General features: G+C 65.6%; 59 protein-coding genes (2 of these 59 cut by a window edge). 35 read left to right on the top strand and 24 right to left on the bottom strand.

The window, feature by feature from the left end:
- From QZ634_RS18510 to trmB, 6 genes are all read left to right on the top strand, one after another.
- Positions 1–874 carry the 3' portion of a DEAD/DEAH box helicase gene (locus QZ634_RS18510; RefSeq protein ID WP_291990968.1) on the top strand. The gene continues 2,135 nt to the left of window position 1, outside the view, so 874 of the gene's 3,009 nt are visible here — the last part of the coding sequence; its start codon lies off the left edge, out of view; it ends in the stop codon at positions 872–874.
- A gap of 7 nt (positions 875–881) precedes the next feature.
- Positions 882–1,268 carry a GtrA family protein gene (locus QZ634_RS18505; protein WP_291990967.1) on the top strand — a complete coding sequence of 129 codons (387 nt, stop codon included), beginning with the start codon at positions 882–884 and terminating at the stop codon, positions 1,266–1,268.
- Positions 1,269–1,359: 91 nt separating this feature from the next.
- On the top strand, positions 1,360–2,412 hold the full coding sequence (locus QZ634_RS18500; protein WP_291990966.1) for a glycosyltransferase family 2 protein: 1,053 nt from the start codon (positions 1,360–1,362) through the stop codon (positions 2,410–2,412).
- Positions 2,413–2,502: 90 nt separating this feature from the next.
- Positions 2,503–2,703: a sulfur carrier protein ThiS gene (gene thiS / locus QZ634_RS18495; protein ID WP_291990965.1), complete on the top strand. Its 201-nt coding sequence runs from the start codon at positions 2,503–2,505 to the stop codon at positions 2,701–2,703.
- Between the two features lie 24 nt (positions 2,704–2,727).
- Positions 2,728–3,522, top strand: a complete 795-nt coding sequence (locus QZ634_RS18490; RefSeq protein ID WP_291990964.1) for a thiazole synthase — start codon at positions 2,728–2,730, stop codon at positions 3,520–3,522.
- A 2-nt stretch (positions 3,523–3,524) separates the two neighbouring features.
- Positions 3,525–4,283, top strand: a complete 759-nt coding sequence (trmB, locus tag QZ634_RS18485) for a tRNA (guanosine(46)-N7)-methyltransferase TrmB (protein ID WP_291990963.1) — start codon at positions 3,525–3,527, stop codon at positions 4,281–4,283.
- Here trmB and QZ634_RS18480 read toward each other — a convergent pair.
- Positions 4,242–4,766: an energy transducer TonB gene (locus tag QZ634_RS18480; protein ID WP_291990962.1), complete on the bottom strand. Its 525-nt coding sequence runs from the start codon at positions 4,764–4,766 to the stop codon at positions 4,242–4,244. The two genes, trmB and QZ634_RS18480, sit on opposite strands and share 42 nt — an antisense overlap.
- Positions 4,767–4,853: 87 nt before the next feature.
- Here QZ634_RS18480 and QZ634_RS18475 point away from each other — a divergent pair, with 87 nt between their 5' ends.
- A complete protein-coding gene (locus tag QZ634_RS18475) occupies positions 4,854–6,023 on the top strand; it encodes an ankyrin repeat domain-containing protein (RefSeq protein WP_291990961.1) in 1,170 nt (389 codons plus the stop codon).
- A gap of 33 nt (positions 6,024–6,056) precedes the next feature.
- Here QZ634_RS18475 and hemW read toward each other — a convergent pair whose 3' ends face one another.
- From hemW to QZ634_RS18450, 5 genes are read right to left on the bottom strand one after another with little or no spacing between them, the layout of a single operon-like run.
- Complete coding sequence (gene hemW / locus QZ634_RS18470) at positions 6,057–7,310, bottom strand: radical SAM family heme chaperone HemW (RefSeq protein ID WP_291990960.1); 1,254 nt, start codon at positions 7,308–7,310, stop codon at positions 6,057–6,059.
- On the bottom strand, positions 7,310–7,897 hold the full coding sequence (rdgB, locus tag QZ634_RS18465; protein ID WP_291990959.1) for an RdgB/HAM1 family non-canonical purine NTP pyrophosphatase: 588 nt from the start codon (positions 7,895–7,897) through the stop codon (positions 7,310–7,312). The genes hemW and rdgB overlap by 1 nt, the downstream gene beginning before the upstream one ends.
- A gap of 4 nt (positions 7,898–7,901) precedes the next feature.
- Positions 7,902–8,618, bottom strand: coding sequence for a ribonuclease PH (rph, locus tag QZ634_RS18460; RefSeq protein ID WP_291990957.1), 717 nt, complete (start codon positions 8,616–8,618; stop codon positions 7,902–7,904).
- An 8-nt stretch (positions 8,619–8,626) separates the two neighbouring features.
- Positions 8,627–9,547: a protein phosphatase 2C domain-containing protein gene (locus tag QZ634_RS18455; RefSeq protein WP_291990955.1), complete on the bottom strand. Its 921-nt coding sequence runs from the start codon at positions 9,545–9,547 to the stop codon at positions 8,627–8,629.
- Entirely contained in the window at positions 9,544–10,494 is a 951-nt protein-coding gene (locus tag QZ634_RS18450) for a serine/threonine-protein kinase (protein ID WP_043565139.1), read from the bottom strand. Before QZ634_RS18450 ends, QZ634_RS18455 begins: the two co-directional genes overlap by 4 nt.
- 103 nt (positions 10,495–10,597) lie before the next feature.
- On the opposite strand from QZ634_RS18450, the gene QZ634_RS18445 reads away from it, so the two are divergent.
- The 3 genes from QZ634_RS18445 to QZ634_RS18435 all read left to right on the top strand — a co-directional run bounded on the left by QZ634_RS18445 (position 10,598) and on the right by QZ634_RS18435 (position 12,234).
- On the top strand, positions 10,598–11,464 hold the full coding sequence (locus QZ634_RS18445) for a YicC/YloC family endoribonuclease (RefSeq protein ID WP_291990953.1): 867 nt from the start codon (positions 10,598–10,600) through the stop codon (positions 11,462–11,464).
- Between the two features lie 137 nt (positions 11,465–11,601).
- On the top strand, positions 11,602–11,997 hold the full coding sequence (locus QZ634_RS18440; RefSeq protein ID WP_291990951.1) for a hypothetical protein: 396 nt from the start codon (positions 11,602–11,604) through the stop codon (positions 11,995–11,997).
- A gap of 12 nt (positions 11,998–12,009) precedes the next feature.
- Entirely contained in the window at positions 12,010–12,234 is a 225-nt protein-coding gene (locus QZ634_RS18435; protein ID WP_291990949.1) for a YMGG-like glycine zipper-containing protein, read from the top strand.
- Positions 12,235–12,314: 80 nt separating this feature from the next.
- On the opposite strand, the gene QZ634_RS18430 is transcribed toward QZ634_RS18435, so the two are convergent.
- Positions 12,315–12,674 (bottom strand): hypothetical protein, encoded by a 360-nt coding sequence (locus QZ634_RS18430; RefSeq protein WP_291990947.1) that lies wholly within the window; start codon positions 12,672–12,674, stop codon positions 12,315–12,317.
- Positions 12,675–12,827: 153 nt separating this feature from the next.
- Between QZ634_RS18430 and gmk the strand changes: the two genes are divergently transcribed.
- The 10 genes from gmk (at position 12,828) to frdD (ending at position 22,464) form a co-directional block, all read left to right on the top strand.
- Entirely contained in the window at positions 12,828–13,436 is a 609-nt protein-coding gene (gene gmk / locus QZ634_RS18425) for a guanylate kinase (protein ID WP_291990945.1), read from the top strand.
- Positions 13,437–13,456: 20 nt separating this feature from the next.
- Complete coding sequence (rpoZ, locus tag QZ634_RS18420) at positions 13,457–13,663, top strand: DNA-directed RNA polymerase subunit omega (protein ID WP_291990943.1); 207 nt, start codon at positions 13,457–13,459, stop codon at positions 13,661–13,663.
- Between the two features lie 82 nt (positions 13,664–13,745).
- The gene (locus tag QZ634_RS18415; RefSeq protein WP_291990941.1) at positions 13,746–15,917 is read left to right on the top strand and encodes a bifunctional (p)ppGpp synthetase/guanosine-3',5'-bis(diphosphate) 3'-pyrophosphohydrolase; all 2,172 of its coding nucleotides are present in this window, start codon (positions 13,746–13,748) and stop codon (positions 15,915–15,917) included.
- 80 nt (positions 15,918–15,997) lie between these two features.
- Entirely contained in the window at positions 15,998–17,311 is a 1,314-nt protein-coding gene (locus tag QZ634_RS18410; RefSeq protein ID WP_366145428.1) for a D-amino acid dehydrogenase, read from the top strand.
- Between the two features lie 18 nt (positions 17,312–17,329).
- On the top strand, positions 17,330–18,172 hold the full coding sequence (locus tag QZ634_RS18405; RefSeq protein ID WP_291990939.1) for a TatD family hydrolase: 843 nt from the start codon (positions 17,330–17,332) through the stop codon (positions 18,170–18,172).
- A gap of 178 nt (positions 18,173–18,350) precedes the next feature.
- Positions 18,351–19,067: a rhodoquinone biosynthesis methyltransferase RquA gene (rquA, locus tag QZ634_RS18400; protein ID WP_291990937.1), complete on the top strand. Its 717-nt coding sequence runs from the start codon at positions 18,351–18,353 to the stop codon at positions 19,065–19,067.
- A gap of 101 nt (positions 19,068–19,168) precedes the next feature.
- Positions 19,169–20,956, top strand: a complete 1,788-nt coding sequence (gene frdA / locus QZ634_RS18395) for a fumarate reductase (quinol) flavoprotein subunit (protein WP_291990935.1) — start codon at positions 19,169–19,171, stop codon at positions 20,954–20,956.
- Complete coding sequence (locus QZ634_RS18390; protein ID WP_291990933.1) at positions 20,949–21,704, top strand: succinate dehydrogenase/fumarate reductase iron-sulfur subunit; 756 nt, start codon at positions 20,949–20,951, stop codon at positions 21,702–21,704. Before frdA ends, QZ634_RS18390 begins: the two co-directional genes overlap by 8 nt.
- Positions 21,701–22,099, top strand: coding sequence for a fumarate reductase subunit C (locus QZ634_RS18385; RefSeq protein WP_291982451.1), 399 nt, complete (start codon positions 21,701–21,703; stop codon positions 22,097–22,099). The genes QZ634_RS18390 and QZ634_RS18385 overlap by 4 nt, the downstream gene beginning before the upstream one ends.
- Positions 22,096–22,464 (top strand): fumarate reductase subunit FrdD, encoded by a 369-nt coding sequence (gene frdD / locus QZ634_RS18380; protein ID WP_291990931.1) that lies wholly within the window; start codon positions 22,096–22,098, stop codon positions 22,462–22,464. The genes QZ634_RS18385 and frdD overlap by 4 nt, the downstream gene beginning before the upstream one ends.
- 368 nt (positions 22,465–22,832) lie before the next feature.
- On the opposite strand, the gene QZ634_RS18375 is transcribed toward frdD, so the two are convergent.
- The 8 genes from QZ634_RS18375 to QZ634_RS18340 all read right to left on the bottom strand — a co-directional run bounded on the left by QZ634_RS18375 (position 22,833) and on the right by QZ634_RS18340 (position 29,821).
- On the bottom strand, positions 22,833–23,636 hold the full coding sequence (locus QZ634_RS18375) for a flagellar brake protein (RefSeq protein ID WP_291990929.1): 804 nt from the start codon (positions 23,634–23,636) through the stop codon (positions 22,833–22,835).
- Positions 23,637–23,782: 146 nt separating this feature from the next.
- The gene (locus QZ634_RS18370; RefSeq protein ID WP_043565158.1) at positions 23,783–24,109 is read right to left on the bottom strand and encodes an EscU/YscU/HrcU family type III secretion system export apparatus switch protein; all 327 of its coding nucleotides are present in this window, start codon (positions 24,107–24,109) and stop codon (positions 23,783–23,785) included.
- On the bottom strand, positions 24,090–25,229 hold the full coding sequence (locus tag QZ634_RS18365) for a flagellar hook-length control protein FliK (RefSeq protein WP_291990927.1): 1,140 nt from the start codon (positions 25,227–25,229) through the stop codon (positions 24,090–24,092). The genes QZ634_RS18370 and QZ634_RS18365 overlap by 20 nt, the downstream gene beginning before the upstream one ends.
- On the bottom strand, positions 25,226–25,519 hold the full coding sequence (locus tag QZ634_RS18360) for a flagellar protein FliT (RefSeq protein ID WP_043570511.1): 294 nt from the start codon (positions 25,517–25,519) through the stop codon (positions 25,226–25,228). Before QZ634_RS18360 ends, QZ634_RS18365 begins: the two co-directional genes overlap by 4 nt.
- A complete protein-coding gene (gene fliS, locus QZ634_RS18355; RefSeq protein ID WP_291990925.1) occupies positions 25,516–25,935 on the bottom strand; it encodes a flagellar export chaperone FliS in 420 nt (139 codons plus the stop codon). Before fliS ends, QZ634_RS18360 begins: the two co-directional genes overlap by 4 nt.
- A 10-nt stretch (positions 25,936–25,945) precedes the next feature.
- Positions 25,946–27,364: a flagellar filament capping protein FliD gene (gene fliD, locus QZ634_RS18350; RefSeq protein ID WP_291990923.1), complete on the bottom strand. Its 1,419-nt coding sequence runs from the start codon at positions 27,362–27,364 to the stop codon at positions 25,946–25,948.
- A gap of 46 nt (positions 27,365–27,410) precedes the next feature.
- Entirely contained in the window at positions 27,411–27,818 is a 408-nt protein-coding gene (locus QZ634_RS18345) for a flagellar protein FlaG (RefSeq protein WP_291990921.1), read from the bottom strand.
- Positions 27,819–27,904: 86 nt separating this feature from the next.
- Entirely contained in the window at positions 27,905–29,821 is a 1,917-nt protein-coding gene (locus QZ634_RS18340; protein WP_291990920.1) for a flagellin, read from the bottom strand.
- A gap of 1,886 nt (positions 29,822–31,707) precedes the next feature.
- On the opposite strand from QZ634_RS18340, the gene surE reads away from it, so the two are divergent.
- Genes surE through rpoS form a run of 4 tightly spaced genes read left to right on the top strand, consistent with a single transcriptional unit; the run spans position 31,708 to position 35,038 of the window.
- Positions 31,708–32,451 (top strand): 5'/3'-nucleotidase SurE, encoded by a 744-nt coding sequence (gene surE / locus QZ634_RS18335; protein WP_291991091.1) that lies wholly within the window; start codon positions 31,708–31,710, stop codon positions 32,449–32,451.
- Positions 32,448–33,107, top strand: a complete 660-nt coding sequence (locus tag QZ634_RS18330; protein ID WP_291990918.1) for a protein-L-isoaspartate(D-aspartate) O-methyltransferase — start codon at positions 32,448–32,450, stop codon at positions 33,105–33,107. The genes surE and QZ634_RS18330 overlap by 4 nt, the downstream gene beginning before the upstream one ends.
- Positions 33,104–34,060, top strand: a complete 957-nt coding sequence (locus tag QZ634_RS18325) for a peptidoglycan DD-metalloendopeptidase family protein (protein ID WP_291990916.1) — start codon at positions 33,104–33,106, stop codon at positions 34,058–34,060. The genes QZ634_RS18330 and QZ634_RS18325 overlap by 4 nt, the downstream gene beginning before the upstream one ends.
- Positions 34,061–34,066: 6 nt before the next feature.
- Entirely contained in the window at positions 34,067–35,038 is a 972-nt protein-coding gene (gene rpoS, locus QZ634_RS18320; RefSeq protein WP_291990914.1) for an RNA polymerase sigma factor RpoS, read from the top strand.
- A gap of 248 nt (positions 35,039–35,286) precedes the next feature.
- Here the strand turns inward: rpoS and mltB are convergent, their stop codons facing one another.
- Genes mltB through QZ634_RS18300 form a run of 4 tightly spaced genes read right to left on the bottom strand, consistent with a single transcriptional unit; the run spans position 35,287 to position 40,196 of the window.
- Positions 35,287–36,321 (bottom strand): lytic murein transglycosylase B, encoded by a 1,035-nt coding sequence (gene mltB, locus QZ634_RS18315; protein ID WP_291990912.1) that lies wholly within the window; start codon positions 36,319–36,321, stop codon positions 35,287–35,289.
- A complete protein-coding gene (locus QZ634_RS18310; protein ID WP_291990910.1) occupies positions 36,318–38,327 on the bottom strand; it encodes a DUF3488 and transglutaminase-like domain-containing protein in 2,010 nt (669 codons plus the stop codon). Before QZ634_RS18310 ends, mltB begins: the two co-directional genes overlap by 4 nt.
- Positions 38,293–39,270: a DUF58 domain-containing protein gene (locus tag QZ634_RS18305; protein WP_291990908.1), complete on the bottom strand. Its 978-nt coding sequence runs from the start codon at positions 39,268–39,270 to the stop codon at positions 38,293–38,295. The genes QZ634_RS18310 and QZ634_RS18305 overlap by 35 nt, the downstream gene beginning before the upstream one ends.
- Complete coding sequence (locus QZ634_RS18300; protein WP_291990906.1) at positions 39,270–40,196, bottom strand: AAA family ATPase; 927 nt, start codon at positions 40,194–40,196, stop codon at positions 39,270–39,272. The genes QZ634_RS18305 and QZ634_RS18300 overlap by 1 nt, the downstream gene beginning before the upstream one ends.
- 110 nt (positions 40,197–40,306) lie before the next feature.
- On the opposite strand from QZ634_RS18300, the gene QZ634_RS18295 reads away from it, so the two are divergent.
- The 4 genes from QZ634_RS18295 to QZ634_RS18280 all read left to right on the top strand — a co-directional run bounded on the left by QZ634_RS18295 (position 40,307) and on the right by QZ634_RS18280 (position 44,192).
- Entirely contained in the window at positions 40,307–41,233 is a 927-nt protein-coding gene (locus tag QZ634_RS18295) for a histone deacetylase family protein (RefSeq protein WP_291990904.1), read from the top strand.
- Positions 41,234–41,379: 146 nt separating this feature from the next.
- Positions 41,380–42,258: a 4-hydroxy-tetrahydrodipicolinate synthase gene (dapA, locus tag QZ634_RS18290; protein ID WP_291991090.1), complete on the top strand. Its 879-nt coding sequence runs from the start codon at positions 41,380–41,382 to the stop codon at positions 42,256–42,258.
- Between the two features lie 15 nt (positions 42,259–42,273).
- The gene (bamC, locus tag QZ634_RS18285; protein ID WP_291990902.1) at positions 42,274–43,425 is read left to right on the top strand and encodes an outer membrane protein assembly factor BamC; all 1,152 of its coding nucleotides are present in this window, start codon (positions 42,274–42,276) and stop codon (positions 43,423–43,425) included.
- Entirely contained in the window at positions 43,425–44,192 is a 768-nt protein-coding gene (locus QZ634_RS18280) for an MBL fold metallo-hydrolase (RefSeq protein WP_291991089.1), read from the top strand. The genes bamC and QZ634_RS18280 overlap by 1 nt, the downstream gene beginning before the upstream one ends.
- 82 nt (positions 44,193–44,274) lie before the next feature.
- Here QZ634_RS18280 and QZ634_RS18275 read toward each other — a convergent pair whose 3' ends face one another.
- Both QZ634_RS18275 and QZ634_RS18270 read right to left on the bottom strand, forming a co-directional pair.
- Positions 44,275–44,598: a hypothetical protein gene (locus QZ634_RS18275; protein WP_291990900.1), complete on the bottom strand. Its 324-nt coding sequence runs from the start codon at positions 44,596–44,598 to the stop codon at positions 44,275–44,277.
- 210 nt (positions 44,599–44,808) lie between these two features.
- Positions 44,809–45,150, bottom strand: a complete 342-nt coding sequence (locus tag QZ634_RS18270) for a hypothetical protein (RefSeq protein WP_291990898.1) — start codon at positions 45,148–45,150, stop codon at positions 44,809–44,811.
- 194 nt (positions 45,151–45,344) lie between these two features.
- Between QZ634_RS18270 and QZ634_RS18265 the strand changes: the two genes are divergently transcribed.
- Positions 45,345–45,755 (top strand): hypothetical protein, encoded by a 411-nt coding sequence (locus tag QZ634_RS18265; RefSeq protein ID WP_291990896.1) that lies wholly within the window; start codon positions 45,345–45,347, stop codon positions 45,753–45,755.
- On the opposite strand, the gene cobT is transcribed toward QZ634_RS18265, so the two are convergent.
- Positions 45,739–46,773: a nicotinate-nucleotide--dimethylbenzimidazole phosphoribosyltransferase gene (gene cobT / locus QZ634_RS18260; RefSeq protein WP_291990894.1), complete on the bottom strand. Its 1,035-nt coding sequence runs from the start codon at positions 46,771–46,773 to the stop codon at positions 45,739–45,741. The two genes, QZ634_RS18265 and cobT, sit on opposite strands and share 17 nt — an antisense overlap.
- A 64-nt stretch (positions 46,774–46,837) precedes the next feature.
- Here cobT and cobU point away from each other — a divergent pair, with 64 nt between their 5' ends.
- Both cobU and QZ634_RS18250 read left to right on the top strand, forming a co-directional pair.
- Positions 46,838–47,383 carry a bifunctional adenosylcobinamide kinase/adenosylcobinamide-phosphate guanylyltransferase gene (cobU, locus tag QZ634_RS18255; RefSeq protein ID WP_291990892.1) on the top strand — a complete coding sequence of 182 codons (546 nt, stop codon included), beginning with the start codon at positions 46,838–46,840 and terminating at the stop codon, positions 47,381–47,383.
- A gap of 136 nt (positions 47,384–47,519) precedes the next feature.
- A complete protein-coding gene (locus tag QZ634_RS18250; protein WP_291990891.1) occupies positions 47,520–47,984 on the top strand; it encodes a universal stress protein in 465 nt (154 codons plus the stop codon).
- Here the strand turns inward: QZ634_RS18250 and QZ634_RS18245 are convergent.
- Positions 47,981–49,507 (bottom strand): cobyric acid synthase, encoded by a 1,527-nt coding sequence (locus tag QZ634_RS18245; protein WP_291990889.1) that lies wholly within the window; start codon positions 49,505–49,507, stop codon positions 47,981–47,983. The genes QZ634_RS18250 and QZ634_RS18245 overlap by 4 nt on opposite strands.
- A 35-nt stretch (positions 49,508–49,542) precedes the next feature.
- Between QZ634_RS18245 and cbiB the strand changes: the two genes are divergently transcribed.
- The 4 genes from cbiB (at position 49,543) to QZ634_RS18225 (ending at position 54,099) form a co-directional block, all read left to right on the top strand.
- Positions 49,543–50,499 (top strand): adenosylcobinamide-phosphate synthase CbiB, encoded by a 957-nt coding sequence (gene cbiB, locus QZ634_RS18240; RefSeq protein ID WP_291990887.1) that lies wholly within the window; start codon positions 49,543–49,545, stop codon positions 50,497–50,499.
- Positions 50,492–51,493, top strand: coding sequence for a threonine-phosphate decarboxylase CobD (gene cobD, locus QZ634_RS18235; protein WP_291990885.1), 1,002 nt, complete (start codon positions 50,492–50,494; stop codon positions 51,491–51,493). Before cbiB ends, cobD begins: the two co-directional genes overlap by 8 nt.
- 40 nt (positions 51,494–51,533) lie before the next feature.
- On the top strand, positions 51,534–52,400 hold the full coding sequence (locus QZ634_RS18230) for a cobalamin-binding protein (protein WP_291991088.1): 867 nt from the start codon (positions 51,534–51,536) through the stop codon (positions 52,398–52,400).
- A 73-nt stretch (positions 52,401–52,473) separates the two neighbouring features.
- A complete protein-coding gene (locus QZ634_RS18225; protein WP_291990883.1) occupies positions 52,474–54,099 on the top strand; it encodes a glycosyltransferase family 39 protein in 1,626 nt (541 codons plus the stop codon).
- 93 nt (positions 54,100–54,192) lie between these two features.
- Here the strand turns inward: QZ634_RS18225 and QZ634_RS18220 are convergent, their stop codons facing one another.
- Positions 54,193–54,212, bottom strand: the final stretch of a protein-coding gene (locus QZ634_RS18220) for an alpha/beta fold hydrolase (protein WP_291990881.1). The gene runs 778 nt beyond the window's last position; 20 of the gene's 798 nt are visible here — the last part of the coding sequence; its start codon lies off the right edge, out of view; it ends in the stop codon at positions 54,193–54,195.

The following is a 54,212-nucleotide window of genomic DNA, read 5'->3' as shown; positions in this document are numbered from 1 at the left end:
CAGCAACCAGAACTTCACCAAGTACTGGCGAACGCCGATCGAAAAACAGGACGACGGGCAACGTCGCGAGCTGCTCTCGCGCCGACTGCGCCCCTTCATCCTGCGCCGCAAGAAAGAGGAGGTGGCGCGCGAGCTGCCCCCGAAAACGATCATCGTGCGCAAGGTCGAACTCGCCGGTAGCCAGCGCGATCTGTACGAAACGGTGCGCGTGGCGATGGACGAGAAAGTGCGTGTCGAAATCGCCAGCAAGGGTTTCAATCGCAGCCAGATCGTCATTCTCGACGCGCTGCTCAAGTTGCGCCAGGTTTGCTGCGATCCGCGCCTGGTCAAGGCCAAGGCGGCACAGAAAGTCAGGGAGCGTGCGAAGCTCGATCTGTTGATGACCATGCTACCGGAGCAGGTCGAGGAGGGACGGCGGATTCTGCTCTTCTCGCAGTTCACCAGCATGCTGGCGCTGATTGAAAAGGAACTCAAGCTGGCCGGCATTGGCTACGTTCTGCTCACCGGCGACACCAAGGATCGCGAAGAGCAGATCAACCGCTTTCAGGGCGGTGAGGTGCCGGTTTTCCTGATCAGCCTGAAGACCGGGGGTGTCGGACTCAACCTGACCGCTGCCGATACCGTGATCCACTACGATCCCTGGTGGAACCCGGCGGTGGAGAACCAGGCCACCGATCGCGCCCATCGTCTCGGGCAGGACAAGCCGGTGTTCGTCTACAAGTTGATCGTCGCCGGCAGCATCGAGGAAAAGATCCTCGCCCTCCAGGAACGTAAGGCGGCCCTTGCGGCGAGCATCCTGACGGCAGACACTAGCGTGCGCGCCAAGTTCGGCAGCGAAGACATCGCCGCGCTTTTCGCCCCGCTTCCCCGTTGAAGCCTTGTTGCCACGGCGGCTGCTGGCGCAGTTTCTTTCCTTTGCCCTGATCGGTCTGCTCGGTACTGCAGCACATTTCGTCGTTCTCTACGCGCTCGTTTCGTGCTTTGACTTTGGCCCTGTCCTGGCGTCGAGCCTGGGCGCCGTGAGCGGAGCATTGCTCAATTACGGGCTCAACTACCGATTGACTTTTCGCAGCCGCAAGCGGCATCGCGACGCACTGCCCAAATTCATTGCTGTGGCCGGTGGGGGCTGGTTGCTGAACGCGCTGCTCATGGCTATCCTGTTGTCCCGACTCGACATTCACTACCTGCTGGTGCAGCTTGTCGTGACCGGCCTGGTTCTGGTCTGGAACTTCCTTGCCAACCGCTTCTGGACTTTCGGCGGGCTTTGAGAGATCGGGTTCAGGGCTGACGGCCGCTGGCCGATGCTCGCCGAACAGCCGAAAGAACTGCTTTTCCATCCAACCTCGCCAGGTGCCGTCGATGATCGCAGAACCACAGATTTGCCAGCCTTCGCCCGCAGCGGCGGCTGAACACCCGCGCCTCAGCCCGCGAGCGGACGATGCCCTGCCCAGTATCTCGATCGTCGCGCCTGCTTACAACGAGCAGGAAGCTATCGGTGAGTTTCACCGGCGGGTGAGCGAGGTCCTCAGGGCCATCGGTGCTCCCTACGAACTGGTGCTGGTCAATGATGGCAGCACCGACCATACCCTGGCGCTGATGCACGCCTTGCAGGCGGACGATGCGCAGGTGATGGTGGTCGACCTGTCGCGAAACTTTGGCAAGGAGATCGCGCTCAGTGCCGGCCTCGACCACAGCAGCGGCGAGGTGGTCATCGTTCTCGATGCTGACTTGCAGGACCCACCCGAGCTGATTCCGGAGATGCTCAGGGGCTGGCGCGAAGGCTACGACGTCATCTACGGCGTGCGCAGCCACCGCGACGGGGAAAGCTGGCTGAAGAAGGCAACGGCCCACCTCTTCTATCGACTCATCGGCAGCGTCAGCCGCGTGGAAATACCGCGCGACACCGGCGATTTCCGTCTGATGACGAGGCGCGTGGTACGCGAGCTGTCGCGGCTGCGCGAGGAGCATCGTTTCATGAAAGGGCTGTTCGCCTGGGTTGGCTTCCCCTCCCGGCCGCTCGTCTATCGGCGCAGTCCGCGCCTGGCCGGGATCACCAAATGGAGTTACTGGAAGCTGTGGAACCTGGCGCTCGAGGGAATCACCTCATTTACCATCGGGCCGCTGAAAATCGCCAGCTACCTGGGGCTCTCGGTCGCCTTCCTGTCTCTGTTGTACGCCGCCTTCGTGATCTGGAAGACCTTGATGTACGGTGACCCGGTGCGCGGCTACCCGTCGCTGCTGGTGGCGGTGTTGTTCCTTGGCGGCGTGCAGCTGATCTCGGTCGGTGTTCTCGGCGAGTACATCGGACGGATTTTCAACGAGGTCAAGGGACGTCCGCTGTACCTGGTCAATCGGATTATCCCCTCGCAGTTGCACACGAAGGCGAGCGCTTCCCCGCCCGAGGCGCGCTGATCGTCGCGCGCCACATGCTGGTCCGGCGGTGGTGCCGGCTGTGCGCGGCCAGCGGGCGATTGCCTTGCAGCGTGATAAAATCGCCGCTCTATGGAACTCGTGATCAACGGCGAAAGCCGCCAATTTCCCTCGCCGCTGACGGTCGCTGAACTGGTGGCCGCGCTGCACCACGCCGGCAAGCGGATCGCCGTCGAACGCAACGGCGACATCGTTCCCCGCGGCCGGCATGCCGAAACGGCGCTGGCTGACGGTGATCGTATCGAGATCGTTGTTGCCGTCGGCGGTGGCTGAGCCTCATTCGGAAGAACAGGACGCATGCAAGCTTCTCCCCACAGCCTGACGATTGCCGGCAAGACCTATCGTTCGCGTCTGCTCGTCGGCACCGGCAAGTACAAGGATTTCAGCGAAACGCGAGCGGCCATCGACGCCTCCGGCGCCGAGATCGTCACCGTCGCCATCCGGCGCACCAACATTGGCCAGAACGCCGGCGAGCCGAACCTGCTCGACGTGCTGCCGCCAGCGCAGTTCACCATCCTGCCGAACACCGCCGGTTGCTATACGGCCGCCGACGCGCTGCGCACCCTGCGCCTGGCGCGCGAACTGCTTGACGGTCATCCGCTGTGCAAGCTGGAAGTCCTGGGCGATCCGAGCAACCTTTTCCCGAACATGCCGGAAACGCTCAAGGCGGCGGAAACCCTGGTCAAGGAGGGCTTCGAGGTGATGGTCTACTGCGCCGACGACCCCATCCAGGCGACCATGCTCGAGGACATCGGCTGCGTCGCGGTGATGCCACTGGCTTCGCTGATCGGCTCGGGGATGGGCATCGTCAATCCCTGGAATCTGCGCCTGATCATCGACAGGGCCAGGGTGCCGGTGCTGGTCGACGCCGGTGTCGGTACCGCCTCGGATGCGGCGATCGCCATGGAGCTGGGTTGCGACGGCGTGCTGATGAATACCGCCATCGCCCACGCCCGCGAGCCACTGCTGATGGCCAGCGCCATGAAGAAGGCGGTCGAGGCCGGGCGCGAGGCTTTCCTCGCCGGGCGCATGGCGCGCAAGTTCTACTCGGCCGATCCATCGTCGCCGACGACCGGTCTGATCGGTTCCTAGGCGTGGACGACCAGCAGGCCGATCGCCGCGTCGATCGGCCCGGGCACATCCGTAGCTTCGTGCGCCGCCAGGGGCGCGTCTCCGCCGCCCAGCAGCGCTATCGCGAGCAGATGATGGGCAGCATCGGCGTTCCCTACGTCGCCGAGCGCGTCGATCTCGACGCGCTCTTCGGACGTTCGGCACCGCAGATCCTGGAAATCGGTTTCGGCATGGGCGAGACTTCGGCGGCGATTGCCGCCCGCCATCCCGAGCAGGATTACCTGGGCATCGAAGTGCATACCCCGGGCGTCGGCAGCCTGTGCAAGCTGATTGCCGAAATGGGACTGACCAACCAGCGCATCATCCAGCACGACGCCGTCGAGGTGCTGCGCGAAATGATCGCCCCCGCGACGCTGGCCGGCATTCACGTCTTTTTTCCGGATCCCTGGCCGAAGAAGCGCCACCACAAGCGGCGCCTGCTGCAGCCGGCGCTGGTCAGCCTGCTGGCCAGCCGCCTGCGCCCGGGTGGCTACCTGCACAGCGCCACCGATTGGCAGGACTACGCCGAGCAGATGCTCGCCGTGCTGTCGTCCGAAGCGCTGCTCGAAAACACCGCGCCAGGCTTCGCGCCGCGTCCGGACTATCGCCCGCAAACCAAGTTCGAACAGCGTGGTCTGCGGCTTGGGCACGGCGTCTGGGATGTGGTTTTTCGGCGCCGGCCGGAGAACGTTCCGCCGCGGTCACTCGAGGCGGAAAATGACCGGCAGGATCAACTCGCCTGAATGCGCCCAGTTTACCCTGCCCATCGCCCATGCCGCCCGCACGGCGGCGTTGTCGAGGTTCGCGTGGCCGCTGCTGACGCCGACATGAACGTCGCTGATGCGTCCGCTTTCGCTTACCGTCAGGATCAGGCGGACTTCACCCTCGATGCCACGGGCGACGGCGTCCGGCGGGTAGTAAAGATGTTCCGAGAGCTTTCGTTGCGCCGCCTGGACGTCCCGTCTGGCGACGGCCCTGGCCTCTGGCTGGCCGCGTCGAACGAGAACTTTCGGCGGCGGTGGTGGCTTGACCGCTTCCTCGGCGCTCGCCATCGTGTCCTTCAACAGTGGCTCGGCGCTCGCCGCCGGTTGCTCGACCGGCATGCGTAGCCGGGCCTGCAGTGCCGGCGGTGGCGGCGGCGTGCCGTGCTTGAACGCTTGCGGAAGGAGCAGGCTGGCGTGCAGGGCGAGCGACAGGGCGAGGGCAAGAATCAGGCTGGACGGCATGGGCCTGCCATTGTGAACCAAAAAGCGGGCAACAGAACACATGCAATCGAGGCGGCGAACGCTGCCCGGTCGGGAGGGAGAAAGCGGATGAGCTACGGCGAGCGTTTCCTGGGCGGCACGGCGAGCCGATGGCTGTTGCTGGTCTGCTGGCTGCTGGCCGGAGCGGCCGTCGCGCAGGCGCCGGCGCCGGACCCAATTACCTTTGGCTACGCGATCGAGCGTGGCGATCTGCGCACGGTGACCCGCTGGCTCGATGAAGGGCTGGACCCGGAGTACCAGGCCGCGCAGGTGGGTAGCGGCCTGATGGTCGCCGCCTGGCACGGCAACATCGAGATGATGGCCCTGTTTGTCGCCCGTGGAGCCGACCCGCGGCGCAGCAACCGCAACGGTGAGCAGCCCCTGCAACTGGCCGCCTGGGGCGGGCATCTCGAAGCGGTGCGCTGGCTCCTCGAGCATGGCGCGCCACTCGAACGCCAGGGAAACAACTGGGGGGCCCTGCATTACGCGGTGTTCAACGGCCACCAGCAACTGGTCGAGGAACTCATTGCGCGTGGGGCCAACGTCAACGCCGCTTCGCCGAATCTGTCGACGCCGCTCATCCTGGCCGCGCGCGAAGGCCGCGACGATCTGGCCCGGCGGCTGCTCGAAGCAGGGGCCGATACGCAAGCCAGGAACGACTGGGGCGACAGCGCGCTGACCATAGCCATGCGTTACGACCGTCTTCGCCTGGCGAAAATGATTTCGTCGCCGGAGGAATTCGAGATTGCGGTCAAGGCGCCGAAGGAAAGTTTTGGCCAAGCCGTGCGCTCGGCGGCCGTTCCGCGCGAGATCGACGAAATCCTGAAGGAAATTCGCGCTGCGGAAGCCGAAGGGCGGCCCAGCGTGGACCTGCACAGGAAGCTCCTGGCGACCGCCAAGGCCCTGCAGAGTGCCCGCCCCAGGCCCGCACTCCAGAAACCGATGCCGCGGCCCTACATGCCCCCGTCAATGGTCATCACCGCCCGGCGCGGTCAGCCGGGCGCCGAGCGTGCGCAACTGATGGTCGATGGAAAACCCGCCGGGCAGGGCGGCGAGGCAACGTCGGCCACGGTCGGCGCAGGCAAGGCGGCGAGTCCTGTCAAGCAGTCGCCGGCGCAAAGGGTGGCAGCGGCTCAGGTCGCCGATTTGCTGCGCCAGATTCGCCTCGTCGAAGCGCAGGGACAGCCCGCAGACGACCTTCGCGAGCAGCTTTACCGGGCAGTCGAAGGCATTCAGTAGTCGGCGGCGTCGGCGTGGCGCGGTCCGTTCACGTCAAGCGCGGTCGACGAGGAAGCGCTCGAGCAGCTGATTGAGGAAACGGCGCCCACGGTCGCTCGGCGCGATGTGTTGCCGCTGACGCTCGATCAGGCCCTCGCGCTCGGCCTGGCGCAGCTCGTTCTCGATGCTGAGCAGCGGCAAGGAGGTGCGCAACTCGAACAACTGCGCGTCGAAACCCTGGATCAGGCGCAGGGCGTTGATCATGAACTCGAACGGCAGGTCGGCGGCGGCGACGGCGAACTCCTGCTGGATCGGCGTTCCCGCCGCTACTTTGGCCAGGTACTGCTCGGGACGTTTCCAGCGCATCTGGCGCAGGACGCGGTCGTGCAGCGTCAGTTTTCCGTGCGCGCCGGCGCCGATTCCCAGGTAGTCACCGAAATGCCAGTAGTTGAGGTTGTGCTGGCACTGCCGCCCGCTGCGGGCGAAGGCCGAGGTTTCGTAATGCGCGTAGCCGGCGGCGGCCAGGCGGGTTTCGATGGCGTCCTGCATGTCGGCACAGGTGTCGGCTGCGGGCAAGGTCGGCGGCTGCGCGGCAAAGGCGGTGTTCGCTTCAATCGTCAACTGATAGCACGAGAGATGCGGCGGGGCGAAGGCGAGGGCGGCATCGAGGTCGGCGAGCGCTTCACTCAGCGTCTGCCCGGGCAGGCCGTAAATCAGGTCGATATTGAAATTATCGAAGTGTCGGGCGGCAATCTCGATCGCCTGCCTGGCTTGGCGATCGTTGTGGGCACGGCCGAGCGCCTTGAGGTGGCGCGGGTTGAAGCTCTGGATGCCGATCGACAGGCGGTTCACGCCAGCGGCGCGAAAGGCGGCGAATTTTCCGGCTTCGACGCTGTCCGGATTGGCCTCCAGGGTGATTTCGCCATTGGGCAGCAGCGGCAGCCGGCTGCGCAGGGCAGTGAGCAGCCGATCGACGGCCTCGCCGGAGAGCAGGCTAGGCGTGCCGCCACCCAGGAATACACTGTCCACCCGGCGTCCCCAGACCGTCGGCAGGGCCGATTCGAGGTCGGCGATCAGCGCCGTGACGTAGTCGTCTTCGGGAATCACCGGCACTCGTCGATCGCCCTTCTGTGCCGCTACGGCATGCGAGTTGAAGTCGCAGTAGGGGCACTTCTGTACGCACCAGGGAATATGGACGTAGAGCGCCAGCGGCGGCGGGTTGCGAAAGTCGATCTGGCGCTGACCTGTCGCCGCAGCGTTGCGGGCCGGGATCAGCGGAATGATCCTGCGCCCCGTCGGCTCGGGCATCAGCGCCGTGCCAGCAGGCGCTCGACGAGGCGGGCAAGCGCCTGGCCGCGGTGCGAGCGGCGGTTCTTTTCGGCGGCGTCGAGTTCGGCGGCGCTCTTGTCGAGTTCGCGGACGTAAAACAGCGGATCGTAGCCGAAGCCGCTTTCGCCACGGGCTGCCGAGAGAATCTCGCCGTGCCACTCGCCCTCGGCAATGATCGGTTGCGGGTCTTCGGCGTGACGGACGAAAACGATCACCGCAACATAGTGAGCGGCGCGCTGGCGGCTGTTGCCGAGTTCGGCCAGCAGCTTCTCGTTGTTGCGTGCATCCGATCGCGGTTCGCCGGCGTAGCGCGCCGAGTACACGCCAGGCGCACCGCCGAAGGCGTCGACACACAGGCCGGAGTCGTCGGCCAGCGCCGGCAGACCGGTCAGCTGCGCCGCGTGGCGCGCTTTGACCAGGGCATTCTCGACGAAGGTGCAGTGCGGTTCCTCGACTTCGGGAACGTCGAGCAGACCCTGAGGAACGAGTTCCCAGCCCAGTGGGGAGAGAATGGCGTCGAGTTCCTTCAGTTTCTTGGTGTTGTTGGAAGCGAGGACGAGTTTCATGATTTCATAGGGCCAGGGATGCTTTCTGGTGGGCAATCAGGCGGCCGATGCCGGCATCGGCCAGGTCGAGCAGTTCGATCATCTGGGAGCGCGTGAATGGCTCGCCTTCGGCGGTGCCCTGCACTTCGACGATGCCACCGCTGCCGGTCATCACGACGTTCATGTCGGTATCGCAGTTGGCGTCCTCGGCGTAGTCGAGGTCGAGCACCGCCAGGCCCTTATAGACACCGACGGAGACCGCGGCGACATGATCGCGCAAGGGGTTGCTGGCCACCTTCCCCTTGCTCAGCAAGTGTTCGCAGGCGTCGTTGAGCGCCAGCCAGGCGCCGGTGATGGCCGCACAGCGCGTGCCGCCATCCGCCTGCAGGACATCGCAATCGAGCGTGATCTGGCGTTCACCGAGCAGCTTGAGGTCGGTGACCGCACGCAGCGCACGACCGATCAGGCGCTGAATCTCCTGCGTGCGACCGGTCTGCTTGCCCTTGGCTGCTTCGCGGCCGCTGCGCGTGTGTGTCGAGCGCGGCAACATGCCGTATTCGGCAGTGACCCAGCCCTGTCCGCCACCGCGGAGAAAAGCGGGAACGGAGTCCTCGATACTGGCCGTGCACAGCACTCGCGTGTCGCCCATTTCGATCAGCACCGAGCCTTCGGCGTGGCGGGTGAAGCGGCGCGCGATGCTGACCTTGCGCAGCTGCGAAGCTTGGCGGTGACTGGGGCGCATGCAGGTTCCTATTTGGCGTACTTCTGGATGGTCGAGCGGATCTCTTCGATGGCCAGTTCGATCTCCTCATCGCTGAGTTCGGTCTTGTGGCTCGGGTTGCGCCCGAACTCGTCGAGGCGGGTGGTTACCGTGTCGCGAGGCATGGATCGGGTCGAAATCACGCTGCTTCCGCCGCTGCTTTCGTCCGCGTAGGTGTCCTGCCAGCGCACGGCAATCATCGACAGGTTGTCTGCGTGCGGCCCGCCGTTGGCTTCCGCCTGGTCGAGCAAGGTCGGCACGACGCGCATCAGAGCGTCGGTTTTCAGTGCCGTGGCCATGGTGTTGCCCGGCAGGCCGCTCCAGGCGCCATCGGTGCACAGGACGAGTACGTCTTCGGCTTCGAGCGTCGTCTTCCGGGAGAACTCGATCTCCGGCGTCTGCTGGCCGCCCAGGCAGCCGTAGATCTTGTTGCGGTCCGGGTGCGTGCTCGCCTCCGCTTCGCTGATCGCGCCCTGTTCGAGCAGCAGCCGCACGCGCGAGTGGTCCTTGGTTTGGGTCAGTATTCTGCCCTTGCGCAGCAGGTAGAGCCGAGAATCACCCGAGTGCGCCCAGTAGGCGATGTTGTTTTGCACGAGGCAGGCGACACAGGTGGTGCGCGGCGAGTCCTCGAGGTGATGCGTGCCGGCGAAGTCGAGAATGGCGCTGTGCGCGCTGAGCATGCCCGTCTGGAGAAAGAGGAACGGATCGCGAATGCGCGTCGTGCCCTGGCGCTGAAAGGACTCGGAGAGCGTCTGGACGGCGATCTGCGCGGCAACTTCGCCGAAGTAGTGACCACCCATGCCGTCGGCGACGACCATCAGCAGGCTGTCGCGCGAGTAGCAGTGCGCCAGTCGGTCTTCGTTGTTGGCGCGCTTGCCGGTGCGGGTCTCCTGGTAGATCGTGAATTTCATGGATTTCGGGATTTCTTCAGTTTGCCGACCATCTGGTCGAGCCAGGTTGCTTTTGGCTGTGGCAGCGGCGCGACGACCGGTTCGGTGAGCGCCTTCTGCAGAGCGAAGACGCTCTGCGGCCGGTAGCGATGATTCAGGCACAGGCACCAGTCGATGGTTTCCAGCAGCTGGTCCGAGTACTGACCTTCCCAGCGCACCATTGCCGGTACCAGGCGATCCTTGTCGAGGCGGCTGTCGGCCGCTTGCGGAGTGCTCGCCGAGATGCACGCATACATCGAAGCGCCGACGCTGTAGATGTCGCTCCACGGGCCGAGCAGTTCGCGCTGGCTGTAGTGCTCCGGCGAGGCGAAGCCCGGCGTGTACATCGGCTTGAGCATTGGCGTGTCGCAGGCCAGCGTCTGGCGTGCCGCACCAAAGTCGATCAGTACCGGGATGTGGTTGTTGCGCATGTAGATATTCGACGGCTTGAGGTCGAGGTGCAGCAAGCGGTGCGAGTGCACCTCGCGCAGACCGTTGAGCATCTTGGTGAACACATTGCGAATGAAGTTCTCCGTGACCCCCGCCCGATGCTTCTGAATGAGTTCCTGCAGGGTGCGGCCCTGCTCGTACTCCATGACCATGTAGACCGTGTCGTTGGCACGAAAGAAGTTCAGGACGCGGATCACGTTCGGATGCGACAGGCCGGCAAGTGCCCGCCCTTCTTCGAAGAAACACTTCATCCCGTAGCGGAAAGCCGGTAGATGGTCTTCGGCGATGATCGGTGCAGTTCTTCCTTCGCTGCGCAGGGCCAGCGTATTGGGCAGGTACTCCTTGATGGCCACGCGCTTGCCCTCCCCATCCGTGGCCACATAGACGATCGAAAAGCCACCCAGGGAGAGCTGATGCTCGATGCAGTACTCATCAAGTTGGAACGCTGCAGGAAGGGGGTGGTTTGCTTGTTGCACCATCGCTGTCGAAGCTATCATTCGGAGTGTCGGCCATTGTCCGGTCTTTCGGGGTAGGCTGTAAAGCCGGCTGCAGACCTGCCTCCGTCCACACATCAGGATTCCGATGATCTACAGCATGACCGGCTATGCCGTGGCGGCGTGTGCCGTCAAGGGCGGCGCCCTGCAAATCGAGTTGAAGAGCGTCAATTCGCGCTACCTCGACTATCACTTTCGCGTCAGCGACGAGCTGCGTATTGCCGAACCTGCGCTGCGCGAACTGATCGGCGCGCGCCTGGTGCGCGGCAAGCTGGAATGTCGGCTCAGCTTTGTTCCCACCGCCAGCGCTACGCAGCAAGCGAGTCTGAACGCCGACCTGCTCGAAAGCCTCGCCCTGCTCGATGCGCAGGTCCGCGCCGTGCTGCCCCTTGCCGCTCCGCTGGCGGTCAGCGACGTGCTGCGCTGGCCGGGCATTTTCGGCGACGACGCGCTGGATGGCGAGGCCGTGTTGCCGGCTTGCCGGGCGCTGGCCTGCGACGCGCTCGACGAGTTCGTCGCCAGTCGCGCGCGCGAGGGCGGGAAACTGGCCGCGGTGATCCTCGAAAAGGTTGCCCGCATGCGCGTTCTGTTACGCGATATCGAGCCACGGATTCCGGCTGCTCTGGCCGCCTTCAACGACAAACTGCGCCAGCGCCTGCTCGATGCCCTCGATACGGTGAGCGACGACCGGATTCGACAGGAGGTGGCGGTCTTCGCCGCGCGTATCGATGTGGCCGAGGAACTGGCGCGCCTGGCGACTCATCTCGACGAGGTTGAGCGCGTTCTCGGAGCCGGCGGAGTCAGTGGCAAACGCCTGGATTTTCTGATGCAGGAACTGACTCGCGAGGCCAATACCTTTGGCTCCAAGTCGCTGGTTGCCGAGCTGTCGCAGCTGGCCATCGAGTTCAAGTTGCTCATCGAACAAATGCGTGAGCAGGTGCAGAATCTGGAGTGAGCGGCGAGGGCTGGCGAATGGCCCAGGGTTTGGCGATCAGCTCGTCGCCGCCTTCCGGTGCCAGACGGAAAACGTTTCGCTTCTAACCGCCAGCGAGCTGTGATAGCTTGGCGATTCCTGTCATGGAGGGAAAGATCATGCCTATAGAATTGGGTCGTTCGAAATTGAGAAAGGTCGCCTCCGCCGCGTGCGCCGCCTTGCTGGTGATCTGCGGCACGGTTGGCGCCGCCGAGGAGGTGCCGCTGGTCGATGGTACGCACTGGACCCGGTCGTCTCCGGACATCAAGAAGGCGTATCTGGTCGGTCTGTCCAATGCCATCCAGGTCGACGTGGCGTATCAGGCCGATGACCCGAAGGCGAGCGTGAGTGACTTTTCACCGAAAGTGGTGAAGGGGATGAAGGGTCATACCCTGGAAACGGCGCTGGCCGCCATTGACAAGTGGTACGCCGCCCATCCCGATCAGTTGCAGCGCCCGGTGGTCGAGACGATCTGGTTCGAGATGGTCGTTCCCGGACTCAACAAGAACAAATAACGGAGGCGAGAGATGAACAGAACTGGACTGGCTTTGGCGACGGCTGCCGCATTGACCGTTCTCGGTTGTACCAATATGACGCCGCGCGAGCAGGGGACGGTCAGTGGCGCGGCGATCGGGGCTGCTGCGGGGGCGGGAATTGCCGCCATCTCGGGCGGAAACGGATGGACCGGGGCGGCCATTGGCGGCATTCTTGGTGGCACCGTCGGCAACATCAAGGGCAAGAACCAGCAGTAGCGACGCCGATCCCGAGGGCGATGCGGCCTTGCGCTCAGCGCGGGCCGATGGCCAGGAAAAGAGCCGCCGCCGCGGCTCTTTTATTTGGTGATCGCGGCATTGCGACCGGAAAACTTATCGCTCAGGCGAAAGGCCGCATCGCTGAGGTCGCCGCGTGGGTTGTCGTTGCAGTAACGGGTGGCGTGTTTCTCGATGGTTCCGCCGGACATCGTCGACACCTGCTGGCTGCGGAGGGCGTAGTTATGGCCGGTGAGCACGCCGCGTATCCAGGCGACGTACAGCGCGCGCTCGTCGGCGTCGGCTCTTGACTCGGTCCACGCGCGGCACGACAGGTCATCGGGGCCGAGGATCTTGACCGGAATCTCGGCAGCGCAGGCGGTGCCTGCCGCCAAGGCAGACAGCAAGAGGAGGGCGCGCTGCGTGAACTTGCTTCGGGACATCGGGGGGACTCCTCGCCTAGTGAAAACTGGAAGGCTTCGATTCTCCCCTGTACGGGCCGGCGAGTCCATGCCGTCGAACAAGCTGCCTGCGCGGCGCCTGCAGTCGCGTCGCGGGTACAATTGCGCTTTCAACATTCGCTGACCGACAAGACCATGAGCGGAGATCTCTATATCGTCACGGCGCCGTCAGGTGCCGGCAAGACGACGCTGGTGCGGCATTTGCTCGCGAACGATCCGCGGATCCGGGTGTCAGTTTCTCATACCACGCGGGCGCCGCGCGCTGGTGAGCGCGATGGTCTCGCATACCACTTCATCGGCGTCCAGGACTTTCTCGACAAGATCGCCAATAACGACTTCCTTGAGTGGGCGCAAGTGCATGGCAACTATTACGGCACATCGGCGAGTGGCATCGAAGGGGCCTTGCAGGCCGGGCAGGACGTGCTCCTGGAGATCGACTGGCAGGGTGCGCAGCAGGTTCGTCGCCAATTTCCGGCCGCCATCGGCGTCTTCATCGTGCCGCCGTCTATCGACGAGCTCGAGCGCCGCCTGCGCGACCGCGCCACCGACAGCGACGAGACGATTGGCCGCCGCGTCGCTGCTGCCCGGGAAGAGATGCGCCATGTCGATGAATTCGACTATGTTATTATCAACGACGATCTGCAGCGAGCGCTGCACGACCTTTTGGCGGTGCTTCGCGCCACGCGCCTTCGCTGCCCCGCACAGCGTCAGCGCCATTCCATTCTGTTCGCAACAATGCTTTGATTCCATTGGGAGATTTCTGTATGGCACGAGTGACCGTAGACGACTGTCTGCACCGCATTCCGAATCGTTTTCAGATGACCCTGGCCGCCACCTACCGTGCTCGTCAGCTGGCCGCCGGAGCAACGCCGCTGGTCGATGGCGGCCGCGACAAGCCGACGGTAATCGCCCTGCGCGAACTGGCCGCTGGCAAGGTTGGTCTGGAAGTCCTCAACCGCGGTCAAGCCTGACGCTCGCCGACTGGTTTTCCCGTGTTTGACGGTGGATCCAGTGGCCGCCACAGGCATCCCGACGATTCCAGCTGAGCTGGCCGTGGCTGACGAGCCCTCGGACGTCCTTTCTCCCGAGGACGATCCGGCATATCGCGTTTTTCTCGACAGCCTGAATTACCTGTCGCCGGAAGAAATCGCCCTGGTTCGCAAGGCCTATCTGTTTGGCGAGGAAGCGCACCGCGGGCAGGTTCGCAAGTCGGGAGAACCGTACATCACCCATCCCCTGGCCGTGGCCGGGGCGATTGCCGACTGGAAAATCGATGTCGAGGGCGTGATTGCCGCGCTGTTGCACGACGTGATGGAGGATACGGCGGTCAGCAAGGCGGAGATTGTCGAACGCTTCGGCAAGCCGGTCGCTGATCTGGTCGACGGCCTGTCGAAACTCGACAAGATCGAATTCCAGTCCCAGGAAGACGCGCAGGCGGAGAACTTCCGCAAGATGCTCATGGCCATGGCGCGCGACTTGCGCGTGGTGCTGATCAAACTGGCCGATCGCCACCACAACCTGCAGACGATGGCCGCGGTTCGCGCCGAGAAGCGCCGTCGCATCGCCAGAGAGACGCTGGAAATCTATGCGCCGATTGCCGGTCGGCTTGGTCTCAGCACGCTGTTCAACGAGTTGCAGGATCTCTCGTTCCAGCTGATCTATCCGATGCGCGCGCGCGTTCTCGGGCGGGCGCTGAAAGCGGCGCGTGGCAACCGGCGCGAGCTGCTGTCGCGAATTCTCGACGGCATCAAGGGCAAGCTCGGCGCGGCCACTATCGAGGCCGACGTTTTCGGCCGCGAGAAGAGCCTCTATTCGATCTATCGCAAGATGCTCGACAAGCGCCTGTCGTTTTCCCAGGTGCTCGACGTCTACGGATTCCGCGTCGTCGTCAAGGACGTGCCGACCACCTATCTCGCCCTCGGTTCGCTGCATGCGCTTTACAAGCCGGTGCCGGGAAAGTTCAAGGACTACATCGCGATCCCCAAGCCGAACGGCTACCAGTCCCTGCACACCACCTTGATCGGTCCGCATGGGACCCCGTTCGAGGTACAGATTCGTACCGCGGCAATGGACAAGGTGGCGCAGGAAGGAATCGCTTCGCACTGGTTGTACAAGGACAGCGAGTCGCTCGGCGAGGAGTTGCAGCAGAAAACGACCAAATGGTTTCACTCCTTGCTGGAATTGCAGAGCACCGCCGTTGATTCTTCGGAGTTTCTCGAACACGTCAAGGTCGACCTCTTCCCGCACGAGATTTACGTTTTCACGCCGAAGGGGAAGATCATCCCCTTGCCGCGGGGCGCGACGGCGGTCGACCTGGCCTACGCGGTGCACACCGACATCGGCAATCACAGCGCTCTTGCGCGCATCAATTTCAACCTGATGCCATTGGCCACCGAGCTGACCAATGGCGATCGCGTCGATATCGTCACCTCCGCCGATGCCCATCCGAGTGCCGAGTGGCTGACGCACGTAAAGACCGGCCGGGCGCGCAGCAAGATCCGCCACTACCTGAAAACCGCGCACGTCGATGAATCGACGGCGCTGGGGGAAAAGATGCTTGGACAGGAGTTGCGGGCGCTTGGCATCAGTGCCGCCGAGGTGCCGGTAGCGCGCTGGAGGAGTGTCCTGCGCGATTCGGGAAACCGGCTGGTCAAGGAGGTCTACACCGACATTGGCCTCGGTTTCCGTCTGGCGGGTGTTGTCGCGCGCCGCCTGTTGAGCAAGGAGCATGCGGCGCTGCCGGCCGGCCAGCAAACGTCGGGCACTTCGCTGGTCATTCGTGGCAGCGAAGGCATGGCCGTGCAGTTTGCGCCGTGCTGCCAGCCGATTCCCGGTGACCCGGTCATCGGTTCGATCTGGAAGGGCAAGGGGCTGGTCATTCATACCCACGATTGTCCGGCGATCCGCAAGGCGCGCAGTGCCAAGCCGGCGAAGTGGATCGACGTCGACTGGGAACCGGAAGCCGGGCAACTGTTCAGCGTCCGCGTCCAGGTCGTCGTGCAGAATACCCTCGGCGCCCTGGGCAGGATTGCCACCGAGATATCGAGTTCCGGAACCAATATCCTGAACGTGCATATGGACGAGAAGGATTCCGGGCTGTACACGACCTTGCATTTCACCGTCCAGGTCGCCGATCGCACCTCGCTGGCGCGCCTGATGCGCAGCCTGCGCCGCATTCCGGAAGTGGTCCGTATCTCGCGGGAGCAAGGGCTCCCTGCGGCCTGAATCCGGACGCCGCGGTTGAGCCGTCCTTCCCTTTCCCTTTCCCCGCTGGAACCGCCTGCCATGCGCCCTGAGCTTGCAAGCTGTCCGCGGCTCTCCTGGGTCCGTGCCGACCAGTCGGCCGAGCGTCCCGTCGGACCGCTCGCGCGGCGGTTCCCGGCTTGAAAGTTCTCGTCCTCGGCGCCGGTGTCGTGGGCGTCACCAGCGCCTGGTACCTGGCCAGGGCGGGGCATCAGGTGACGGTACTCGAGCGTCAGGATGCGGCCGGACTGGAAACCAGTTTTGCCAACGGCGGCCAGATTTCGGTCTCCCACGCCGAGCCCTGGGCGAACCCGCATGCGCCGCTGCGCGCACTGGCCTGGATGCGCCGCGAGGACGCCCCGCTGCTCTTTCGCTTGCGCTGGGATGCGGCCTTGCTGGACTGGAGTCTGCGCTTCCTGCGCGAGTGCACCGCGCGGCGCACGCAGGCCAATATCCGCGACATCGTCACCCTGGCCCTGTACAGCCGCCGCCAGCTGCAGGCCCTGCGCGCTGAAACCGCGCTCGACTACGACCATCTCGAACGGGGCATTCTGCATATCTACACCGATCACCGCGACTTCAGGCTCGCCTGCGAGGCGGCGGCCGTGATGCGCAGCTTTGGTTGTGAGCGGCGGACGGTGAGCATCGACGAGTGTCTGGCCATCGAGCCGGCGCTGGCCGCCGCCAGGCAGCGCCTGGTCGGCGGCGACTACACCCGCGACGACGAATCCGGCGACGCACATCGTTTCACGCAACAGCTCGCCACCCGTTGCGCCGCACAGGGGGTCATCTTTCGCTACGGCGCCAGAATAGAGCAGCTGCTTGCCGACGCCGGGCGCGTTGCCGGCGTACGGGTTGCCGGCGAGGTGCACCAGGCCGACGCCTACGTCGCGGCGCTGGGCAGCTACACCCCGCTCCTGCTGCGTCCCCTTGGCCTGCGTCTGCCCGTTTATCCGGCCAAGGGTTACTCGGCGACCGTGGCGCTCGCCGCGGATAGCGTTGCGCCCAGCGTCAGCCTCACCGACGATGGCCACAAGATCGTCTTTTCACGCCTCGGTCAACGCCTGCGCATCGCCGGCACAGCCGAGTTCAATGGCTACAACACCGAGCTCAACGACGTGCGCTGCGCGGCCCTGATGCGCCGGGCCGGCGAACTTTTCCCCGACTTGCGAGCGGCCGGCGAGGTCGAATTCTGGTGTGGCCTGCGCCCGGCGACGCCGTCCAACGTGCCGCTGATCGGACGCTCGTCAATCGCCAATCTGTACCTCAACACCGGCCACGGCACGCTCGGCTGGACGATGGCTTGCGGCTCGGGCGCCGCGCTGGCCGATATCGTCAGTGGCCGCAAGCCCGAGCCGGCTTTTCGCTTCCTTTGAGCCGCCCGTCGCCCACCCATGCTGGTTGATACCCACTGCCATCTCGCCGCAGCCGAGTTCGCCGACGATCGCGATGGCGTGGCGGCCGCGGCTGGCGCCGCCGGTGTTTCGGCGATCGTCGTCCCGGCGTTCGATGTCGCCAGCTTCAGCGCCGTGCACGTCTGTTGCGCGCGATACCCCGGCTGTGTCGCCGCCTACGGCATTCATCCGCTCTACGTTCAACAGGCCAGCGAAAGCGACCTCCTGCGCCTGAAGGAGTGGTTGCCGCGCGTGGCGGCCGGAGCGGCGCCGCCGGTCGCCGTCGGCGAGATCGGCCTCGACCTGTTTGTCGCCGATCCGGCGATCGACAGGCAGGAGTACTTTTTCGCCGAACAACTCAAGATTGCCCGCGAAAGCGATCTTCCCGTGCTCCTGCACGTTCGCCGTTCTGTCGACCGGGTGCTCAGGCAGCTGCGCCGGATCAGGGTCAGGGGCGGAATCGCGCATGCCTTCAACGGCAGTCGCCAGCAGGCAGACGAATTCATCAAGCTGGGCTTCAAGCTCGGTTTTGGCGGCGCCATGACCTACCCCGGCTCGACCCGTATCCGTCGCCTGGCCGCGTCGCTGCCGCTGGCGGCCATCGTCCTCGAAACCGACGCGCCGGACATGCCGCCGCAGTGGCTGGCGGGGGCGCGGAATACGCCCGTCGAACTGCCACGGATCGCCGATTTGCTGGCCGCTCTGCGCGGCATCGATAGCGACCAGCTGGCCGCCGCGACGTCTGCCAACGCCGGCGCCGTACTGCCTCGGTTGCGTTTGGCGGAGCGATCGGGTACGTTACCGCCTGACGGCTTGGGGCTTCCGATTTTTCCCAAAGAGTGAGCAGCGGGCCAATGAATACTGAATGAGCAGGACAGCAGACCGGTTCTTGTCTGGCCAGCGCAGCGAACATGCGCAAACCTCGGTCAGGCTTGCCGGTCTTGAATCAGGTCTTGCTGAAAACAACCATTGGCTTCCTCACATAATGAAAAATCATCTGGATCGACCGGCGGCTACGTGCGTGGCTGTCAAAGAAAGCCTCCCTGATATTCCTCACTACCTGCAAGCGCATTACTGGTGGGCCTACGTCCACCCTCGGGCGGTACATGTCTTCGAGCGGCAGTGGCTGGTAAATCTGATTCTCTGGGGCAACTACAAGCGCCTGTGCAATGCCGTTCTGCACGACTACGGCCACGACCTGTCCGGCCGTACACTGCAGATCGCCTGTGCCTACGGTGACTTGACGCCGCGCCTAGTCGACTGCGTCGCGCCGGGCGGATCGCTGGAAATCGCCGACATTCTGCCCATCCAGCTCGAGAATCTGGCCAAGAAACTGCCCAAGGACGCGCCCGTCCAGCTGCATTGCATGGATTCTGCCGCGCTGGGTTTTGCCGACGCGAGTTTCGACCGCGCCTTGCTTTTCTTCTTGCTCCATGAGCAGCCGCAGGCGGTGCGCGAGAAAACGCTCGCCGAGGCGCTGCGTGTTGTTCGTCCGGGTGGCACGCTGACCATCGTCGACTACGCGCCGCTGAGCAGAGTTAACCCCCTGCGCTATCTCTGGAAACCGGTCCTCGACCGGCTGGAGCCGTTTGCCCATGACTTGTTTAGCGAGGAAGTCTCCGCCTGGTTGCCGAAGGACGGTCGTTTTTGTACCGTCGGCGATCAGCGCTTCTTCGGTGGTATGTATCAGATGTTGACGCTCAAGGTTGCCGACCGGCAAGAAGGCTCGGCAAACTGACGCGTGGATTATCAACCGGCCCTGGGCGAGGAGTTTGCTCCTCCTGGGCTCCTCGGATGTTGGTCGCGCCTGGCGGTGCCGGGCGTGAGAAAGGATGAAGCATGGAGAGTTACAAGGCAGATGTCGTGATTGTCGGCGGCGGCGGGGCTGGCCTGCGGGCCGCGATCGCCGTGGCGGAGTCTGATCCCGCTCTGAAGATCGCGCTGGTCTCGAAGGTCTATCCGATGCGTAGCCATACCGTTGCTGCCGAAGGCGGCTCGGCAGGCGTGAAATTGCCCACCGATAGCCTCGAGTACCATTTCAACGACACCGTTGGCGGGGGCGACTGGTTGTGCGAGCAGGATGTGGTCGAATACTTCGTCGCTCATTGCAACGAAGAATTGACCCAACTCGAGCACTGGGGTTGCCCCTGGAGTCGCACCCCGGACGGACACGTCAATGTGCGTGCCTTTGGCGGTATGAAGATCGAACGTACCTGGTTCGCCGCCGACAAGACCGGTTTCCACATGTTGCACACGCTCTTTCAGACGTCGATCAAGTATCCGTCGATCAAACGCTTCGACGAGCATTTCTGCGTCGATCTGGTGGTCGAGGACGGTCGCGTCCAGGGTGTGGTCACGATCGAGATCGGCTCGGGCGAAATGGCGCTGATCGAAGGCAAGTCGGTGGTCATCGCCACCGGCGGCGCCGGTCGCGTGTTCCGCGAGAACACCAACGGCGGTGTGGTCACCGGTGACGGCATGGCCCTGGCTTACCGCCACGGCGTCCCCCTGCGGGACATGGAGTTCGTCCAGTATCACCCGACCTGCATGCCCGGCACCGGCCTGCTGTTCACCGAGGCCTGCCGCGGCGAAGGCGGTTTCCTGGTGAACAAGGACGGCTATCGCTACCTGCAGGATTATGGTCTCGGCCCGGCCGAGCCGACCCCGCGCAACAAGGCCATGGAACTCGGGCCGCGCGATCGCCTCAGCCAGGCGTTCTGGTACGAGCAGCAAAAGGGGCGCACCATCGAAGGCCAGCATGGTTCGGTCGTCCATCTCGACCTGCGCCATCTCGGCGAGGCCAAGCTGCGCGAGCGCCTGCCGCAGATTTACGAGCTCGCCGAGCAGTTTCTCGGCGTCGATCCGGCGCGCGCGCCGATCCCGGTGCGCCCGGCCGTGCACTACACCATGGGCGGGATCATGGTCGACGGTCTCTGCGCCTCGCCGCTGCCTGGCCTCTACGCGGCGGGCGAGTGCTCCAGCGTCGGCATCCATGGCGCCAACCGCCTGGGCTCGAATTCGCTGTCCGAGCTGTGTGTCTTCGGCAAGGTCGCCGGTGAGGAAGCCGCCCGCTTCGCCAAGGCGGCGGCGCCGGGCAATTCGGCCAGTCTGCTCAAGCAGGCGCAGGCCGTCGAGCAGCGGGTCGTCGGGCTGAAGACCAAGACCGGCGGCAGCGAACGCATCGCCACGCTGCGCAAGGAAATGGCGCAGACCATGGAGGATGGCTGCGGCATCTATCGCCTCGCCGAGACGATGCAGAAAACCTGCGACACGCTCGACGAACTCAAGGAGCGCTTCAAGAACGTCAATGTCGAGGACAAGTCGAGCGTCTGGAATACCGAGTGGCTGCTGGCCATCGAGCTCGAGTACCAGCTCGACGTGGCGCAGACGATGGCCTATTCGGCCCTGCATCGTCGCGAGTCGCGCGGTGCGCATCAACGCCTCGACGGTTTCGAGAAGCGCGACGACGAGAATTTCCTGAAGCATTCGCAGGCGCATTACGTCGCTGGCGGCGCGCCGCGCATCGACTACGGAGCGGTCAAGATCACCAAGTCGCAGCCGGGCACGCGTGCCTACGGTGCCGCGGGTGAAAAGGCAGAGCAGGAAAGGAAGGCATCCAATGTCTGAAAATCAGAGAATCATCGAAATCGAGGTGCTGCGCTACAACCCGGAGACCGATAAGGAGCCGTCCAAGCAGGTCTTCGAGGTGCCTTTCACCGACGACATGTCGGTATTGCAGGGCGTGCAGTACATCAAGGACTATCTCGACGGCTCATTGAGCTTCCGCTGGTCGTGCCGGATGGCGATTTGCGGCAGCTGCGGGATGATGATCAACGGCGAACCCAGCCTCTCCTGCGAGACTTTCCTGCGCGACTACTACCCCGCGCGGGTACGTGTCGAGGCGCTGGCGCATTTCCCGATCGAGAAAGATCTGGTCATCAACATGGAGGGCTTCATCGAGAAACTCGAAAGCATCCAGCCGTACATCATCCCCAAGGAAGCGCGCACGCTGGCGCAGGGCGAGTACCTGCAGACGCCCGCGCAACTGGCGAGCTACGAGCAGTTCAGCTCGTGCATCAACTGCATGCTGTGCTACGCCGCCTGCCCGCAGTTCGGGCTCAATTCGGAGTTCATCGGACCGGCCGCAATGGCCCTGCTGCACCGCTACAACATCGATTCGCGCGATGGTGGCAAGGGCGAGCGAATGGAACTGGTCAACTCCGAAGAGGGGGTGTTCAACTGCACGGCGGTCGGTTACTGCTCCGAGGTCTGCCCGAAGCACGTCGACCCGGCCAACGCCGTCAACCAGAACAAGACCAATAGCGCAGCCGACTACTTCATGCGTTTCCTTACTCCGAAGGGGGGTGCCAAGTGAACAAGCGTCGTCCCTATGTTCGTCCGATGGCCGGATGGTGGCGGAAGAATCCGTTCTTCGTCGAGTACATGATCCACGAGGGAACAGCCCTCTTCGTCGCCGCCTATGCGCTGATCCTGCTCACCGGGCTGGTCTATCTCTCGCGCGGTGAAGCGGCCTGGAACGTCTGGCTCGAAGGCCTCAAGAATCCCTGGTACATCGCCTTCCACTGGCTGGCGCTGGCCGCGGTGGCCTACCACACCTACACCTGGTTCAAGATCATGCCGCGCACCATGCCGCCGGTCATCGTCGGCGGCAAGCGGCTTCCGGACATGGCCATTACCGGCGGCGGGCTGGCCGTTGCGACGACCGCCTGTCTTGCCCTGCTCGGTCTGGTATGGGGGATTGCACGATGAAAAAGACGCTGAAACGTTCCAACGCACCCATCTTCTGGGCGTTGTTCGGCGCTGGCGGCATGCTTTCGGCGCTGCTTGGCCCGATGCTGGTATTCATCACCGGCCTGGCCATCCCGCTCGGCATGCTCCTGCCGGTGGATACCATGAGCTACGCCAAGATGCTCGCCTTTGCCCAGAACATCGTCGGCAAGGGCTTCATCTTCGCCATCATTTCGCTCTTCCTGTGGCACGCCGCCCACCGCATCTTCCACAGTCTGCACGACATCGGAATTCACGCCGGCATCGTTGCCAAGCTGATCTGCTACGGTGGGGCCCTGGTGGCGACGCTGGTCACCGCCTATACGCTGCTGGCGATCGGCTTCTAGTCTGCAGGCGTTGGCGAGCGGGGTCGGGTGGGCCGCAAGGCCACCCGACCCCGCTGTCTTTGCGGGGAGGCGCAGCCTCTGCGCACCTCTGGGGTAGGCTTGTCCGGCTTGCTGAAAGTCTCGTCGGAAATGCGGCGCAACACTCGCCCGTACGTCATTGCGAGGAGGCGCAGCCGACGTGGCAATCCAGAGGTTTTGTTTTTCGCCTGGCTGATGGGGTGGACAGGTAGTCAGAGGATGGAACTGGATTGCCGCGTCGGCTTCGCCTCCTCGCAATGACGGTGGGTGCCGGAGGGGGGCCGGGTTGCCCGCTGCCCCCGCTCTGCCCGCAGGCTTTCCGAACGTCTCGTCAATAACGCAAGCCGCGCCTAGGCCATGCCGCTCAGGCGGGCCTTGCGCTCGCGTTCGATGCGCGTGATATAGCGCTGCACCATACTCGTCCGGGCGCCCGGCAGGGCGACGAATTCGCAGCCGACGCGAACGTAGCGGGCGCCGCCGCGCGTCGTCACGTCGAACTTGTTGCGCACGCACAGGTTGGCGACCAGCAGACCCTCGTCGGGAAGCGTCATCTTGCACTCGTTGAGCGCCATGCCGCTGGGCAGCAGGGCGGCCAGACTGGGCGTCGCCATCAGGCCGACACCGCCCCCGCTGATATCCAGCAGCGACGCCTCGGCGACCAGCGTGCTGCCGTCGACGCGTTTGATCGTGGCGACGAACTTGACCGGCTTGGCGATCGGTGTCGACAGGCGAAAATACTCGCGCCGCTGCAGGCGCAGCACCTTGTCCGGCAGCGCTGCGCGAAAAGCCGGGCGGCCGGCGCTGAGTGTCTCGACCAGCTGGTTCAAGGTGAACTGCACCTTCACCTTGTCCACCAGCGCGCTGACGATCAGCTGCCTGGCCTGCAGCGCCTGGCGGTTGACCCCCTCGTCGCGGCCCCAGTCGAGGACCAGTTCATCGTTGCCCGTGTCGACTTCGAGCAGCGACGTCAACAGGAACTCGTGGCCGCGATCGAGATAGGCGCTGACCAGCGCCCGGCGCTGGATCAGCGAGCGCAGCACGGCGGCAATCTCCGCTTTCGAGTGCAACAGATACTCGCTGTATTCCTCGGCCTGTTCGATTTCGAAACCGCGGTTTTCCTCTTCCGGTTTCGCCTCAACGTCCGTGTTTTCCATCTGCCTTCCTGCAATCGCCTGGAGCGCGCAGTTTAATGCAAAAGTGGTGCCCGGGTAAGCGAGCGCACTGCCCCGCGGTGCAATTGAGCGTGCCGGGCAGGCGATGGCTGACGCCTCCACCGTCGGAGAGGGCCATGGCTGCCCGGTCAGGGTTCGCCCGGGACTTCGGCGGGGCCGGCAAAGAGCGGTGGGGGCGCCGCCGCTGCGCCGTTTTCGAGTTGATAGAGCCAGGCCAGAAGTTCGGCGACGGCCAGGTACAGCTGCGGGGGGATGTGCTGGTCGAGGTCGACCTGCATCAGCAGCGAGACCAGTTCTGCCGACTCGTGCACATAGACGCCGTGTTCGTGGGCGCGGGCGATGATCTGTTCGGCGAGCAGGCCGCGCCCCTTGGCGACGACGCGTGGCGCAGCGTCGGTCTGGCTGTAGGTCAGCGCGACGGCATTCTTCAGCGAGTCATCCGGCGCTCTGCTCATGCTCCCCGGCTTCCCGTGGGGCCGCGACGCCGAGCGACGCCAGCTCGAGTCCGGCCTTGTCCAGCTGAGTGCGCAGGCTGAGCGTCTCGCTGCTCAAGAGCTGGCGCGTTTCGGCGTTGCCGGCAACGACGCTGAGCGTGATCTGCTGCCCCTGGATGTGCAGGCGGGCATCGACGTCCCCCAGCCTGGGCAAGGAGAGGCGCAGCCGCGTCTGCCACTTTTCGCCACTCTCGTCGCCGCCGCCATCGCCTTGCCGGCCGTCGTTGCCGTTGTCGATTTCCCAGCGCAGCTGCTGCCCGGGCCAGACCTGCCCCTGCCAGGAAAAATTCTGCGTCGCGAAAGCTTCGAGCTGCTGCTGGACGATGGCCTGCAGCTGCGGCGCGACCGCTTGCGCAGCCGGGGCCGCCGGCGAGGCCTGAGCGGCCGCGCCGGCCTGGCTGCCCGCCGTGGCGCTGCGGTTTGCCGCCTCGCCGGCGCCCGTGGCCAGCCCCTGTTGAGCCGTCGCTCCCGGCTGCGCGGGTGTCGTTGCCGGCGGCAGCCTGCCTTGCGGTTCCTGCAACAGTTGCGCCTTGCTGTAGCGGCCTTCGACCCATTCCGCCTGATGCGCTTCGTAGAACATGCCGCTCTGCACGATCGCCTGCTTGAGCAGCGGCAGGAGATCGGGTCCGCTGTTCGGCGGGCCGGCGGCAATCGCCTGATTGCCGTTCAGCGGCAGCGCTGCGGAGGCGCCGGCCTTGCCGTCACGCGCGCCGGCCAGCAGCGCGCCGATCAGTTGCCCGGTGCGACTGAGCTGGGTGGCCGTCGACTCGTTGCCCCCCTTGCCGGCCTCGCCGCCGCCGCGGGCAATCACCGCCAGGGTCAGCTTGCCATTGCTTTCCGAAACTTCCAGTTCGATGGCGTCGCCGCTCTTGGCGGCGAAGGGCAGCGCCAGGGTGACGCTGCGCTGGTTGATCAGCGCGCGGTAGGTGCCGTTGGGCAGCAGCGCCTGGACTTCGGCCAGCAGGCGCTGGCCAGCCGCCAGTCCGGGCAGCTTGTCGGTGATCTCCTGCGCCGGCAGCGTCGGCCGCAGCGCGAGGTCGGCGCTCGGCTGGACGCGGGTAGTGACTTCGGGGACGATCATTCTGCGCCCGGCGGCGCGGCGCGGAGCAGGACGCGCAGCTCGTTCATTCGCGTCGCCAGCCGTGGCTGGATCAAGGCGTCGCAGCGCAGGCTGCTTTCGATCAGCGCCCGCGCGCGCTGCTGTTCGTCTGCCGGCAGTTCGGCGCTCAGTGCGTCGGAGAGGCGTTCGGCCAGCGCGCGGCGATCGGCTTCGTGCCTGGCCAGCGCCGGCCAGTCCCTGCTTTCTGCGGCGCCAAGCATCGCTTCGGAGTAGGCCAGCAGCTGCTCCAGCGCGCTCAGCCCGGCACTCATGCCAGCGCGGCTTTCTGCGGCGTCGCGTTCGGCGAAATCTCGCGCCAGGCGCCGTGAATCTCCTCGAGCAGGGCGGCGACTTCCTCCAGCGCCGGCAGGTCGTTGTCGAGGTTGGCGTGCAGCAGGCGCAGGACCAGGTAGTCGTACAGCGCGTCGAGGCGCTCGGCGATCTCGCCGCCCTGTTCCAGGTCGAGGCTGACCTTGAGGCCGTTGCCGATGATGTCGATGGCTTTGGAGATCGCTTCGCCCTTGGCCGCCGTGCGTTTGTCCTCCATCGCCGCACGGGCGTTGCCGATCGCCGCCTGCGCTCCCGAAAAGAGCAGCAGGATCAACCGGTGCGGGTCGGCAACCTCTACGGCGGCGTCGACGCCGACCTTCTGATAGGCGGAAATCGCATGTCTTGCGTGGCCGAACATCCTTGGTTCCTCAGAGAGAGTAAGTGGGCAGGTTGGCGAGCTGTTGCGAGAGGAAGTTGCTCGTCGTGGTCATCCCGGAGATCAGCGTGTCGAGGGCCGTGAATTGCTTGCGGTAGCGTGCCTCGATTCCCGCCAGGCGGTCGTTGATCACTCCCGATTGCTTGCCGAGGCTGGCGATCGAGCTGTTCAGTCCGTCGCGGCGCGTGGCGATCAGGCCGCTGCTGCTCACCAGGCCGTCGGCGGCGGTCTTGAAAGCGCTGCCGAAGGCGGCCACGAGATCGGCGACTGCCGAGAGATCGTCGCCGATCGCCGCGCTCAGCTTGGCCGAATCGACGCTCAGCGTGCCGTTCTTCTGCATGCTGACGCCGATGTCCGAGAGGCGTTGCAAGCTGCTGCCGGCAACCGCCGCGGGGATGTTGCCAAGGACGTTGCGAAAGCTGTTCTGCGCCGTACGCAGCGTACTGTCGCCGTTCAGTGCGCCGGCCTTCTTGGTGGCCGCATTGTAATTGCCGAGACCGCTGGCCGTCGTGCTGAAGTCGTTGAACGCCCGGACCAGCGCGTTGACGCCGGTGGTCAGGCTGGAGTTGTCCTTGCTGATGGTCAGCGTCGTGCTCAGTGCCGTTTCCGGCGCTTCCGGGCCCCTGAGCAGGTTCAGGGTGATGCCGTCGATGGCCGTGCTGACCTGGTTGCTGACCCCTTCGACGGCAATGCCGTTGAGCTTGAACGCCGAGCCCTGCGCCGCCTGCGACTGCACGAAGGCATCGCTCGGCGCCGGTGCCGCGTCGGGATCGTAGGTCAGGCCGGCGATTCCCGCGAGCTTGATGAACTGGTTGCTGCCGGGGTCGTTGCTGGTCAGCACCAGTTGCTTGCCGGCGACGCCGTTGATCACCAGTGCCGACACGCCGGCGTTGGCGCCGTTGATCGCGTCGCGGATGTTCTCCGGCGTGGCGCCGTCGGCGATGCTGATCTCGGTGCTCTGGTGCGGGCTGCTGCCAGCCAGGCTGTCGAGCGACAGGGTCAGCGTGCCGCCGACCGGCACCGTGTCGCCGGTGCCGGAAAAGGGGGTTGCTGCGCCGGTGCCGCTGGCGACGCTGTGCTGCCGCGCCAGCTGGTTCACTTCGAGCGTGTAGGTGCCGGCGACGGCGCTTGAGGAAGTGGTTGCCGCGGCGACGGTCGAGTCGCTGAGCCGGGTCGCAAAAACGGTGAATTTCTGCGTCGCCGTCGTGCCGGTCGCCGGGACCAGCGTTCCCGCCGCCGTCTGCAGCGCCGAGATCGATCCCTGCAGCGAACCCAGCGCCGATATCTTGGCCTGGTAGCTCGCTTCCTTCTGCGACAGAGCGGTCAGCGGCCGCTGTTCCAGCGACATCAACTGGCTGATGATGCTGTTTACGTCAAGGTTCGAGCCCAGGCCCGGTGAGGAAAGCGCCATGATCTTCTCCTGCCGCCGCTACCGGCATGCTTGCTTGCATCGGTGTTCAGGCCGTTTGCGTGACGAACAGCCCCTTGATGCTGTCCAGCGTCTTGGCGATGGCCATCATTTCTTCGGAGGGCATCTGGCGGATCACTTCCTTGGTCGAGCGGTCGATGATCTTGACCACCAGTTGACCGGTGTCGCCGTCCACGCTGAACTCGAGATTGCTGTTCGTCGGCTTGACGAACTCGCGAACGCTCTGGATGGCGCTTTCGAGCTTTTCGCTGTCCGGCGGTGCCTGCACCGGTGCCTGCGCCTGCAAGTGCGCCTGCACCTGCTGCAGGGCCTGCGCCGCACTGGCCGGCGTCGCCGTGTTGCCGCCGCTGGCCGTGGCCCTGGCTTCGCGGGCGGCCGAACTGATCGCCTGGTGGCCCTGCGGCGCTGGCGAGGAAACTGTCGGTGGAATATTCATCTCACACTCCTTGGTGAAGAGACGCCGGGGCGCGACCACGTTGCCGCGAGCGCGCCCCGATGTTACCGCTAATCAAACCCTTCCGCTTAGCCGCGCAACAGCGAGAGCACGTTCTGCGGCAGCGAGTTGGCCTGCGCGAGCATCGCCGTACCCGCCTGCTGCAGGATTTGCGCCCGCGTCAGGTTGGCCGTTTCCGCCGCGAAGTCGGCATCGACGATGCGGCTGCGTGACGCCGAGAGGTTCTCCGACGTCGTTTGCAGGCTCGAAACCACCGAAGCGAAACGGTTCTGGTACGAACCGAGCGAAACCCGCGCTCCGCTGACCGTCGCCAGTGCGCCGTCGATCGCCGACAGGGCGCTGGTGGCGGCGGTGGCGGTGAGCACATTCACGTTGGCGATGCTGGCCACCGTCGAGGACACCGTGGCACCTTGGGTTCCGGAGGCGGCGAGCCCGGCATAGGCGGCGTGCGCTCCGCCCCAGACGATCCCGTCGGAATTGGTGCTGCTCAAACTGACCGTGCCGTGGTTGGCGGCCGCTGCGGACGCCACCGCCTGCTTACCCAACTGAGCGCTGGTGAAACCGGTCTGTGCGACGATCGCGGTGGTGTTTGCGGTGGCAGCTGCCGCGGACGCCGCCGTAAGTCCGAGACCAAGCTTCATCGTGCTATCGGTGCCCCGAGTGTAGGTCAGCGTGCCCGACGAGTTAGCCACAGAACCGTTCAATGTCGCACCGCCAGCAGCTATCAGGGCGTTGTTTATCGCTAGAGCGATTTCGTCGCCGTTTGTGTCTGCGTCCGCCCCAGTGAGCGTGATTGCGCCCACGGAGATGGTCCCTGCCGCGCCGGTAAAGGTGATTGCGCCCGCCGCAATGCTGCCAGCCGATCCGTTACCGGCAGCACTACCAGCCACGCTGGCACCCCCTGACCCGAGGACTTTCGCCGCTGCTTTCTCACCGACGTTGCCGGTGGCCAAACCCGTTTGAGTGAGAAAGGTGTCTTTGTCCGAGGCGGCGTTAGTGATGTCGGTTGCTGTGCCGTTCAGTCCGATACTGATATCGCGTCCGTCGGCTGCGGTGAGCGTCAGTGCGCCGGTCGTCGCGCTGGCGGAAGCGCTAACCCCGGTTTGCGTGGCGATCGCATTGATCGCCGCTGCGACGTTCGCACCCTGGCCGGCAGCACTTCCGCCGGCGGCAACAGCACCGACGTTGATGCCATTGATGCTGAACGTGTCAGCGGCAATGGCAGTAGGGACTGTCGCCGCGGCGCCGGTCACGACGTTGCTGTTGGCGGTCGCGGTCACGCCCGAGTTGGACGAGATGCCGTTGATCGCCGCAGCAATCGAAAACGCACTGGCGGCGCTCTGGCCCGGGCCGGTACCGAGCGAAGACGCGCCGACCTGGAAGCCGTTCAGCGTCAGGTCGCCGGCGGCCAGGGCGGTGGTCGTCGCCGAGCCGGTCTTGGTCGCGGCGTAGCTGGTGCCGGTGCCGCCGAGGGCCGTGGTGCGTGCGCTGCCAATGCCGGTGATCGCCAGGCGGTCGTTGGCCGTACCGTTGGCGCCGATCTGGAAGTTCTGGGCGACGAAGGAGCCGTCGAGGAGCTTGGTACCGTTGAACGACGAATTCTGGGCGACGCGGTCGATTTCCGACGCCAGCGACTGGACTTCGGCGTTCAACGCCTGGCGGTCGGACGCCGAGTTGGTGGCGTTGCCGGCCTGGACGGCGAGTTCGCGCATACGCTGCAGGTTGTTGCTGATCTGTTCGAGGTCGCCTTCGGCGGTTTGCGCCAGCGAGATGCCGTCGTTGGCGTTGCGCGTGGCCTGATTCAGGCCGCGGATCTGGGAATTCATCCGGTCGGAGATGGCCAGGCCGGCGGCGTCGTCCTTGGCGCTGTTGATGCGCAGGCCGGACGAGAGGCGTTGCAGGGAAGTCGCCAGGGAGGTCTGCGACATGTTGAGGCTGCGCTGCGAGTTGAGCGAGGCAACGTTGGTGTTGATGACTTGGGGCATTTTGCTTCTCCTATCACGGTCAAATTGACTTCAGACTTCAGTTTCCGGTGACTGCCTGGCGAGGCTCTTGCCGGTCCATCCTGTGTGGCGATTTGTTCGCTGACAACTTTACTTACGACGGGCCTCGGGAAAACTTGAGTGATTTTTTGCCTGGCCGCCGTGTAAGACTTTTAGCGGCAGGCGGGCGGCAAAGTTGAGGGTGTCGAGACAAGAAAAACGGTGTTTGTGCGATTGCCGCCGGCGGCCGGCGACGCGCGGCGAGCGAAGCCGATTGCCTCCCCCACCCCCGCGCCGTCATTACGAAGACGCACAGGCGTTGCCTCCTACCCGCCACGCCGTCATTGCGAGGAGGCGCCAGCCGACGCGGCAATCCAGTTCCATCGTCTGACTATTTCGGCGTCGGCCGCATCGCCAATGCGCATAGAGCCAAACCTCTGGATTGCCGCGTCGGCTGCGCCTCCTCGCAATGACGGCGCGGGTTGACCTGCCCCGCAACACCGCTCCGTCTGCCCTGCACGCCCCGGGTTTTCCTTCTTGCGCAAACGTCAACGGCGCGATACTTGGTGGTCATCTGTAATACCAACCATCGATACACGCAGTGTGCTGTGTTCTCGACACTTCTGTCCGGTCGCTGCTGCTCGTTTCACAAAGCAAGGGCGCCAGTTTTCCAACTGCTCTCGATGGGCCCCCCTGCGAGTAGAGACTTTGAGATCGCGCTGACGGGGCCTTGGTACACCCCGCGTGGCGCCCGTTCTGACCCGGCACGAGCACCTTCCCACCTGCCCGGCGCCAGCGCCGACGTTGCGCTGGGCTTCGTGCGCTATCTGGCAACGATCGCTCACGCTGCAGGCGGTATATTCTTGTGGCGACCTTTCTGCGCGAACCCCGGACGAGACATGGTGCTCTAGTGTGCGGCAATCGTCCTTAGTGAATACATCGTCCCACGCACACATGAAGGATTCGCCGCGTGCAGAATTAAGATCAAGCGTCCGCCGTCCGATTTCTTGCATCTGCTGAGGATAAAACCCTGACTAGCCGCTGACTGTTCGTCTGCCCACTCGTGCCCAGACAGTCAAGGAACTGCTGCGCGGCGATGAGATTTCCTGGAACCAATTCATCGCCACGCGGTATCAGAAAAAATGGCATCGTTGATGACAGCTCGATTTTCTCAGGGCGGAAGCCGCCAAAGGCCAGCGCAGCGACTTTGAGCGCCACCTGGGAATGGTGCCGGACGCGCCCGCGCTTCCTGGCGACGAGACCCCGTGACGCCAGGCAGCTGCGAAGGCGCGGCGGCGCGAACGAGCATTCGAGGATACGTGCAAGCCGCCGCCACTGTTTGGGCTGGCCTTGGGCCACGACACGTAGGGCATTCCCACACCCCCCACCCCCACGCCGTCATTGCGAGGAGGCGTTAGCCGACGCGGCAATCCAGTTCCATTCTCTGACGGTCACTGCGGCCGCAGTCCGCATGGGCAAGGTGCGTAAAGCAATACCCCTGGATTGCCGCGTCGGCTTCGCCTCCGCGCAATGACGGACGGGTTGACCTGCCGCACCGACTGGCGCCTCCGCGCAATGACGGGCTGGTTGACTCGCCGCGTCGGCTTCGCCTCCTCGCAATGACGTGCTGGCCAGGCGGGTTTCGGGGGCCAGCAATCCCTTGTTCGCGGCGTGCCAACTCAGTTTTCAGCGATACGCGCGGGCGGTTATAATGGGCGTCGGCGTGATGGTGGTCGGGTGGCACGGAATGGCGCCGGAAAAGGCGTCTTCGAGCCAATTCCCGGTGCTCGATGGCGCGCCCCGGGCGAGTGACATGCGTCCCGCCGATTTCGCGAAGGCCGGCAGCTTGCCGGTTTTTTTATCCGTTTGCCCGTGTTCGTGGATTGATGATGCGGATCCTGCTCTGCAATGATGATGGTTACTTCGCACCCGGGATCGAGCACCTGGCGCGGGTGCTGGCGGACGTCGCCCAGGTCACCGTCGTCGCTCCCGAGCGCGACCGCAGCGGGGCGAGCAATTCGCTGACCCTCGATCGGCCCCTGTCGCTGAAGCGCGCGGCGAACGGTTTCTACTATGTCAACGGGACGCCGACCGACTGTGTGCATCTGGCGGTCACCGGCATGTTCGACGAGTTGCCGGACATGGTCGTTTCGGGAATCAATATTGGCGCCAACATGGGCGACGACACGATCTATTCGGGGACCGTCGCCGCAGCCACCGAGGGCTTCCTGCTCGGCATTCCGTCGCTGGCGGTTTCGCTGTGCAGCAAGGCCGGCGAGCATTACGACAGCGCTGCACGGGTGGCCCTCGAACTGGTCGCCATGCTGCAGAAACAGACGCTGCGCGAGCCGGTACTGCTCAACGTCAACGTTCCCGACGTGCCCTACGAGCAGTTGCGCGAGCGGGTGGTCACCCGCCTTGGCAAACGGCACAAGGCGGAGCCGGTGGTGCGCACGCTGTCGCCACGCCATGAGACGGTTTACTGGATCGGCGCCGCGGGCGAGGCCCAGGATGCCGGCGAGGGGACCGATTTCCACGCCGTGCTGAACAATCAGGTGTCACTGACGCCGTTGCAGATCGATCTGACCCACAATGCCCAGTTGTCGCTGGTGCGCGGCTGGCTGGTAGAATGAATCGCGTCGTTTCCGGGGTGGGCATGACTTCGCAGCGCACGCGGGCGCGCATGATCGAGCGCCTGCGCGAGCAGGGAATCGACGACGAGGACGTGCTGGCGGCGATTGCCGCCGTGCCGCGGCATGTCTTTGTCGAAGAGGCGCTGGCTTCGCGGGCTTACGAGGATACCGCGCTGCCGCTGGGTTTTTCGCAAACGATTTCGCAACCCTATGTGGTGGCGCGGATGATCGAGGCGCTGTGTGCCGGTGGCCGCCGGCTGGGCAGGACGCTGGAGATCGGCGCCGGCTGCGGCTATCAGGCGGCGGTTCTGGCACAGTTGACGGACGAGGTCTTTGCCGTCGAGCGCATCGCCCCGCTGCTCGCCAAGGCGAAGCTCAACCTGCGCGCGATCAAGCAGCTCAAGGTGCGCTTGAAGCACGCGGACGGCCGCCTGGGCCTGCCGGAAGCGGCGCCTTTTGACAGCATCATCGTCGCCGCGGCGGCGGCGCGCGTTCCCTCCGCGCTGGTGCAGCAGCTTGCGCCCGGCGGGCGCATGATCATGCCGCTGGGCGTGGCGACGCAGCAGCTGACGCTGATCGAGAAGCAGGGCGAGACTTTTGTCGAAACCCGTCTCGAGGCGGTGCGTTTCGTTCCGCTATTAACGGGAGTCGAATGAACGATCAGGGCTTTTTCGCTGGTGACGGGTCAGTTCCGGGACGGGTAGGGTGCCTGGCCGTGCTCGCCGTGCTGCTGCTCGTCGGCTGTGCCAGCAAGCCGCCGGCAGCGGTCAGCACGGGCGCGACTGCCGCCGTCGGCAAGGACCTCTACGTCGTCAGGAAGGGCGATACCCTACATTCCATCGCCGCTGCGCATGGCCTGGATTTCCGCAGCCTGGTGATCTGGAACGGAATCGAGAATCCGAATCACATTCTTGTCGGTCAGGCGCTGCGCACGCGGCCGCCCGGATCTTCGTCGTCGGCTTCTGCGTCGGTTTCGTCGTCCGCGTCCTCAGCTTCCTCAGCGTCCAGCGAGGGGACGGTGGTGCGCCCGATAGACACTCCCTCGGCCGTCGAGCAGCGCAACCTCGGCGGCAGTGGCGAGACGCTCAAGCGTGAGCCGCAGGTGGGCAAGGAAGCCTATTCCGAACAGACGCTGGCGCGGGCACGCGCACAGGTCCAGCAGCCTGCTGCAGCAGCCGGCGCGGCGCCGACGCCAGCGGCAGCGGCCAGGGAACAGAGCAGGCCGGAAGCCGCGGAGCGGGCGGACAGCAACTGGATCTGGCCGGCCAGCGGCAAGGTGGTCGGCACCTTCAGCGAAGGCGGTGCCAAGGGTATCGACATCTCCGGCAAGGCGGGCGACCCGGTGCTCGCCGTCAGTGGCGGCAAGGTGGTGTATAGCGGGACGGGCTTGCGCGGCTACGGAAAACTGGTCATCGTCAAGCACGACAGCACCTACCTGACGGCCTACGCGCACAACCAGAGCATCCTGGTGAAGGAAGGCCAGAGCGTTGCCAAGGGGCAGAAGATCGCCGAAATGGGCAACACCGACGCCGACCAGGTCAAGCTGCACTTCGAGGTCCGGCAGCAGGGCAAGCCGGTCGATCCACTGAAGCATCTGCCGCAACGCTGAGCATCGATGTCGGCGCCCTTCGATTCCGATTCGGATCACGCGGACCGCCTGGAGAACTATCTCGACGAGCCCGAGTTCGCGGCTTCCGAAGGGCTGCCCTTCGCCGCGGCGGAGCCCGAAGAGACCTTTCAGTCGCCTGAAGCCGAACTGCTCAATGACGTCACCCAGCACTACCTGAACGAGATCGGCGCCAAGCCGCTGTTTTCGCCGGCCGAGGAGGCTGACTGGGCGCGCCGCGCCAGGGCCGGCGAGTTCCCGGCGCGGCAGAAGATGATCGAGCACAACCTGCGCCTGGTGGTGAACATCGCCAAGCACTACCTCAACCGCGGCATGCCCCTGCTCGACCTGATCGAGGAAGGAAATCTCGGGCTGATTCACGCGATCGAGAAGTTCGACCCCGACCGCGGCTTCCGCTTCTCGACCTACGCCACCTGGTGGATTCGGCAAGGCATCGGGCGGGCGATCATGAATCAGGCGCGGACGATCCGCCTGCCGGTGCATGTGGTCAAGGAAATCAACGTCGTGCTGCGCGCCATTCGCCACCTCGAAGCGGCGAACGGGCGGGAAATCTGCCTCGAACAGATTGCCCACCTGATCGACCGGCCGGTTGACGACGTGCGCCGGGTGATGGCCCTCAACGAGCGCATCGCTTCGCTTGACGCGCCGCTGCAGGTGGACCCCAGCCGGACCATCGGCGAGGTGATCGCCGACGAAAGCCTGGTCGATCCTGACGAGCTGTTGCAGAGCAGCGAGATCGGCGACCTGCTGCGCACCTGGGTCGGGCAGCTCGGCGAGAAGCAGCAGCAGGTGCTCCTGCGCCGCTATGGACTGGGCGGTAGCGACACGAGCACCCTCGAGGAAATCGCGCTCGATCTCAACCTGACCCGCGAACGCGTCCGCCAGATCCAGATCGAAGCGCTCGATCAGTTGCGCCGCATCATCCGCCGCGGCGGCGTGACGCGCGACAACCTCCTCTAGCGTTGCACCCTCCTGATGAGACTTGCCGCGCCGCCGAGAGCAGCGTGAACCGCGCGGGGTGGCTGGATTTCACCCGCTCCCTACGGCTGTCCTCGTCGCCAAGATGCGGGCCGGCATTCCCCAGCCCCCGTCGTTGCGAGGCGGCGCAGGGCGCCGCTTTTCCGACGCGACTTTCAGCCAGCCGGAGAGCGGCTTGAAACCATGCCGTCGCGGGAATTCCTAGCTTCCATAGTGCGTGCAACGCCACCCTAGCGCGTCGCCGCCAGGCGGTTGTTGCGCACTTCGCGGAGCACTTCGGCGAGCTGGAAGACCGACATGGCGTAGAAGCTCGAGCGGTTGTAGCGGGTGATCACGTAGAAGTTGTCGAAGCCCAGCCAGTATTCAGTCGCCTCACCCGGCGTCTCGAGATCGATCAGCGCTGCCGCGCGCTGCGGGTCATCGTCGGCGGCACTGAAGACGCCGCGTGCGAGCAGTTCCTTGACCGTCAGCTCGGGTTTGATTCCGGCCGCGATGAGTGCCGCGGGGTCGCCATTGACGCGCGCCGGCACGGCCACCGGCGCGCCTTTCTGCCAGCCGTACTGCTGCAGGTAGCGGGCGACGCTGCCGATCGCGTCGGCGGTACTGTGGCGCAGGTCGACGCGATTGTCGCCGTCGAAGTCCACCGCGTAGCGCCGCTGGCTGCTGGGCATGAACTGCGGAATGCCCATGGCGCCGGCGTAGGAGCCCTGGATGGCGAGCGGGTCGACACCATTTTCACGCGCCAGGAGGAGAAATTGTTCGAGCTCGCTGCGAAAGAATTCGGCGCGCGGCGGGTAATCGAAGGCCAGCGAGGCGAGTGCTTCAAGGACGCTGAAGTTGCCGGTGTTCTGCCCATACTCGGTTTCGACACCGATGATGGCGACGATTATTTCGGCGGGTACGCCGTAGATCGCTTCGGCGCGCTGCAGGAGCGCGCCGTTCTCGTCCCAGAAGCGCTGCCCGGCCGCTTCGCGGCGCCCGTTGACGAAGCGCGCGCGGTAGCGTTGCCACGAGCGCTGCTTGCTGGGGCTGGCCGGCGGGCGGATCAGGCGCAGGACGGTGGCGTTCGAGTGAATGGCCGCGAACTGGCTGGTCAGGTGGCTGATGTCGAAGCCGTGCTGCTCGTGCATCGTGACGATGAAGGCCTGCACCTCGGCCTGCTCGCTGAACGGGGGTCCCTGCTGGGCGTGGCCGGAGACGGGCAGCAGGGTGGTGAGCAGACCCGTGAGCAGGGCGCCGAGCAGGCCGGTGAGTGTTCTTTTCAAGAGTGTTTTCTCCTTCGCGGTGGCAGGCGGTGCACGCATTGTTGCAGGCAGCGCAGTTTATTGTCGCGACCGTCGCCGCGCGCGTAGCGCAGCTCGGCATAATAGCCCGCCGCTTCGTCGGTGAGGGCGGCAAGATCAGGTCTTTCGCGCGCCACCCGTTGCGCGAAAGCGAGCGGTCCTTCCCAGTCGGCGCGCGCGATTCCGCGGCGGTTGAGCTCGGCGCAGTATTTCCGCCAGGCGCGTTGTACGGGATCCACGGCGAGTCGTCGCGGCAGTGTCCACAGCGTGACGACGAGCAGGGCGATGCCACAGAGGACCGCCAGCGATGCGCTCATGCTGCGCCAGTCGGGGTCGCGCCAGCCGAGGCGCGAGAGCACTTCGCGCTGGCGCTGCGGATTGTAACCGAGGACCCACTGGTTCCAGCTGTTGTTGGCGGCTTCCCAGCGGTTGCGCAACTGGCGCAGCCAGTCGCTGTCGAGACGGACGAGAATCGGCAGGGGTTCGCCCAGCGGCAGGGCGGCGACGATTCCCTGCTCGATGCGCGAGGGGGCGACCGCGGCGGTCGGATCGAAGCGTACCCAGCCTTGTCCGGAGAGCCAGATTTCGGCCCACGCGTGGGCGTCGGACTGGCGCACGACGAGATAGCCGTCGACCGGGTTGAGCTCGCCGCCCTGGTAGCCGGCGACCACCCGTGCGGGAACGCCGGCGGCGCGCATCAGGAAGACGAAGGCCGAAGCGTAGTGTTCGCAGAAGCCGCGGCGAGTGCTGAAGAGAAACTCGTCCATGGCGTTGGCGCCGAGCAGGGGCGGCTGCAGCGTGTAGTAGAAATCGTCGTTGCGAAACATCGCCAGCGCCGCTTCGGCGATCTTTTCGGGCGGGCGCGCTGCCCACTCGCGGGCCAGCGCGCGGGTGCGCGGATTGATCTCGTCCGGCAGAGCCAGCGCCTGCTGCAGGATGGCCGGCGCCTCGTTTACGTTGGCCCGATAGGCGATCGCCGAGGCAAAGGAAAAGCGCGCACGCACGCGCAGCGGTTCGCGCGCCAGGGCCTGCAGCGTCGGTGCCAGCGTGCTCTCGGGCGGCAGTAGGGTGGCGACGTCGAGGGCCAGCAGCCAGCGCTGGTTGTGCGCTTCGAGGATGCTGCTGTAGGCAAGCGGCTCGCCGATGCCCTCGACGACCGGCGGCTGCCTGGTCGCGCTGGCCGGCAGCGCGCGCGCGCGCCAGGTCTGGCCGTCGTACTCGTCGAAGACCGGTCCGCGCCAGTAGAGGTCGGCTTTCTCCGGCGCTTCGCCGGCGAAGCGGCTGCGGAAGGCGATCGCCCCGGAGACGATCAGGCCGCTGATCGAACCCGGCGACATTTCGTCGGAGAGGCCGCTGAGTCCGGAGTAGGCGTCCTGCGGCAAGCCCCACAGCGGCCCGGAAACGCGTGGGAAGAGGAGGTAGAGAATGAGCATGAAGGGCAGCGCCTGGGCGAGCAGCAGGCCGGCATGGCGGAGCACGGCGGCGACCGGCTGGGGACCCCCGTGCAGCCGGATCAGGGCGCCGGTGAGCAGGCCGATGGCGGCCAGCAGCCAGGCGCCGGTGGGGATGCTCTGCGAATACAGGTAGTGGGTAAGGAGGAGAAAGTAGCCGAGCATGATGACCACCAGCGCGTCGCGCCGGCTGCTCATTTCCATCGGTTTGAGGGCCATGAAGACGACCAGCAGGGCGACCCCCGCGTCCTTCCCGAGCAGGGTGCGGAATTGCCAGGCAATGGCCGCGATGCTGCCGACGACGAGCAGCGCCAGCGCCCAGCGCGGCGGCAGCGCGCGACGTCGTTGCCATAGCCAGGCGCGCCACAGCAGCGTGCCGCCGACGAGCAGCGACAGCCACCAGGGCAGGTGCGCGAAGTGCGGCCCGGCGGTGGCCAGGGCGACGGCGAGCAGCCAGGGCACGGCGCCGTGTTCGAGCGCGGCGCTGGAGCGCTCGGCAGCGCTACTGCGGCCGCTCGTTTTCAGCTTTCTCGCCATACAGCGCCAGGGCTTGCAGGCAGCTCGCCCGGTGCGCGTCGCCCTGCCCGGCGGCGATCCGTACGCCAGGCAGGGCGAGGCCGTAGCGCGCCTGTTGTTCGTCGGCGGCGAGGACCCAGCCGGTGAGTATCGAGAGGCGTTCTTCGGCACCGCACCCGGCCGGGGTGAGCGACCAGGCCAGCCACAGTTCTTCGCTGGCGCCACCGGCGAACTGCTTGACCAAGTGGGGCTGCTCGTCCGTGCGCCGGGCGACCGCCTTCCAGGCAATGTGCCGCGTCGAGTCGCTGATCTGACGTGGCCGCAAGCCGGCAAAGTCTTCCTGTCCGTTGTCGCCGTGCAGATGATCGGCGTGCGCGGTCGGCGAGCGCGCCGGTAGCGGCGTGCGGATGGGCTGCGGATAGACTACGCACGACCAGTGCGGGTGCGGATAGCTCCAGGCACGAAAGAGTCCCAGCGGATAGCGTGTGGCCAGCGTCACCCGGCCCGGGTCGAGGCGACCACGGCGCTGGGTCGCGCAGCTGACGGCGACCGCAGCGCGTCCCTGCGCCGGCAGGTGGACGCTGCTCGCGGTTTGCCCGGCAAAGGAAAACTCGAGCGCGCGGCGCGCCTGCCGGCGCGGGTTCTCGAGTTGCAGCGGGAAGTACGCCAGATCGCCGGCGAAAACCGCTGCCACCCGCCCCGGGGTCAGGCGCAGGCCAAAGAGGTTGTAAAAGGTATGCACCATGGCCACGATGCCCAGGCCGGCGAGGAGAAAGATCAGCGCGTGGCCGAGACTCAGGTTGTAGTTGATGGCCCCGACGAGCATGACCACCAGGACCAGGGCGAAGAGGAGGCCGGCGCGCGTCGGCACGATGAAGATGCGCCGTTGGCCGAGGACGATCGGCAGCTGCTCGTCACGCGCCAGGCGAAACAGCCAGCGCTGCAGGGAGGCCAGCGCCGGCATCAGGGCAGTGGCACGGCGCGGATCAGCGCCGCGATGTCTTCTGCGCTGGCATGGTTGCCGCTGAGCAGGCGTAGCCGGTGGCGCGCCACCGAAGGCAGGACGGCCTGCACATCTTCGGGCAGGACCATCTCGCGGCCTTCGGTAAACGCCCAGGCGCGCGCTGCCGCGAGCAGTGACAGCGCGGCGCGCGGACTCAGGCCGTGCACCAGGCGGGCGTCCTGGCGGGTCGCGCCGACCAACAGCTGCAGGTAGTCGAGAACGGCGGCCGAGGCGTGCACCGCCCCCGCCTGCCCTTGCAGGGCGGCAAAATCGCCGGCGTTCAGGCGCGAAGTCAGCGTCGGCAACTGCTCGCGACGACCGCCGCTTTCAAGCAGCGCGCGTTCGGCGCCATGGTCCGGGTAGCCGAGTTCGATGCGCATGAGGAAGCGATCGAGCTGCGATTCGGGCAGGGGGAAGGTGCCAATCTGGTTCGACGGGTTCTGCGTGGCGATGACGAAGAACGGTTGCGGCAGGGGGCGCGTTTCGCCCTCGGTGGTCACCTGTCCCTCTTCCATGGCTTCGAGCAGCGCGCTCTGCGTCTTGGGCGTCGCGCGGTTGATTTCGTCGGCGAGCAGGACCTGCGCGAAGACCGGGCCGGGCAGAAAGCGGAAGTCGCCGCGCTCGCGGTCGAAAACCGAAACGCCGAGGATGTCCGCCGGCAGCATGTCGCTGGTGAACTGGACGCGTGAGAACTGGAAACCGAGCAGGCGAGCCAGGGTATGCGCCAGCGTCGTCTTGCCGACGCCAGGCAGGTCTTCGATGAGCAGATGCCCCCTGGCGAGCAGGCAGCACAGGGCCAGGCGGGTCTGTCGGCTCTTGCCGAGAATCACCTGGTTGGCGGCGGCAAGGATTTCGTCGAGCGGGGATTGTCGGGTGAGGGGTCGCATGGCTTGTCGTGGTGGCGCAATTGCGACGATAATAAACCATCATCAGATAACTTGATTTCCCGCAGATCCCGGTGCCCATGGCCAGCCCTGATTGCGGTAGAGAGGCAATAGTGACCAGTACCGCATTCATCAGCCATCGAGATTGCCAGTTGCACGACATGGGTTCGTATCATCCGGAGTGTCCGGAGCGCCTCACCGCGATCAGCGATCACATGATTGCGCAAGGTCTGGATTCGTACTTTGCCTACCACGATGCGCCGCTGGCGAGCTTTGAGCAGCTGCACCGGGTGCACTCGGCTGCGCATCTGGAACGTGTCAAGCGTGCCTCGCCCGAACTGGGCATCGTGCACCTCGACCCGGACACGGCCATGAACCGGCATACCTGGAAAGCGGCGCTGCGTGCGGCCGGGGCCGGGGTGCTGGCGGTCGATCTGGTGATGGCCGGCGAGGTACAGAACGCTTTCTGTGCGGTCCGCCCGCCCGGCCACCATGCCGAGCGCGCGGCGGCGATGGGCTTCTGCTTCTTCAACAACATCGCCGTTGCCGCGGCGCATGCGCTGGAAGCGCACAAGCTGTCGCGGGTGGCGGTCATCGATTTCGACGTGCACCATGGCAACGGCACCGAGGACTGCTTCAAGGGCGATCAGCGCGTGCTGATGGTGAGCACTTTCCAGCATCCCTTCTACCCCTACAGTGGGACCGAGAAACCGGCGTCGAACATGCTCAACGTGCCGCTCAGCCGGGACACCGACGGCGAGGAGTTCCGGAGCGTCGTCAGCGAGCTGTGGATGCCGCGCCTGCGCGAGTTTCAGCCGGAGATGATCCTCATATCGGCCGGTTTCGATGCCCACTACGAAGACGAGATGGGCGGCTTGCGGCTGCTTGAAAAGGACTACGCCTGGGTCACCGGACAGCTCACCGAACTCGCCGACGAGTGCGCACAGAGGCGGATCGTGTCGATGCTCGAGGGCGGCTATGCGCTCTCCGCGCTGGCGCGCAGCGTGGTCGCCCACCTGCGGGTGCTGGCTGATTTCTGACGCGGTTTTTTCCGGCAAGCGGTGCTTTGCACTCTCCGGTCCGAGGCCATTCCCATGGCCAAGGCGCTTGCCTTCGGGTAATATTGGAAGCTTGATTTTCCACGGCCGAATGCTTTCGGCTATTGCTCGGGCGCTCACCCATGACCATGATTACTGGATCGATCGTCGCGATCGTCACCCCCATGCACGCCGACGGCAGCCTCGACTTGCCGGCCCTGCGCCGCCTGGTCGACTTCCACGTGCACGAGGGGACGGACGCCATCGTCATCGTAGGGACGACCGGTGAGTCGCCGACGGTCAATGTCGACGAACACTGCGAACTGATAAGGCTGACCGTCGACCAGGCCGCCGGTCGCATCCCGGTGATTGCCGGCACCGGCGCCAATTCCACCGCTGAAGCCGTCGCGCTGACCCGTTTCGCCCACCAGGCAGGTGCCAACGCGGCGCTTTCGGTGGTGCCTTACTACAACAAGCCGACGCAGGAAGGCCTCTATCGCCACTTCCGGGCGGTGGCCGAAGCCGTCGATATCCCGGTCATCCTGTACAACGTGCCGGGCCGCACCGTTGCCGATCTGGGCAACGACACCGCGCTGCGCCTGGCCGAAATTCCGAATATCGTCGGCATCAAGGACGCCACCGGCAACATCGAGCGCGGGACCGACCTGATCGCCCGCGCGCCCGAGGGCTTTGCCGTGTATAGCGGCGACGACGCCAGTGCCTGTGCCCTGATCCTGATGGGCGCCCAGGGCGACATCTCGGTGGTGGCCAACGTGGCGCCACGTTTGATGCACGAGATGTGCGCCGCGGCGCTGGCCGGAAACGCCATCGTCGCGCGCGCGCTGCACGCGCGCCTGCTCGGGCTGCACCAGCAGTTGTTCTGCGAGGCGAACCCGATTCCGGTCAAGTGGGCCTGTCAGGAACTGGGCCTGATCGAGGCCGGATTGCGGCTGCCGCTGACGCCGCTATCGGCGAATTGTCACGAGCGGGTTCGTGTTGCCATGCGCCAGGCCGGCGTACTCGTCTAGATGCGGGGTTGCCAAATGCCTTCTATCGTTGTGCGCGTTCGACTGTTCGGCCTGCTCCTGGCGCCGCTGCTGCTGCTGGCCTGCAGCACGACCTTCGAGACCAAGAAGATCGACTACAAGACGGCGTCCAAGAGCCAGGTCCCGACGCTCGAAATACCGCCTGACCTGACGTCGCCGACGCGCGATGATCGTTATGCCATCCCCGACACCGGTGGCGGCAAGGGCACGGCGACCTACTCGGCGTACAGCGCCGAACGTTCGCCACAGGCGCAGGCGCAACAGAAGAGCGACGTCCTGCCGGAGGTCGACAACGCGCGCATCGAACGTGCCGGCAACGAGCGTTGGCTGGTGGTCAAGGGTTCTCCCGACAAGCTCTGGGGACCGGTCAAGGACTTCTGGCAGGAAACCGGTTTTGTCATCAAGCTCGACCTGCCCGACGCTGGCGTGATGGAGACCGACTGGGCGGAAAACCGCGCCAAGATTTCGCAGGATTTCATCCGCAACATCCTCGGCAAGGTGATCGATTCCGTTTACTCGACGGCCGAGAGAGACAAGTTCCGCACCCGTCTCGAGCCCGGCATCACCCCCGGCACGACCGACATCTTCATCAGTCATCGCGGCATGTACGAGATCTTCATTTCCGAGGGCAAGGACCAGACCAAGTGGCAGCCGCGCCCGGCCGATCCGGAGCTTGAGGCCGAGATGCTGCGTCTGCTGATGATTCGCCTGGGCAGCGACGAGAAGCGCGCTACCGCCGCCATTCAGGCGGCCAAGGAAAAACCGGTCGAGCGTGCGACCCTGTCGCGCGGCACCGACGGCGCGGGCACGCTGGACGTCGATGAATCCTTCGATCGTGCCTGGCGGCGAGTCGGCCTGGCGCTCGATCGGGTCGGCTTTACGGTCATCGATCGGGATCGTTCCCGGGGCCTGTACTTTGTTCGCTATGTCGATCCCGAAACGGACGGCGAGAAGGCGGCGGACGGCTTCTTCTCCAAGCTGAATCCGTTCAAGTCCAGTCCGACGGAGAAGCAACAGATCCAGTACCGGATTTTCATCAAGGAAGCAGGGAGCCGGTCTGCTGTCCAGGTACTGAGCCCCGAGGGGGGCGTCGACCAGTCGCCGACGGCCAAGAAAATTCTCAATCTGCTTTACGATCAGTTGAAGTGATGCGTTTCGCGTCGCTGGGCAGCGGCAGTCAGGGTAACGCCCTGATTGTCGACGCCGGCGAGACGAAGGTGATGGTCGATTGCGGTTTTTCGACGCGCGTGGCGACTGCCCGGCTGGCCAGGCTGGGCACCGCTCCCGAGCAGCTGGCGGCGATCCTGGTCACCCATGAGCATGGCGATCACCTTGGCGGTGTCTTTTCCTTTGCCCGTCGCCATCGGCTTGCCGTCTACCTCACCCACGGTACCCATGCCGCAGCTTCGCGAGGCTCGGCGTCCCTGCCCGAGTGTCGCCTGATCGACGGGCACACCGCGTTTGCCATCGATGGCCTCGAAGTGCTGCCTTTCCCGGTCCCTCACGATGCGCGCGAACCGGTGCAATACCGGTTTGGCGACGGCCAGCATCGCCTGGGCGTGCTCACCGATACCGGCTCGATCACTCCGCACGTCGTTGAAGTGCTACGCGCCTGCGACGCACTGGTGCTCGAGTGCAACCATGACCAGGCCCTGCTCGCCGCGTCGCGCTACCCGGCCGCCCTCAAACAGCGCATCGGCGGGCGATTCGGGCATCTGGAGAACGGTCAGGCGGCAGGCCTCCTGCGCCAGATCGACAGCGGCCGCCTGCAACACCTGGTCGCAGCTCACCTCAGCCAGGAGAACAATCGGCCGCAACTGGCGGTCAGTGCGCTCGCCGCAGTCCTCGGTTGCAGCGAGGACTGGATCGGCGTCGCCGACCAGGAGGGTGGCTTCGCCTGGCGGCAGTTGAGCTGAACGGACCGTGCGGCGAAGGCAGCCGGCAAGAAAAAAGCCGGCTTTCGCCGGCTTTTCTGGTGCTGCTCTGGAGGCACAGCAATTACTTCTTCATTGCGTCCTTGGCAGCATCGGCAGCGCCGCCAACTTCCTTGGCCTTGTCCATGGCCGCGTCGGTCGCCGTCTTGCTGGCGTCCGCAGGAGCGGCGGCAGCGTCGGCAGCAGGAGCGGCGGCCGGTGCGGCAGCGGGTTCGGCAGCCGGAGCGGCAGCCGGAGCGGCGGCAGGAGCGGCGGCAGGAGCAGGAGCGGCGGCAGGAGCGGCCGCAGGAGTGGGCTCCGGAACTGCGACAGGCTTGGCTTCTTCTTTCTTGCCACAGGCGGTAACGGCGAGGGCGAGCAGGGCGGCAAGCAGTAGTGAACGATTCATGGTGGGGTTCCTTATCGACGGTGAAAGGGCATATAACGCGCCAAAATAAAAATGGTTGACCGAAGTGCACATCGGCCAAGGCGTTATTTTAACACCGCTTGCCACCATGGGCTGGCAGAACATTGTGCGCCGCACTATGTTTTTGGAGGGTGCCGGTTCGCCGCCTGCGGGTGCCGACGAAGGTGCCAGGGATCAGCGATTACCGGATGTTCAGTGGCTCGTCGAATGCAGGTAGAAGGGGTCGATCCAGCCAAACGCGAAGGCAAAGAAGACGACGGTCACCAGCAGCAGGACCAGTCCGAGCAGGCTACCCAGGATCATCTGGTCCGTAAATAGCCGCCTTGTCCAGCCCCTCAGGCCGAGATAGTCAGCGAAGGACACGGCGCGGCGGGCGCCGCCGCCATCGTCGGGTTCGGTCTTGGCAACGAAGCGCAAGCCGCAGGCGCGGCAACGAAACGGGGCTTCGTTCTTGAAGCGCAGCGCCATTCCTTCCTGCGGGCCGCTACGTCTTGAACGGCGGATGTCTTCGGCGTTACAGCTAGGGCATTTCATGATTGAACGCAAGACTCCGATCGGTGATTTGAGTCCCCACAAGGGGGATCAAAGGGTGGTAGAAACCAGCGAGCCTGATAGGGTCAATTTTAACAAACTTACGGGTGGGAGTCCGTGCCTATTGTCACGCTTCAGGCTGAACAGGCGGCGGCCTGACGTCGGAGCCGCGGTGCCGAGGTGCTACACTCCCCTGCATGCGCCTGTCTCCACTCCTTGCGGCAATACTTGCCACGACTGTCTTCAATGCCACTGCGCGGGATCTTGCCGTTGGCGGTGCGCTGATCGTCGGGCCTTGGTACTCACCTTACGGCGCCGCCTTCCCGCCGTCGCTTGCCTACGACCCGTGGGGACGTTGCCTGATTCCGAACTGCGCGGATTACGAGCAGGTGCGCCGTTTCCTCGAGCGCTACGAGCGCAACTACGGCGGACGTTTTGCGCCGAACCCTCCGCCCGTGGAGTTTTCGCCGCTGCCCCGTGACGTGGCACCAACGCCCGAAGCGCACATTCAGCCGCGCTACCGTGACGCGAGTCAGATTCGCCCCGAGTTTGAAAACGCCGGGCAGCAACTCGAGCCGGGTTCCGCGCCGGTCAGAGCTGCTCGCTGACCCCGGCCGACGCGAAGCTGGCCATTTCGTTGACGAAAGCAGCTGCGGCACGGACCAGCGGCCAGGCCAGCGCGGCACCGGTTCCTTCGCCAAGGCGCAGCCCGAGATCGAGCAGGGGTTCGCCGCGCAGGGCGCGCAACTGCGCCTGATGCCCGGGCTCGGCCGAGCGGTGACAAAAAATGCAATAGTCGCCAATCGACGGGGCGATGGCGGTGGCGGCCAGCAGGGCCGAAGTGACGATGAAGCCGTCGATCAGCAGCAGCATGCCGCGCTCGGCAGCGGCGAGCATGGCGCCGCTCATCATGGCGATTTCGAAGCCGCCGAACTCGGCGAGCACGCGCCGGGCCGGCGCATCGGGGGCCAGCGCGGCACGCCCGGCCGCCTGTGCGAGCAGCGCCTGTTTGCGCGCCAGTCCGGCGTTATCGAGGCCGGTGCCGCGGCCGACGCAGTCGGCGAGAGGCGTGCCGGTGAACTGATGCGTGAGCAGTGCTGCGGCGGCGGTGTTGCCAATTCCCATTTCGCCGAAAGCGATCACCCGGCAGCCCTGGTCGGCAAGCTGGCGGGCGATCGCTGCGCCACGCGCCATGGCCGCCTGGCAGTCGTCGTCGCTCATTGCCGCCTGTTCGATGAAGTTGTTCGTGCCGAAGGCGATCTTGGCGTCGACCAGACCGGCGCGGACGCCGAAGTCGTGCGCGACACCGGCATCGATCACCTGCAGCTGCAAGCCGTTCTGGCGAGCGAAGACATTGATCGCTGCGCCGCCGGCGAGGAAGTTTTCGACCATCTGCCAGGTCACTTCCTGCGGGTACGCCGAAACGCCGGCACGGGCTGCGCCATGGTCGCCGGCGAAGACCAGCAGATGCGCTTGCCCGAGGGTCGGCGTCAGCGATCGCTGCACCTGGCCGATCTGCAGCGCCAGGCGCTCGAGCTGGCCGAGCGAGCCTGCGGGTTTGGTCTTGCCGTCGATGCGCGCTTGCAGTGCGGGGAAGGGGGCTGTCGGCGGGATGGAGAATTGCATGGTCGGGCGAGCCTCGGCAAAGGGCCGAGTATAGCCGCTACCTGGCCATGCTAATCTTGGCGGCATGCGAGAACTGATCATTGGCGGTGCCCGTTCGGGCAAGAGTGCCCTGGCCGAGCGCCGGGCAAGCGAGGGTGGCCTGCAGGTGGTCTACCTGGCGACAGCGCAAGCGCTCGACGGCGAAATGGCACGGCGCATCGCTCACCATCGCCAGCGCCGCAGTGCCGACTGGGGCCTGGTCGAGGAACCCATCGACCTGGCGGGCGCCCTGCGCAGACACGCTGCGCCCGGCGTCTGCCTGCTCGTCGATTGCCTGACGCTGTGGCTGTCGAACCTGCTCTTTGCCGGCGCCGCCGCGCGCCAGGTCGAGGCCGGCGCGAGCGTTGACTGCCCGCTCCTCGCTGGCGCGACGGTGGCCTTGATCGAGACGCTGCCGCAACTGCCGGGGCAGATCATTCTGGTCAGCAACGAGGTCGGCTGGGGTGGCGTGCCGATGGCGGCGCTGGCGCGACTGTTTGCCGACGAGCAGGGCCGGCTGAACCAGCGGGTGGCGGCGGTGTGTGACCGGGTGACGCTGGTGGTTGCCGGTTTGCCGCTGACCCTGCGCTGATCGGTGCTGCCCTGCGCGGCGCTTGGGGTCGCCCCCGGCGTACGTTCACGCTGTTCTCGACCAGGGTGATGAGTGTTATTCTTGCAGTTGTCAGACAACTTGTCTGGCGCGTCTGCCAAGTGAGGAGCACCGAGCAATGTACAAACGAATCATGGTCGCCCTGGACCAGAGTTTCATGACCGACAGGGTGCTGGAAACGGCGATCGAACTGGCCAAGAGCGTTGGCGCGCAGGTGGCGATCTGCCACGCGATTGACGAAACCGTGCTCGCCCAACGTGACGTGGCGATGATGCTGCCGAACAGTGTCGGCAAGACCGAAGCGCGCCTGCGCATGGGCGCGGAAGGCTTTCTCGGCAAGGCTGCCGAAAAGGTGCGCGCGGCCGGAATCGACGTCGAGATCAAGGTCGTCGAATCGGAGAGGCTGCACGTTTCGGACATGCTCATCGAAGCGGCGGCCGAATGGCACGCCGATTTGCTGATCGTCGGAACGCACGGCCGTCGCGGCGTCGAGCGCTTCTTCGTCGGCAGCGTCGCCGAGCGCCTGGTACGCAAGGGGCGCCGGTCGCTGCTCCTGGTGCGCGGCGAAGATCCGGTCGATTAAGACGGCGCGTCGACAGGGGCAGCGAGCTGACCCGTGCGCGGCAGGGGAACGAGCGCTTGCGCGGGTAGCCACGCCGCCAGCTGACGCAGATTGAGATGCGCTTCGACGGCGTCGGCGAGGCGATCGATGTCGGCTTCCCGGCGCTGCCGGGCATCGAATTCGTGTCTTGGCCGGTGGCCTGCCCAGGTGAGCAGCGCGGTCAGTGCGGATGGCGAGTCGAACAGGCCGTGGCAGTAGGTGGCCAGAATCTGGCCATCGGCCGACAGCGCGCCGTCCGGCTGGCCGGCGAGCCGCAGTGCCGGCGTCGCCAGCGCAGCGCCCTGCGTGACCCCCATGTGGATACGGTAACCGCTGACGCTCGCCGCCCCCGGGAGCAGCAGTTCGCCGCTGACGTTGAGCAGCGTTTTTTCGCTGGCCAGCCGCGTTTCGTAGTCCAGCCAGCCAAGTCCCGGCGTGCTCCCTGGATGGCCTTCGAGTCCGAGCGGATCGTGCAATTGGCGGCCGAGCATCTGCAGGCCGCCGCAGATGCCGACCAGCTTGCCGCCGTAGCGCAGATGCCGCCGGATCGCTTCCTCCCAACCCTGCGCGCGTAGCCAGGCGAGGTCGGACTGGACCGCTTTCGACCCGGGCAGGACGATCAGGTCGCAGGCCGGCGCCGTCTCGTTGGGGCCGACGAAGCGAAAATCGACTTCCGGGTGGAAGCGCAGCGGGTCGAGGTCGTTGTGGTTCGCAATGCGCGGGTACACCGGCGCGACGACGCGAAGCGCTGCATCCTCCTTGCGCAGGGCCTCGCGTGGCAGTGCGTCTTCGGCGTCGAGGTAGAGGCCGTGCAGATACGGCAGGACGCCGAGAACCGGCTTGCCGGTGCGTTCCTCGAGCCAGCGCAGGCCGCTTTCGAGCAGGCCGATGTCGCCACGGAAGCGGTTGATGACGAAGCCCTTGACGCGCGCCTGCTCGGATGCCGAGAGCAGGTCGAGGGTGCCGCACAGATGCGCGAAGACGCCGCCGCGATCGATGTCGGCGATCAGGATTACCGGACAATCGACGGCTTCGGCAAAACCCATGTTGGCGATGTCGCGGTCACGCAGGTTGATCTCTGCCGGGCTGCCGGCACCCTCGACGAGCAGGCACTCGTATTGCGCGGCGAGGCGCTGCCACGACGCGAGTACGGCCTGCATCGCGCGCGGCTTGTAGGCGTGGTAGTCGCGCGCATCGAGGTCGGTCAGGGCCTTGCCGTGGATGATCACCTGCGCCTTGGTGTCGGTCGCCGGCTTGAGCAGTACGGGGTTGAAGTCGGAGTGCGTCGGCACGCCGGCTGCCTGCGCTTGCAGCGCCTGCGCGCGTCCGATCTCGCCGCCATCGACGGTGACGGCCGAGTTGAGGGCCATGTTCTGCGGCTTGAAGGGCGCGACACGGACCCCGCGGCGGTGCAGGATGCGGCACAGGGCAGCGACCAGCGTCGTCTTGCCGGAGTCGGAAGTGCAGCCCTGCACCATCAGGCTGGGGGTGCGGCGGTCGTTCATCGTAGAATCCGGGGTTTCGTTGCCGCGATTCTCTCATGCCGACCGTGTCCTCCTCAGCATTCCTCGCCGATCAGGTGCCGGCCGCGCTCTTTCTGCCGCTCGCTGCGCTCGCCGCTGCCGGACTCGATCGACTGCTCGGCGAGCCGCGGTGCTGGCATCCGCTGGTCGGTTTCGGCGCCGTGGCCAACGCCGTCGAGCGCGCCGCGAACCGGGGTGGCGGGCGCCGCCTGCGCGGTCTGCTGGCCTGGTCCCTGCTGGTCCTGCCGCTGTTCGTTCTGGCACTGGGGCTGATTCCGGAGGGCCTGTCCGGCTGGCTGCTGCACGTGCTGCTGCTCACCCTGGCGCTGGGCGGTCGCAGTCTCGGCGAGCACGCCAGCCGCGTTGCCGACGATCTGGCGAGCGGCCATCTGGCGCAGGCACGCGAGCACGTCGGCTGGCTGGTTTCGCGACAAACCGAAGACCTTGATGCTGCCGGTGTGGCCAGCGCTTGCGTCGAGTCGACGCTGGAAAACGGGAACGACGCCATTTTCGGGGCGCTGTTCTGGTTTGCCCTGCTCGGGGGCCCGGGCGCCTTGCTTTTTCGTCTGGCCAATACGCTGGACGCCATGTGGGGTTACCGCAGCCCGCGCTTTGCCGATTTCGGCTGGGCGGCGGCACGTCTCGACGACCTGCTCAACTACGTCCCGGCGCGCCTGACCGCGCTCTCGTACGCGCTCTGTGGCCGTACGCGCAGCGCGCTGTGCTGCTGGCACGCACAGGCGGCGAGCTGGAAAAGTCCCAACGCCGGCCCGGTGATGGCCGCCGGCGCGGGCAGCCTGGGTCTCGCGCTCGGCGGGCCGGCCTGCTATCACGGCCGGATCGAGCAGCGCCCGCCGCTTGGCGAAGGCCGGCGGCCGGCCGCCGAGGATATTGCCCGGGCGCTGACGCTCTTGCGTCGCAGCGTCGTGCTGTGGTTGTCGCTGCTCGTTTGCTGGGGCCTGGCGCGTGCTTGAACACGGTGGCCGGCTGCGCGCCGCGGCAGGGCGGTATGCGGCTTTCGGCCACTGGACGCTGGCTGACTGGCTCGACCTGTCGACGGGAATCAACCCGCGTGCCTACCCGGTACCGGCGATCGAGGCGCGCTGCTGGCAACGCCTGCCCGAGGACGACGACGGCCTGGACGTCGTTGCCGCTGCGTACTACGGCAGCGCGCGATTGCTCGCGCTACCCGGCTCGCAGCTGGCCATCCAGCACCTGCCGGCGCTGTTCGCGCCACTGGCCGTGGCGTGCATGACGCCGATCTACGAAGAACATGCGCAGGCCTGGCAACGCGCCGGCCACAGGCTGCGCCGCCTGGAGAACGTTTCGCTGACCCGCGCTCTCGCCGTGGCAACGCCGATGATCGTGCTCTGCAACCCCAACAACCCGAACGGCCGGCGTTTCCCGGCCGCCGATCTGCTCGCCGCGGCACGGCAACTGCAGCGGCGCGGCGGCTGGCTGGTCGTCGACGAAGCCTTCGGCGATGCCGAACCGGAGAACTGCCTGGCCGCGGTGGCGGGTGGCGCCGAGGCGCCGAACCTGATCGTCCTGCGTTCGCTTGGCAAGTTCTTCGGCCTGGCCGGTGCGCGCGTCGGCTTTGTCTTCGCTGCCGACGACAAGCTGGCGCGGCTGCGTGCAGCGATCGGTCCCTGGCCGTTGTCCGGGCCGGCCCGTGCCGTGGCCAGCCAGGCCCTGGCCGATCGTCGCTGGCAGATGCACACCCGCCATGAGCTGACCGCTGCTGCGGCACGCTTGCAGGCGCTCCTGCAGCCGTTCGGCGAGGTCAGCGGCACGGCCCTGTTCGTCAGCCTGGCGACGCCGCACGCGGCGTCCCTTTTTGAACACCTGGCGCGCCAGGCCATTCTCACCCGGGTTTTTCCGGCGCACGCGCTGCTGCGCTGCGGCTTGCCGGGTAGCGAGAGCGAATGGCTGCGCCTGGCCGCCGCCCTGTCCGCCTGGAGGCCTTGAATTGTCTGCTGCGTTGCTCCGCTTCTCCCTTGCCGGCTGCCTGCTCGGTGCGGTGGCTCTCCTGCACGCCGAGGGCCAGGCGGTGGAAGTGGTCGACGACGCCGGCAGCAGGCTGCGCCTGGCCCAGCCGGCCAGGCGCATCATCAGTCTGGCGCCGCATCTCACCGAAACGCTGTTTGCCGCCGGTGCCGGCGAGCGTGTCGTCGGCAGCGTCGAGTACAGCAACTATCCGCCGGCGGCGGCGACGATTGCCCGCGTTGGCAGTTACGCGCAGATCGACCTCGAACGCGTCATCGCATTGCGCCCGGACCTGATCATCGGCTGGCAGAGCGGTAACGCTGCTGCGCATCTCGACCGCTTGCGGGCGCTCGGTTTCCCGGTCTATGTCTCGCAGCCGGATCGTATCGACGACGTGGCCAGCGAGATCGAGCGCCTTGGCGTTCTGGCCGGCAGCAGCGCGGTCGCCGACCGGGCCGCCGCCAGCTTTCGCCAGCGCCTGGCGGCGCTGCAGAAACGCTATGGCCAGCGGCCGCCGGTGCCCACCTTCTACCAGATCTGGAAGCAGCCCTTGATGACCGTCGGCCGCCGCCAGATCATCTCCGACGTCATCCGCCTTTGCGGCGGCGACAACGTTTTTGCCAGCCTCGAGACGATGGCCCCGACGGTGACCGTCGAAGCGATCATTGCCGCCAATCCGGAAGCGATCGTCGCCAGCGGCATGGGTGACTCGCGCCCCGAATGGCTCGACGACTGGCGGCGCTGGACATCGATCGAGGCGGTTGCCCGCGACAATCTGTTCTTCGTCCCGCCCGACCTGATCCAGCGTCACACGCCGCGCCTGCTGGATGGCGCCGAACTGCTCTGCCAGCATCTCGAAACGGCGCGTCGCCGGCGGCCGAAAAAGTGAGCGCCTGCCACCTTTCCCTGCGCACTCGATGCCCTGCCGCGCCGGCCGGGCGTCCTCCCTTTAGCGAGTAGAAATGAAGCGTTTTCTTTCCGCCGTTGCCGCCCGCCTCCTCGAAACGCGCAGCACGCTGCTCGTGCTTCTCGTCTGCGCCGCCTGGTTGGCGATGCTGGCCGGGGCCAGATCGCTGATGTTGCCCGACGAGGGGCGCTACATCGGCGTCGCCTGGGCGATGCTCAGGAGTGGCGACTGGCTGACGCCGACGCTCGACGGACTGCCGTATTTCCACAAACCGCCACTGTTCTACTGGCTGACCGGACTGGCCCTGCAGCTCTTCGGGGTCAACGAATGGGCGGGTCGCCTGGCGTCCGTCTTCGGCGCCCTGCTGGCCGTCGGCGGGCTGTTTCTCTTTGTCAGGCGCTACGCCGGGGAGCGCCCGGCGACGCTGGCTGCGGCGGTGCTGGTGACCCAGCCGATGTTCTTCGCCGGCGCCCAGTACGCCAACCTCGACATGCTCGTCGCGGGGATGATTTCGGCGACCATCGTCTGCGCGGCGCACGCCATTCTGCGCCTGGACAGTGGCCGCTCGTATCGACCCGCACTGGCCGCGGCCTACGTTTTCGCGGCCCTGGGTGTCCTCGCCAAGGGCTTGATCGGTATTGTCCTTCCCGGCGCGATCGTGCTCGCCTGGCTGCTGTTGCGCAGGCGCTACCGTCTGATCCCGGCGCTGCTGGCGCTGCCGATGATCGGCCTGTTCGTCGCCGTCGCCGCACCGTGGTTCGTCTGGATGCAGATTTCGTACCACGGTTTCTGGGACTACTTCTTTGTCTATCATCATTTCCAGCGCTTTGCGCACACCGGCTTCAGCAACGCGCAGCCGTTCTGGTTCTACCTTCCCGTTCTTTTTCTCGGCACGCTGCCGTGGGCGCCGTGGATCTGGCGCGCCTGCGCGTGGAAATACCTGGTGGACCCGGAGAAAGTCGAGATTCGCAGCCTGATGCTGGTGTGGATGCTGGGAATTCTCGTTTTTTTCTCGCTGCCGAATTCGAAACTCGTCGGCTACATCCTTCCGGCGCTGCCGCCGCTGGCCTTCCTGATCGCCGACGGGTTTCTCGACTGGCGGCAAAAGCGGCAGGCGGAGAGAGCGGCGAAGGCGGAGATACGCGAGCAAGGCGCCGACGCTTCGCTCTATCTCGGCGCCAGTCTGGTCGGCGGCGGCGTCCTGTGCGTCGTGCTCATTATTCTGGTGGCGGTGTTAGATTCGACTTCGACGCGCAGCCTGAGCAGGCAGGTGGCTCCCTTGTACAGCCCCGACGCGCAGATGGTGATGATCGACGAGTACGAGTATGACCTGCCGTTCTACCTGCGACCGGAGAAAGACGTCTGGGTGGTCAGCGACTGGCAGGATACGGCGGCCATTGCGGCCCGCGACAACTGGCGCAAGGAACTCTACGACGCCGGCCAGTTCGACAGCGCAAAAATGCGCGAAGTGCTGCTTATGCCCGGCGAGTTCGTGGCGCGATTGTGCGCCTACACGGGAGCTTCATTGTGGGTGTGGGGGAAAACCGCGCAGGCGCAGCACTACTCTTTCCTCCCCGAGGAGGCGATCGCTTTTGCCAATCCCAGACGGACCGTCTGGCGGCTCGACGCCGAACAGCGTCGGCGGCTCCAGGATTGCCAGCCGACGACGCCCGCTGGCTGATGGCGAGAGCGCTGCGCAGCAATCGACGGGCAGAATCAGGCTGCGCAGAAGCCGCTGCACGGGCGGAACCGCTTGCGGCCTGCCGCCGGGCGGCTACGACTGCGCGTCGATCC

The organism is Candidatus Accumulibacter sp. ACC007 (genome assembly GCF_907163205.1).
Classification (GTDB): domain Bacteria; phylum Pseudomonadota; class Gammaproteobacteria; order Burkholderiales; family Rhodocyclaceae; genus Accumulibacter; species Accumulibacter regalis.
Note: the sequence above shows the minus strand (reverse complement) of the source record. Positions and strands in the feature narration are given on the sequence as shown.

What these genes read in the sequence shown, in the direction of transcription:
- QZ634_RS18300 (WP_291990906.1), bottom strand. Translation starts at nt 40,196, where the DNA reads ATGCGACCCCTCACCCGACAATCCCCGCTCGACGAAATCCTTGCCGCC.
- QZ634_RS18500 (WP_291990966.1), top strand. Translation starts at nt 1,360, where the DNA reads ATGATCGCAGAACCACAGATTTGCCAGCCTTCGCCCGCAGCGGCGGCT.
- QZ634_RS18340 (WP_291990920.1), bottom strand. Translation starts at nt 29,821, where the DNA reads ATGCCCCAAGTCATCAACACCAACGTTGCCTCGCTCAACTCGCAGCGC.
- rph (WP_291990957.1), bottom strand. Translation starts at nt 8,618, where the DNA reads ATGCGCCCCAGTCACCGCCAAGCTTCGCAGCTGCGCAAGGTCAGCATC.
- frdD (WP_291990931.1), top strand. Translation starts at nt 22,096, where the DNA reads ATGAAAAAGACGCTGAAACGTTCCAACGCACCCATCTTCTGGGCGTTG.
- QZ634_RS18365 (WP_291990927.1), bottom strand. Translation starts at nt 25,229, where the DNA reads ATGATCGTCCCCGAAGTCACTACCCGCGTCCAGCCGAGCGCCGACCTC.
- QZ634_RS18265 (WP_291990896.1), top strand. Translation starts at nt 45,345, where the DNA reads ATGCGCCTGTCTCCACTCCTTGCGGCAATACTTGCCACGACTGTCTTC.
- QZ634_RS18430 (WP_291990947.1), bottom strand. Translation starts at nt 12,674, where the DNA reads ATGTCCCGAAGCAAGTTCACGCAGCGCGCCCTCCTCTTGCTGTCTGCC.
- QZ634_RS18360 (WP_043570511.1), bottom strand. Translation starts at nt 25,519, where the DNA reads ATGAGTGCCGGGCTGAGCGCGCTGGAGCAGCTGCTGGCCTACTCCGAA.
- QZ634_RS18435 (WP_291990949.1), top strand. Translation starts at nt 12,010, where the DNA reads ATGAACAGAACTGGACTGGCTTTGGCGACGGCTGCCGCATTGACCGTT.
- cobT (WP_291990894.1), bottom strand. Translation starts at nt 46,773, where the DNA reads ATGCAATTCTCCATCCCGCCGACAGCCCCCTTCCCCGCACTGCAAGCG.
- QZ634_RS18345 (WP_291990921.1), bottom strand. Translation starts at nt 27,818, where the DNA reads ATGAATATTCCACCGACAGTTTCCTCGCCAGCGCCGCAGGGCCACCAG.
- bamC (WP_291990902.1), top strand. Translation starts at nt 42,274, where the DNA reads ATGCCTTCTATCGTTGTGCGCGTTCGACTGTTCGGCCTGCTCCTGGCG.
- QZ634_RS18245 (WP_291990889.1), bottom strand. Translation starts at nt 49,507, where the DNA reads ATGAACGACCGCCGCACCCCCAGCCTGATGGTGCAGGGCTGCACTTCC.
- QZ634_RS18310 (WP_291990910.1), bottom strand. Translation starts at nt 38,327, where the DNA reads ATGGCGAGAAAGCTGAAAACGAGCGGCCGCAGTAGCGCTGCCGAGCGC.
- gmk (WP_291990945.1), top strand. Translation starts at nt 12,828, where the DNA reads ATGAGCGGAGATCTCTATATCGTCACGGCGCCGTCAGGTGCCGGCAAG.
- QZ634_RS18325 (WP_291990916.1), top strand. Translation starts at nt 33,104, where the DNA reads ATGAACGATCAGGGCTTTTTCGCTGGTGACGGGTCAGTTCCGGGACGG.
- QZ634_RS18275 (WP_291990900.1), bottom strand. Translation starts at nt 44,598, where the DNA reads ATGAATCGTTCACTACTGCTTGCCGCCCTGCTCGCCCTCGCCGTTACC.
- QZ634_RS18440 (WP_291990951.1), top strand. Translation starts at nt 11,602, where the DNA reads ATGCCTATAGAATTGGGTCGTTCGAAATTGAGAAAGGTCGCCTCCGCC.
- QZ634_RS18445 (WP_291990953.1), top strand. Translation starts at nt 10,598, where the DNA reads ATGATCTACAGCATGACCGGCTATGCCGTGGCGGCGTGTGCCGTCAAG.
- QZ634_RS18455 (WP_291990955.1), bottom strand. Translation starts at nt 9,547, where the DNA reads ATGAAATTCACGATCTACCAGGAGACCCGCACCGGCAAGCGCGCCAAC.
- cbiB (WP_291990887.1), top strand. Translation starts at nt 49,543, where the DNA reads ATGCCGACCGTGTCCTCCTCAGCATTCCTCGCCGATCAGGTGCCGGCC.
- QZ634_RS18475 (WP_291990961.1), top strand. Translation starts at nt 4,854, where the DNA reads ATGAGCTACGGCGAGCGTTTCCTGGGCGGCACGGCGAGCCGATGGCTG.
- fliD (WP_291990923.1), bottom strand. Translation starts at nt 27,364, where the DNA reads ATGGCGCTTTCCTCACCGGGCCTGGGCTCGAACCTTGACGTAAACAGC.
- QZ634_RS18305 (WP_291990908.1), bottom strand. Translation starts at nt 39,270, where the DNA reads ATGCCGGCGCTGGCCTCCCTGCAGCGCTGGCTGTTTCGCCTGGCGCGT.
- hemW (WP_291990960.1), bottom strand. Translation starts at nt 7,310, where the DNA reads ATGCCCGAGCCGACGGGGCGCAGGATCATTCCGCTGATCCCGGCCCGC.
- QZ634_RS18250 (WP_291990891.1), top strand. Translation starts at nt 47,520, where the DNA reads ATGTACAAACGAATCATGGTCGCCCTGGACCAGAGTTTCATGACCGAC.
- QZ634_RS18480 (WP_291990962.1), bottom strand. Translation starts at nt 4,766, where the DNA reads ATGCCGTCCAGCCTGATTCTTGCCCTCGCCCTGTCGCTCGCCCTGCAC.
- QZ634_RS18450 (WP_043565139.1), bottom strand. Translation starts at nt 10,494, where the DNA reads ATGGTGCAACAAGCAAACCACCCCCTTCCTGCAGCGTTCCAACTTGAT.
- QZ634_RS18375 (WP_291990929.1), bottom strand. Translation starts at nt 23,636, where the DNA reads ATGGAAAACACGGACGTTGAGGCGAAACCGGAAGAGGAAAACCGCGGT.
- QZ634_RS18405 (WP_291990939.1), top strand. Translation starts at nt 17,330, where the DNA reads ATGCTGGTTGATACCCACTGCCATCTCGCCGCAGCCGAGTTCGCCGAC.
- QZ634_RS18225 (WP_291990883.1), top strand. Translation starts at nt 52,474, where the DNA reads ATGAAGCGTTTTCTTTCCGCCGTTGCCGCCCGCCTCCTCGAAACGCGC.
- rdgB (WP_291990959.1), bottom strand. Translation starts at nt 7,897, where the DNA reads ATGAAACTCGTCCTCGCTTCCAACAACACCAAGAAACTGAAGGAACTC.
- QZ634_RS18370 (WP_043565158.1), bottom strand. Translation starts at nt 24,109, where the DNA reads ATGAGCAGAGCGCCGGATGACTCGCTGAAGAATGCCGTCGCGCTGACC.
- QZ634_RS18490 (WP_291990964.1), top strand. Translation starts at nt 2,728, where the DNA reads ATGCAAGCTTCTCCCCACAGCCTGACGATTGCCGGCAAGACCTATCGT.
- fliS (WP_291990925.1), bottom strand. Translation starts at nt 25,935, where the DNA reads ATGTTCGGCCACGCAAGACATGCGATTTCCGCCTATCAGAAGGTCGGC.
- QZ634_RS18390 (WP_291990933.1), top strand. Translation starts at nt 20,949, where the DNA reads ATGTCTGAAAATCAGAGAATCATCGAAATCGAGGTGCTGCGCTACAAC.
- frdA (WP_291990935.1), top strand. Translation starts at nt 19,169, where the DNA reads ATGGAGAGTTACAAGGCAGATGTCGTGATTGTCGGCGGCGGCGGGGCT.
- QZ634_RS18330 (WP_291990918.1), top strand. Translation starts at nt 32,448, where the DNA reads ATGAATCGCGTCGTTTCCGGGGTGGGCATGACTTCGCAGCGCACGCGG.
- rpoZ (WP_291990943.1), top strand. Translation starts at nt 13,457, where the DNA reads ATGGCACGAGTGACCGTAGACGACTGTCTGCACCGCATTCCGAATCGT.
- QZ634_RS18270 (WP_291990898.1), bottom strand. Translation starts at nt 45,150, where the DNA reads ATGAAATGCCCTAGCTGTAACGCCGAAGACATCCGCCGTTCAAGACGT.
- cobU (WP_291990892.1), top strand. Translation starts at nt 46,838, where the DNA reads ATGCGAGAACTGATCATTGGCGGTGCCCGTTCGGGCAAGAGTGCCCTG.
- thiS (WP_291990965.1), top strand. Translation starts at nt 2,503, where the DNA reads ATGGAACTCGTGATCAACGGCGAAAGCCGCCAATTTCCCTCGCCGCTG.
- QZ634_RS18280 (WP_291991089.1), top strand. Translation starts at nt 43,425, where the DNA reads ATGCGTTTCGCGTCGCTGGGCAGCGGCAGTCAGGGTAACGCCCTGATT.
- dapA (WP_291991090.1), top strand. Translation starts at nt 41,380, where the DNA reads ATGATTACTGGATCGATCGTCGCGATCGTCACCCCCATGCACGCCGAC.
- rpoS (WP_291990914.1), top strand. Translation starts at nt 34,067, where the DNA reads ATGTCGGCGCCCTTCGATTCCGATTCGGATCACGCGGACCGCCTGGAG.
- surE (WP_291991091.1), top strand. Translation starts at nt 31,708, where the DNA reads ATGCGGATCCTGCTCTGCAATGATGATGGTTACTTCGCACCCGGGATC.